Source organism: Agrobacterium sp. 10MFCol1.1, from assembly GCF_000381165.1.
Lineage (GTDB): Bacteria > Pseudomonadota > Alphaproteobacteria > Rhizobiales > Rhizobiaceae > Agrobacterium > Agrobacterium tumefaciens.
Map to the genome: position 1 here is coordinate 401,963 of NZ_KB906073.1, position 57,671 is coordinate 459,633.

Genomic DNA, 57,671 nt, shown 5'->3' on the forward strand with positions numbered 1-57,671 from the left:
CAGGTGAAAAGTCTCGTAGGTATGGCTGGCGAACGTCAGCGGCGCAAGGCAGGCTATCTTGGTCTTGATACCCAGCTCCTCGTCCAGCTCGCGGACAAGGGTCTCCTCCGGTGTTTCGCCTTGTTCCACCTTGCCGCCTGGAAATTCCCACAGGCCGGCAAGCGACTTGCCCTCAGGTCGTTGCGCCAGAAGAATACGGCCGTCCTGATCGAGAAGGGCGCAGGCGGCAACCAGCAGGATTTTTTTGCCCGCTTCGCTCATTCTTCACCAGCCTTGCGCCAGTAGCGATAGGAATAGGCCTCGGTGAAGCCGAATTTTTCATAAAGTGCAATCGCGGGCGCATTTGTGGAGACGACCTGCAACCAGGCGCTTTTGGCGCCGCTGATGCGGGCCCAGCGCAGTGCTGACGCCAGCAGCTGCGTGCCGAGGCCCTTTTTCCGCTGCGACTTCTCGACATCGAGGGAAAGAATGCCGGCAAGATCGTTATCCTGCACGCAGATAACGGTGGCAAGTGCGCTGCCCCCTGCTTCTTCGTTGATGAACAGGCCAAGGGTCGGCTTGATCGAACTGAGGATTTCAGCGATCGCCGGGCGCAGGGTCGGGTCGCCATCGCTGACCTTGATGCTCGCCTCGACAAAACGGCCAATATCGTGGCTCGGCAGGCTGACCAGCGTTTCCGGCAGTTCCATGCCAGCGAGATCGGCCGTCATGACCTTGACCTCCTCAACCATGGACCAGCCGTCCTTTACCAGAAAATCCTTGAGCTGCGGCGGCATCAGCGTCGTTTCGCGCACCACCAGCGGACGGCCGAAATCCTCGAAGCGCTTGCGCGCCTTTTCCAGCCGCACCGCGCAGTTTCCATAATCGGAAGGATCGAGCGGCACCACGCAATTGATGCGTTTGGATGGATGCGACCCCGTCAGGCGGATTTGCCAGCTACCGTCATAAATCACCGACGAGGCCGGCCATGCCCGAAAGCTGACTGCTTCCAGACGGCGAACCAGCGGCAGATTGACGATTTTATTGTCCTGCATTCTCTTCGGCTCCAACGGTCAGCTCCGGTAGTCGCCGTTGATCGCAACATATTCCTTGGTCAGGTCGCACGTCCATACGGTGGCCTTGCCCTCACCGAGACCGATGTCAACCTTCACCGGGATGTCTTCCAGCCGCATCACGGCGGTGGTTTCCGCTTCCGAATAATCCGGATCGCGTTCGCCATTGACGGCAACGCGCACGCCGCCGAACCAGATGGCAAGGCGATCACGGTCGGCCATTTCACCGGATTTGCCCACAGCCATGACGACGCGACCCCAATTTGCATCTTCGCCGGCAACCGCGGTCTTCACCAGCGGTGAGTTGGCAATCGAAAGGGCGATCTTCTTGGCAGCGACATCGTTTTCCGCGCCGGTAACGGTGACTTCGACCATCTTGCGTGCGCCTTCGCCATCGCGAACCACCTGCAGGGCCAGATCTTTCAGGAGATCGTTCAAGGCGGCGCGGAAGGAGGAAAGCCGCTCGTCATCGGCGCGCGTCACCTTGACCTGACCGTCCTCAGCCGCCGCACCTGTCGCAAACAACATCAGCGTATCGGAGGTGGAGGTGTCGCTGTCAACAGTCACGGAATTGAAGGTCGGGCCGACACCGGCGGAAAGCAGTGATTGCAGCGCGGCCGGATCAATATCGGCATCCGTAACCACGAAAGAAAGCATCGTCGCCATATCGGGCGCGATCATGCCGGCACCCTTGGCGATACCGTTGATGGTGACCACGACACCGCCGATTTCGGCCGTGCGGGTCGCGACCTTGGGATAAGTGTCGGTCGTCATGATTGCCTTGGCGGCTTCCTGCCAGAAATCGGCTTCGGCCATGCCCTGCATGTCGCCCAGAACCCCGGCGAACTTGGTGGCATCAAGCGGCTCGCCGATTACGCCGGTCGATGCCAGAAACACTTCATTTTCAGAGCAGCCGACTGCAGCGGCTGCGGATTTCGCCGTCAATTCGGTCGCGGCCTTGCCTTTGACGCCGGTAAAGGCGTTTGCGTTACCGGAATTGACCACCACGGCACGCGCCACGCCGCCGCCGAGATTGGCGCGGCAGAAATCAACGGGGGCCGAGGGGCATTTCGATTTCGTGAAAACGCCAGCCACGCTTGCCGGCTTGTCGAACACCATCAACAGAACGTCGGTCCGGTTCTTGTACTTGATGCCGGCGGCAGCCGTCGCCATGCGAACACCACGCAGCGCGGGCATGTCGGGATAGGATTTCGGAGCGAGCGGGGAAACGGCAACGGACATGGGAAAGCGCCTGAGATTCTGGAAACGGGGAGGGTTTGAAAGTGCCTGAGATGAAGCGGGGCGGCCTGTGGCCGCCCCGTAACATGGTTTTATTACTGCTGCGGCTGTGCCTGCTGTTCCTTCGTGGCTTCGTCGTAGCCCTTCTTCAGCGTCTCATCCATGATTTCGATCTTCTGGTCAGCCTTTGCCTTCTCGATGAGGGCAACGTACTTGTCACGCATGACAAGCTGACGAACCTGCGGCTCGACCTGCTCGAAAGCCGGCGGCGGTGCGATGCGCTTGTCTTCCAGCTTGATGACGTGGAAGCCGAACTGCGTCTTGACAGGCGTCTTGGTGTAGGCGCCCTTTTCGAGACCGAAAGCGGCCTCTTCGAATTCCGGAACCATGCGGCCCTTGCCGAACCAGCCGAGATCGCCGCCATCATCCTTGTTGGAGTCGGTCGACTTTTCCTTGGCAAGTGCTGCGAAATCCTTGCCCGCATCAAGCTGCTTGATGACGTCCTTGGCTTCGTCTTCGCTTGCAACCAGAATATGAGCTGCCTTGATTTCTTCTTCCTTCGGCAAGGCTGCGACTTCCTTGTCGTAGCGCGCCTTCACCTCTTCATTGGTGACAGCGTCAACCACATGCTTGCGGAAATAGGCGTTGTGCAGCTCACGGTCCTGAATGAACTCCATGCGCTTCTTGAAGTCTTCGGTCTTTTCCAGACCTTCGGCGCTGGCATTCTTCACGAGGAGCTTGACGTCGATCGCGCCGGAAAGGGCTGCGACCTTTTTCTGCTCGTCGGGAAGCTGAGCGAGCTGCGGATCGAGATTGCCCATGGCAAGGTCGAGTTCGGACTGGTGGATTTCCAGATCGCCGACCTTGGCGACAACCTTGTCTTCCTGTGCAAAGGCAGGAAACTGGAGGCCGAGCGTGGCCACAATCACCGCAGCCGCAATTTTATTATAGCGCAACATTTTGAACCTTTCGGGGACAATGCCGGCTCCAGACATGGTTTCCGGCTCTGAAAAAACTTCCAAACACCGGATTGTGGCCATTCTGTAACGGGCAGAACCGTTGACATCATTTGCCCCCCCTCTTATCTGTCACGCAACCTCGCGTCCAGATACGTTGAAGGGCGAAGTCCGTCATTTGTTGCCGAAATCGGCGTGATGGAAAAAACCGCCTGCGAAAACGGAATTTCAGAAAGGGCCAGTAAGATGGTCAGCCTCGGCGGAATAGCCCGCAAATTGTTCGGTTCGGCAAATGAACGCCGCGTCCGCTCCTATAAAAGCAAGATCGCAGCCATCAATGCGCTGGAGGAAGCCACCAAGGCTCTTTCCGACGACGCGCTGGCGGCAAAGACGGCGGAGTTCCGCCAGCAGCTTGCGGACGGCAAATCGCTGGACGATCTGCTGATCCCGGCTTTTGCCGTCGCCCGCGAGGCGTCGCGCCGTGTTCTGCACATGCGACCCTTTGATGTGCAGCTGACCGGTGCCATGATCCTGCACCAGGGCGCCATCGCCGAAATGAAGACCGGTGAAGGCAAGACGCTGGTGGCGACCCTTGCGGTCTACCTCAATGCGCTGGCCGGCAAGGGCGTGCATGTCGTTACCGTCAACGACTACCTCGCCCAGCGCGACGCGGCCACGATGAGCAAGCTCTACCGTTTCCTCGGTCTGACGACCGGTGTGATCGTGCACGGGCTAGATGACGACCAGCGCCGCGAGGCCTATGGCTGCGACATCACCTACGCCACGAATAACGAGCTTGGCTTCGATTATCTGCGCGACAACATGAAATATGATCGCGCCCAGATGGTGCAGCGCGGCCACAACTACGCAATCGTCGACGAAGTGGACAGCATTCTGGTCGATGAGGCGCGCACGCCGCTTATCATCTCCGGCCCGCTGGACGACCGCTCCGATCTCTATAACACCATCGACGCCTTCATTCCGCTTCTGTCGCCGGAAGATTACGAAATCGATGAGAAGCAGCGTTCGGCCAACTTCTCCGAAGACGGCACCGAGAAGCTCGAAAACCTGCTGCGGCAGGCGGGCCTGCTCAAGGGCGAATCGCTTTACGACATCGAAAACGTCGCCATCGTTCACCACATCAACAATGCGCTGAAGGCCCACAAGCTCTTCACCCGCGACAAGGACTACATCGTCCGCAACGACGAGATCGTCATCATCGACGAATTCACCGGCCGCATGATGCCGGGACGCCGTTATTCCGAAGGCCAGCACCAGGCGCTGGAAGCCAAGGAAAAGGTGCAGATCCAGCCGGAAAACCAGACGCTGTCTTCCGTCACCTTCCAGAACTACTTCCGCATGTATGCAAAGCTGGCCGGCATGACCGGTACGGCATCGACGGAAGCGGAAGAGTTCGGCAACATCTACGGTCTCGACGTCATCGAGGTGCCGACCAACCTGCCGATCCAGCGTATCGACGAGGACGACGAGGTTTATCGTACCGGCGAAGAGAAGTTCCTTGCCATCATCGCCGAGATCAAGGCGGCGCATGATCGTGGTCAGCCGGTTCTCGTCGGCACGACCTCCATCGAGAAGTCCGAGCTTCTGGCCCACATGCTGCGCCAGTCCGGCTTTACCGATTTCCAGGTTCTGAACGCCCGTTACCACGAGCAGGAAGCCTATATCGTTTCGCAGGCCGGTGTTCCCGGTGCGGTCACCATCGCCACCAACATGGCCGGTCGTGGTACGGACATCCAGCTCGGCGGCAACGTCGAGATGCGTCTGGAGCGCGAACTGGAAGGCATGGAGCCGGGTCCGGAGCGTGATGCGAAGGAAGCGGCCATCCGCGCAGAGATCAAGGTTCTCAAGGAAAAGGCGCTTGCCGCCGGCGGTCTCTACGTCATCGCAACCGAGCGACACGAAAGCCGCCGTATCGACAACCAGCTGCGTGGCCGTTCCGGCCGTCAGGGCGACCCCGGTCGCTCCAAGTTCTATCTGTCGCTTCAGGACGACCTGATGCGCATCTTCGGTTCCGAGCGCATGGACAGCATGCTGCAGAAGCTCGGCCTGAAGGACGGCGAGGCCATCGTCCATCCGTGGATCAACAAGGCGCTGGAACGCGCCCAGAAGAAGGTTGAAGCCCGTAACTTCGAGACCCGCAAGAACCTGCTGAAATATGACGACGTGCTGAACGATCAGCGCAAGGTCATCTTCGAGCAGCGCCTTGAGCTGATGGAATCCGACAATATCGGTGAAACCGCAGCCGACATGCGCCACGAAGTGATCGAAGCGCTCGTCACCAAGCATATTCCTGAAAATGCCTATGCCGAACAGTGGGATATCGCCGGTCTCAAGGCCGGTATCGCCCAGTTCCTGAACCTCGACCTGCCGGTGGAGGAATGGGCGAAGGAAGAAGGCATCGCCGAGGACGACATTCTTCAGCGCGTTACCGAGGCCGCGGACAAATACGCCGCTGAACGTGCGGAACGTTTCGGCCCAGAGATCATGACCTATGTCGAGCGCTCGGTCGTGCTTCAGACAATCGACCATCTGTGGCGCGAACACATCGTCAACCTCGATCACCTTCGTTCCGTCGTCGGTTTCCGCGGTTACGCCCAGCGCGATCCATTGCAGGAATACAAGGCGGAAGCCTTCGAGCTATTCCAGTCGCTGCTTACCAACCTGCGTGAAGCCGTCACCGCGCAGCTGATGCGTGTGGAACTGGTGCAGCAGGAACCGCAGCAGCCTGAGCTGCCGGAAATGACCGCGCATCACCTCGACCCCGTCACCGGGGAAGATGAGATGGCGCAGGGCGTGCCGGTCGCTTTCGTACCGGCCGAGGAGCGCGACCCGAACAACCCCGCCACCTGGGGCCGTATCGGCCGCAACGAAATGTGCCCCTGCGGCTCGGGCAAGAAGTACAAGCACTGCCACGGCGTTTACGAACAGGCGTAAAAGGCCAGGGCTTTATGCCAGAAATCGATCGCCCGTAACCTGCGTTACGGGCGATTTTGTTTGGGCAGGATCATTGCTGCTGGTCGGGGTGTTGACTGGTATCGGCACTTTCCATATGGGAGCCGGATCATCCTGCGGAAACTGCTTTCATGGCCCCTCGCGATCTTGCCGCCTATATTTTTCTCGCGATTACGTGGGGCGTGTCTTTCCTGCTGCTTCTACATGTCGTCGCAGCCTTCGGCTGGATTGGCGCAGTCACGCTTCGCTCGCTCATAACCGCTGTAGCACTCTTTCTCATTGCGCGTGCGGCACGCCGGAAGCTGGCATTCTCCGCAAGCTGGCGCGCTTTCGCAATCGTCGGCGCAACGACGGTCGCCGGGCAACTCATCGGCCTGTCCTATGCGACGCCTCAGATCGGCACTGCGATGGCAGCCATATTGGTGGCGACCATCCCGCTTTTTTCAATGCTGATCTCGCAGATTTGGGGTCTGGAACGCCTGACGCGGCAGGGTATTGCCGGTCTCGTCATCGGCTTTGCCGGTATCGTCTTGCTCGTTGGTTTTCCCGCTGTTCCTGTCACATCCGGCTTTGTCATTGGCTGTACTGCCGCTGTCGCCGCCTGCATCTGTGCCGCCTATGGCAGCAATTTTGCGAGCCTGCACCTCAAGGGGGTTGGATCCTGGGAAATAACCATCGGTTCCTTCCTGACAGGCGGCCTGATGACCCTGCCGCTTCTTTTCGCGGTGCCCTTGCCCGGAACGCCCGATCTCGTCGATTACGGTTATCTTCTGATACAGGCGGTCGTCATGAGCGGCCTGACCTACATCACCTATTTCAAGCTGGTCTCCTCGATCGGCGCAACGAAGGCGATCAGCGTGGAATTTGCCGTCACCGTTGTGGCGGTTCTTGTTGGCGCCCTGGTGCTCGACGAACCCCTGTCGCTTCCCCAGCTGTTCGGTGCCGGCATCATCATTCTGGGCTGCGCACTGGTGCTTGACCTCATGCCCAAGAAAAAGGCCCCGCCCACCCCGTCGGGTGCATGAAGGGTTTATTAGCGTTTTCCACCAATAGTCGTGTTGATCGTTACGGATCAGGCAGGATCGCGTTCGTCACGCGAGGGGAAAATGCAACCGGGCAAATCAGACTATGAGCATTATTGGGACCCGTTGCGGGCACTCCTCATGCTGCTCGGCATACCCTATCACGCCTCCCTGCTCTACAGCTATGCTTTGCCCTGGGACATCAAGGATTTCGAGACCAGCCCAGTCCTGACCGCGCTTGGGGCAGCGCTCGTCACCTTCCGCATGCCTTCGTTTTTTCTGGTGGCCGGCTATTTTTCCACCATGGTCATCGGCAGGAAGGGCAAGATGCCATGGCTCAGACAGCGCTTCCTTCGCCTTGGCGTCCCCTTCATCGTGGCCGTGCTCCTGCTTGGGCCATCGCAGCTTTTCCTGCTGAAACTGGCAGGTATCGCCAAAGGTGATATTCCCGCCGACCGGCTGCTCGCGAACCTGCCGGATTTGCTGCTTCCGGGTGAGCAATGGATCATGCATCTATGGTTCCTACCCGCCCTTATCGCCTATTCAGGTCTGCTTGCCGGCCTGCTGTTTCTGTCGGGGCGCCCGCCCCTCGCCTATGCAAGAGACTGGTTCGGCAGGATGCGGGGTCAATATCCAGCCGCGTTTTTCGCAGCGCTTTGCGCCTTCCCTGTTTTATGGGAGCTGACGGTTTATGGTTCGGGCCTGCTTGCTGGCAAAAATGAGAACAGCCTTCTCGTTCTCTATGAACGGGCCTCCGACCCTTACGCACGTTACGTGCCGTTCTTCCTTATCGGGGCTTTGCTTCATCGCGACCGGGCTCTTTTTCACCGCTTCCGCCAGACGGGCATCCTCACGGGCGTCATCGCGTTTGCCGGGATCGCGGCAGCGGTTATGCTGCGGTTGGAATATCCTTTTTCGAACTCGGCCCTGCTGGTACTCGTCTCCACAATCGCCGCCGTGACGGCAAGCCGTCTGCTGATCGACATCGCCTGCCGCTTTTTCGACCGGCCAAGCCGGCTTGCCAGGAGAATGACCGACGCTTCCTTCACCATCTACCTGTTTCACCACCCGCTAATTTATGCCTTCGGCACCCTCTTCATCCTGATCTCGCTGCCGCCGATCCTGGAATTCGCCATCATCGTCATCGCCACCGCGATAACGGCTTATCTGCTGCATCAGGCGATACGCCGTAGTCCGCTTGCCCTTTTTCTCTTAAACGGGATCCGCAAACCGAGGCAGGTGGCCAATATCGGCACACAGGTGCCTGTCTCCCAAACCCTTCGTTAATGATAAGGTGCTTATAATCCAGTTGCCTACTCAACTGGAAATGATGGCGTGTGGATTATGGCTATCCTCAACACGGCGGAAAAAGCCTTACCCGCAGGCCTGCGCGCTAAACTGGCGCCGCTGGGGGCAAAAATCGCCGTCGTCGTTTCCGGCAGAGACGATGTCTCCCGGGCCCAGCGCATGGCGCTCGTCGCCTTTGCGGTGCGCATCATCAGCGCCGGTATCGCTTTCATCTCCCAGATCATCCTTGCCCGCCTGATGGGCGAATTCGAATATGGCCTGTTCGCCTTTGTCTGGGTTCTGGTCATCCTGTTCGGCAACCTCTCCTGTCTCGGCTTTCACACCACCGTCATCCGCTTCCTGCCCGGCTACCGCCTGGAGGATGCCCATGACAAGATCATGGGTCTGACCTCGACAGCGCGCCTCTTCGCCATGCTTTCGGCCAGCGCGCTTGCATTTTTCGGTTTCGTCTTCCTGTATTTCTTCGGCGAGCGCATCTCCGCCTATTACCTCATTCCGGTTTCGCTGGCACTTTTCACCCTGCCGATGGTGGCGCTTGGCGATGTGCTGAACGGGACAGCTCGTGCCAACGGCTGGGCGGTTTCAGCCCTCAGCCCCACCTATATCATCCGACCGGTGCTGATCCTGCTTTTCATGCTGGTGGCGATCCTTCTCGGCGCGGAAAAAACCGCGACGACAGCGATGCTTGCGGCCCTTTTGGCCACCTATGTCACCACGCTTTTCCACTTCGTGTTCATGAACCGCCGGCTCAACCGGCATTTCCGCAGCGTTGCCCGCAGGGTGCATTTCCGTCCGTGGATACGGTTTGCCTTTCCGATGTTCCTGATCGACGGCATCGGTTTTTTGATGACCAATTCAGATGTAGTAATCGTCGGTCTATATCTGCCGCCGGATCAGGTCGGCATCTATTTTGCCGCGGCAAAAACCATTGTGCTGATGCAATTCGTGTTTTTTTCCGTGCAGGCGGCTGCGGCCCCACGTCTGGCCGCGCTCATTGCTGCCAATGACAGGCAGGGGCTGGCCGGGTTCGCCAGCCAGGCGGCGCGCTGGGCCTTCTGGCCATCGCTTGCCGTTGGCTGTCTCGTGCTTCTGGCAGGGCCGTTTCTGCTGTCCCTGTTCGGTCCCGGCTTCGTACAGGGTTACAAGCTGATGTTCTTCCTCTTTGCCGGCTTCCTCGCAAAAGCACTGATCGGCCCGGGAGAAACGCTGCTGAATATGGCCGGCAAACAAAAATTGTGCGTAGCTCTTTATATTATTATCTTCGGTTGTAACATTATACTCAACATGGTGTTGATTCCGGTCTATGGTCTGACAGGCGCTGCGGCAGCCGTCGCGATAGCAATGTGTATAGAAGCTGTGCTATTGCATATTGCCATTCGCCGCACACTCGGGATCGTCCTTTTTGCCTTCAACGATCCCCGGGCGGGTCAAGACACTGGGAAGGCGGTGTAACGATAAGCATGTCCAGCGACCCAAAGAATCCGGATTTTCAGGACCCGCGCATCGCTGCGCTGATGGCGTCTACGGAGCGTGACCGCCCCGTGGCCGACAGCAGCCGGCGCGTGGGACGCGACGGCCGCGAATTCTGCATCTATCCTGGCCGGCTCGGTTACGACATGCAGGAAGAACTCGACTTCCTGTCCAACCGCGTCATGGAGGCAAATGTCTTCTTCACAGGGCGGCTTCTTGCACCCGCCATGCCGCGTATCGATGACAAGTCCGTGCGCTTCGCCCTTATTCGCGACGAGAACGGCGCTAGAAGCCGCATGCGCTTTCTGATGCCCTTCACCGTGGAAAAGCCGGGTTTTTCCATCGGTCCCTCCATCATCCGTGGCTGGGCCAACCCCTTCGGCCCTCTCGGCACGCCGCTGGTCGATACCGAAGGTGCCGCAGAGACGCTCGACAATCTTTTCGATGCCCTTTCCGACCGGGAAATGCGCCTGCCGAATGTTCTGGTACTGCCGGATGTACGGCTTGAAGGGCCTTTTGCCCGGATGTTCAAGGCCATAGCAATCAGCCGCAACCTGCCGGTGACGACGACTGGTAACTATCAGCGGCCGATGCTGGAGAGCCTTCTGGACGGCGAAGCCTATCTGCGTAATTCACTTGCGCCGCATCATTTGCGGGAAATGCGCAGGCAGTGGCGACAGCTCGAAAAACTCGGGGCCCTTTCCTACACCGTTACCCGGCAACCGAAGGACATACGCTACCGCATGGAGGAATTCCTGGCGCTGGAAGCGAGTGGCTGGAAAGGCCGCAAACGCAGCGCGCTGGTGAATGACCGCTATCGCGCCGCCTTCGCCCGCGAGGCAATCACCAATCTGGCCGAAGCGGATGCAGTGCGCATTCACACCATCGATCTCAATGGCAGTGCCATCGCCTCCATGATCGTCTTCATGACGGCTGGCGAGGCCTATACGTGGAAGACCGCCTTTGACGAATCCTATTCGCGGTTTTCACCCGGCAAACTTTTGGTGCAGAAACTGACCGACTGGCAGTTGGACGACGCCAATATTCTGCGCAGCGACAGCTGCGCAGTGCCCGATCATCCGATCATGAGCCGCTTCTGGCAGGAACGGCAGGAAATGGGCACTCTGGTCGTCGGGCTTGCGCAGAACAGCGACCGTGACGTGCGACAGGTTTCCACGCAGGTGGACATGTATCGCAACACCCGCAACCTCGCCCGCAGCCTGCGCCAGAAAATCCTCTCCTTCGGGCGCAAGAACAGTTAATCCCGAAGGATGCCGCAGCATCCTTCGGTTTGGTATCGGACTATCCACGGGGCTGACGCTGCGTCAGCGCGAGGCCGTCCGGATCATCTTGCACAATTGCGTCAGTGCGGCGTCATATCCGCCGCCGAGAATATCGACGCAACGACGGGCAAGCTTGATCTGCTCGTTTCGCGACATGTCGTTATAGGCCTGTATGGCATTGCGCATGCCACCGGGCGATACCGGCCCCGTGTTGCCGGGGTTTCCAGGATTGCCCGGATTACCGGGGTTCGCCGGATTGCCTGGCGAGCTGGAGCCGCCGATGCCAAGCCCGACACCAAGGCCAAGACCGCTCGATCCGCCCACATTCGCACCAACATTTGCATTGATGCCGCTGGAGCCGCCAACCGAAGCATTGGCGCCCGCACTGACACCGCTCGAGCCGCCGACGGATGCGTTGACATCCGCATTAACCCCGCTGCTGCCACCGACCGACGCGTTGACATCCGCGCCCAGTCCGCCACTGCTTCTGCCGCCGACATCAGCGCTGGCATTGACGCCATTGCTGCCACCAACGGAAGCGTCGACACCGAGCCCACCGCTGCCATTGCCGCCCACACTGGCATTCACCCCGTTCTCACCGCCAATCCCGATATCCAGCGCGTGGGCGTTGACCGGTAAAATCAGACAGGCAGACAGTAACAAATTGCGAGAAAGCGCCCTCATAATTTCCTCCTATGAGTTCTGGCTTCTCCCGCCCCGCGTGGAAACTCCACGCAAACATCATAATTCAATTAGCAATTGTGTATATTCTAATTTATTAGTGGTATCTAATATTGCTTTAACGCCACAACCGTCGGTGTACCGATCCGGGACGGACAAACGCCACTCTCCTTTCATTCCACGCCCGGTAAAAGCTCTGAAATGAAGGCTGCAAACGCACGTCATTAGACAGGAAAAATCAGCTTTGGGGTTGCACGCATGCCATTGGCCGTGATAGACGCCGTGGCATTACCACCGTTGCCCCAATGGCGGAATTGGTAGACGCGCCGCACTCAAAATGCGGTTCCGCAAGGAGTGCTGGTTCGATCCCGGCTTGGGGTACCATTTCCAAAACCGCATTGATTTTCTTCGTTTTATTCCGGTCTTTCAGAAAGACCGGTCGATTGCTTCGCGGCCATCAAGACACTCACGAAACTTTGCTCATTCGCCGCTCGAATATTACCGGGCTTTCATTTGCCAGATGCAAAGGACTGGATTAGACGAATCCGGGAATACACCGTTGAACCGGCGACTTAATTTCGCCATCACGCCCGCCTTTTTGAAAGCCCGTTCGGGATATCTGCTTCTTCGTGAAGTTTGGGGAAAACATTATGGCCACTGCAACAACCGCCGACAACAGCCGCACGCTCGCCGCTCTTGGCGTAACGGCGGGAATGATCTTTACTGTCGGCTCCGCCCTCGGTTTCCAGCATATTGGCGGTTATACGCCCTGCGCATTGTGCCTTTTGCAGCGCGATCCCTATTACTACGCCATTCCGTTGGGTATTCTGGCCATAGCGACCAGCATCTTCAAGCTGCCGGTTCAGATCACGCGGCTGCTTCTCGCCCTCATTGGCGTGGCGATGCTGATCGGCGCCGGGCTTGGTGTTTATCACGCTGGTGTGGAATGGGGTTTCTGGGCAGGGCCTATCACCTGCGCCACGGGTGCGCCATCCATCACCACCAATGCCGGTGACCTGCTTGGCAATCTGAATGCCATCAAGGCACCCTCCTGCAACGACGCTGCACTTCGGGTGCTCGGCCTTTCGTTTGCCGGCTGGAATGTCATTGCAAGCGTTGCGCTTGCGGCCGTTGCCTTTTTTGGCGCGAGCCGGAAAAGCCGTTAAACGGAAAAGCCGCGTTGCAGTCCTCAAAGGATCAGGGCTGCAGCTCGGTATCCCAGTAAAGATAGTCCATCCAGCTTTCGTGCAGGTAGTTGGGCGGGAACAGCCGCCCGTTATTGTGCAAGTCCTGAACCGTCGGCTGGAAAGGCTTCTGCGCCGGGAACATGCCCGCCTGCTTGGGAAGCTTGCTGCCTTTTCTAAGATTGCAGGGAGAGCAGGCCGCCACGACATTGTGCCACGTGGTTTCGCCGCCATGGGCGCGGGGAATCACGTGATCGAAGGTCAGGTCGTCCCGCGTGCCACAATATTGGCATTCGAACTTGTCCCGAAGGAACACGTTGAAGCGTGTGAAGGCGGGGTTGCGGGTGGGCTGGACATAGGTCTTGAGGCTGACGACGCTCGGCAACCGCATGGAAAAGCTGGGTGACGACACCGCGTGATCATATTCTGCAATGATGTTCACACGGTCTAGAAAGACGGCCTTGATCGCGTCCTGCCAGGACCATAACGACAAGGGATAATAACTCAGTGGCCTGTAGTCTGCGTTCAGAACGAGCGCCGGCAGGGCCTGTGGTGAAACTGCAATCGTCAAGGGCTTCTCCTGATCGATTCGGCATCTGCACTTGTATATTAGGTCCGTTGTTACAGGATTGTGAAGCCCATAAATGCAGCGGAGAAGAGCTTAATTTTTCAGCTCTAAAAACGTCTTTTTTGCGTTCCGGACAATCGGGCGGCGAGATAGTCGTCTGGCCACTATCTGGTGATGCCCCCAGCGGTACCGAAGCGATTCGCCTGCCGACGAACGCTATATTCGTTCTCACCCTCAATGCGAGATCAGTGATATAGTCAACGCGACAAACGATTGGGAAAGCAGAATGCGTATCTATCGTTCTGTCGAGGGAAGGAAACGGCCATGATCTTGCGCAGGCACCAAACGGCAGCGTTATGGAAGGGCCTGGCGGCTGGCGCCTTTGGCGTGCTGATGGTCCTGCCCGCTTCCGCTTCTGCCCAGCAATATCAGAATTTCGAAGTCACGCCGGATGGCCGTGGCGGTGCGCAGGGAACGATCGGCGGGCGCAATTTCGAGGTCTACCGCAATTACGACCGGCCGCCGGCAAGTCGGAGCAACTCAACCGATACGCGGCGTGAGTACCGAAACGCTGTCCCACAGCAGACATGTATCGTAGATGCCGAGGGCCGCACCCGCTGCAAGTAAGCGCAAACTCATCGGTTTCCCCGCTGTTCTATCTCGCTTTAATAAAATTGGATTTCGCTAAAAAGCAATCTATCGACTTAAATGGCCCGCAACGAAGGGTCGCTATGTTGCCATGCACAAGAGACAACAACCGGGCAGAGGCAGAGACATGGCGAAGAGACAAATCCGTCTGGCAAAGACTTTGGCAGTTGCCGTCAGTGTGGCGGCAAGCATCGCGACAATGGCATCGGCCGCCCCGCTTGCGGGCCTGGCGCAAAACCCGACCGCATCGCGCCCCGGCCTGTTCATGACGACAAGCCGCCCGACAATTGCACCCATCGCCTTCGCAAAATTTTGCGACGACGCCGCCGACCAATGTGTCCGGATTGGTGATCGCGACACGGTCGAACTGACCAAGCAGAAGCGCACGGAACTCCAGCGCATCAACGCCGAGATCAACACATCGATAATCTATACAAGCGAAGCGGACGGACAGGACGAATGGAATCTGAACCCCGCAAGCGGTGACTGTGACGACTACGCGGTGACCAAGCGGCAACGCCTTCTGCGCGCCGGCTGGCCCTCGGGCGCCCTGCGCATTGCCACCGCCCGCACCCCCACCGGCATAGGCCACGCCGTTCTGGTCGTCAGCACCAGCCAGGGCGATCTGGTGCTGGACAACCGCACCAACGTCGTCAAACCTTGGAAAGCGGTTGACCTGAAATGGATCAAGATCCAGTCACACGAAGACCCGCGTGTCTGGCTGAAACTCTAGGTCTATCGCGCACAGGATAGTCATTTTCGAACAGGAAAGGGGCGATCCGTTCCTCTTCAATTGCCGCGGCGCGCCTTGCGAAAATCGACACCGGCTTTCGCAATTCCCTGCCCCGGATAGCTTTGTCGGCAGGGCTTTGGCGGATGCCGCAGCCGTTGCATGGACCCAGGATTTACGGGCTCTGTGGCGTTGGCTTTCAACACTCTTGACCTCGTGCAAGAGAGACAGTATCGGCATCTATGCCTAAAGTGCTCAACTGGATTCGCGGTCGTAAACAGCCAGCCCCCCGCGACGACCGGAGGCGGCGCAGAATAGACCTCGGCGACAAGTCTCCGTCTTTTCCGATCTATGCCATTGGCGACGTCCATGGCAGCCTCGATCTGCTTTTGCAGGCGGAACAGAAAATCCTTGCCGATCTCGCGAGCAATCCATCCCCCGCTCTGGTTATTCTTCTGGGCGACTATGTCGATCGTGGCCGGGATTCCTGCGGTGTTCTCCAGCATTTGCTGCAACCACCGCCGGCGCCCCTGCGCCGCATCTCGCTTTGCGGCAATCACGAACAGCTCTTCAGCGATTTCCTCGAAAATCCGCAAGACAACATGCACTGGCTGGATTTCGGCGGCCGCCAGACGCTTTTGTCCTACGGGGTCGATATCAGCTACTTCATGAACAACGGCCGTCTGCGGCTCCAGCCGTTCAGGGATGCGCTGATTGGCGCGATCCCGCAGGCCCATCGGCAACTTCTAGTCAGCCTGCCTATCTGCGTCCGCATGGGACCCTATTTTTTCGTTCATGCTGGCCTCAAACCCGGGGTGCCGCTTGAGGCGCAGACCGATGAGGACATGTTGTGGATCAGGGAACCCTTCCTGTCGGAAGGGGCGGGACTGGACCTTCTCATCATCCACGGCCATACGCCGGCGCCGGAACCACAGACAGGTCCGCAACGGATCGGCATTGACACCGGCGCGTTTACGACGGGCAGGCTTACCATTTTAAAGCTCACGGATGCGGGGCCGCGACTTATTGCCTGATGGCTTGCCATCGTTGGATCAGGTTGCACCAGCCAGACGCATCACAATCGCGATTTATTTGCCCTTCAGAATATTGCCGAGCACCGTCATTTGCCGGCGGTTCCATTCGACAGCGTCAAGGAACGCATTGTTTCCCAATTCCTGCCGCTGCTCCCGACTGGAAGAGAGCCTCATAATGGCATTGGCAAAGGCCTGATGATCTCCGTCTTCAACGACAACCACGCCACCACGATATCGTTCTGAAAGCCCCCTCACACCCGTCTGGGTGCTGATCGTTGGGACACCCGCAGCCAGAGCATCAAGCAGTTTTATATTGATGCCCGTGCCAAGCGTGATGGGATTGATGGAAAGTGGCGCGCGTGTGAACGCATCCTTCAAGTTCTCCACCCGGCCAAGCTTGAGAACCCCCTCCATGTCCTCGACCTTGCCACATATGCTACCTGCCAGCACCAGGCGAATGTCCGGACGGGCCGCCCTGACCAAAGGCAAGACATTGTGAAGGAAACTATTGAGAGAAATGACGTTCGCGTCGTTGCCTGAACCGAGAAACAGAAAATCAGCGGAAGTGAAGTCTTCCACTCTCTGGCCGAGATCCAGAATATGGCTCACCGTTTCAACCGCCGGCGGCTCTCCTGCCAGCCGCTGCTTGAACGAACGTTCCTCTTCTTCCTGTATGGCGACAACGACATTGGCGCGGCGGAATGCCTTGCATTCCACGTCCGGCGGAACCGAGAACCAGTACCCAAATCTGTTGGCCGTGTTCACGAACGCCTTGTGACGATCGGCGAAGGAATCGTGCGTGTCGAGAATGCGAAGCACATCATCCGGCAGCCCAAGAAAAGCTCTCGAATGAAAGGCATATTCGACGATAACGGCGTTAATCCCGAGTCGACGCTGAAGATCCAGGACCTGCCTGCCTATTTCCGGATAATAGAACTCGTCGAGGTAATTGTAGAAACCGCTGTCGCGGCCAAGGAGCCGTTGAATTTTCCGACGGGTTCGAAATGCGGTCAACCCAATCTCGAACCTGAAGTCGTCGATGAGCCGTGCTGCAAACCCGCATGTTTCCCTGGACACGACGTGCATATGTCCGGCCCCAAACTCGACCTCATGGGCCGCGGGATCGAAATCAGCTATCATCGGAGTATCGACATAGACGAAATGCACTTCATGTCCGAGGCTACGCACGGCGCGTGTCAGCTGGAGAATCCTGTTCCGCGCACCCTCGTTGGCGGGAACGGCAGGGAATACGGAAACAAAAGCGACTTTCATGAAAATGACTCAAGGCTGCTTGGCGAAGGTCTCGAACACCTGAAAATTCCTTTTGGAAAGGTCCAGAATTTCAGGCAGCTTTTTCCCGACTTTTTCGCGAATCTCATCGGCCTGATCCACGAAATTGATCAAGGCATTCTTGATGCCATCATCCGTATGGAACTTGGCGGGCGAAAGCAGCTCAGCCGCGGAGAGACCGAAATGCTGGTACAGCCCTTCGAACTTGCCTTGATACGCAATGCATATCACAGGAACGCCCTTGCCCAGCGCAGCGATCGCAAGATGCATGCGTCCGCTGACGAGGCCATCAAGTTTACCGGCAACGCCTTTTAAAACCGGGGCTGGCCATCTGCCATCCAGATATCGAACCCTGTCCGTCTGTGAAGATGGAGCAAGCTCGGTAATGGCCTTGAGGCAGGCCTGATCGCCCACGTCTTTCCGGTAGTCATGCGGAATGACCAGCCAGCAGACCGGTCTTGCATCGGCAACGAACTCCAGTGCTTCGGCCCCGCGCCTGATGATCGCCGCGATCTGCGCGTTATCCGCATTCTTGAACAGCATGGGATGCAGATTGAAGCCCATGACCCTGTATCCCTCGGCGCGCTTTCGCGCGATCCACGAGATCGTATCTTCATCGGGTTCCGATGGGACAAGACTAAATGCAGAATCGGAAACCAGTGCCGCCTTGGCCGTGGCAAAGGCGTTCAGACGCTCGAGGGAAACAACGTCACGCACATTGAGCGACACCCCCGGATGAAGGGAGCTGTAGAACTTCGCCAAAGCGGGGTGTGGCGTTTCATTAAAACTGAAACCGAGGATAACGTTTTTGATCCCGGCGGCGGCAGCCAGGTCAGCGCTTGCCAGAAGTTTTGCGCTGACCAGCGGATGATAATAGCCATCCATCACGTCGGCACCGACAACGACGATGCAATCGTACTTCCGCACTGAAAATTGCTGGGCAAGGGCCTGGATGAAGTCAGGCTTTCCAAAGATATCGACGGTAACAAAGCCTCTCTGCAAAGCAGAGTCGCCAAAATTCGTTCCCTCGACGAGGATGTCTATCTCGACATTGGGATTGCTCGCACGGGCATTCTGCACGGTCGCCGTGATCATCGCGTCATCGCCGGCGGAACCGAACAGGGTGATGGGATCACCAGCCACGATCAAAAGCCGGTTCAGCCGATCTCCGACATTGATAGGCTTGATACTGTGCTTCAGCTCTTGCAGATCATTGAAGAGTTGCTGGACCGCATTATCCAGATTGCGCCGCTCGTTATATTGCACCAGCTTCCGACGCAGTGGTGCAGGGAGTATTTTTTTCACGAGCTTGCGCATTTTCTTTCCTTTCGAGAACCGATTTTGCTCATGATGAGGGCGATGGCGGACCGGGCCTCGCTTCTCGCGGTCAGAGCCAAAAGCAACAGATATGCGACGCCAAACATACCACCGAGCAGGATGCCGGATACGAGGTCGCCCGCACCCAGCATTTTAACTTCAGGTCGCATCCACTGAACGAGCAGGAAGCAGAGACCGCTGGAACCGAAGCTTGGCAAAAGCAGGAGGAGAATTCTCCACAGCTTGATGCCGAGTTCCCGGGCGACAAAATAAAATGTGAAAGGCGTCGAAGTGAGCTGCCCGAAGACAAACACGATGACGATTTCCCGGATGTTTTCCGTTGGGACAAGCAATATCAACAGGATGGTAGAGATTGCCTTGACCGTCCCGGCAATCAGCACCTTGTCCGGCCTGCCGCGTGCGGACAGAAACGGGCCGTTTTGAAACTGGACGCATTGCAAAGCACCCAGCAGCAGCAGCGGCCGCGCAACCGCGTCGGCACCCTGCCATTGCGCGCCGAACAGGACGTTGCAGATCTCTGGCGCCAACGCAGCCGAGAGCACGAAGATCGGTGTCGAAAAGATCGAAGATATGGTGATGGATTGCTTGTACAGTTCCGCCATGCGCTCCCGCTCGTGCGATATGCGGGACAGCACCGTCAACGAAACATCATATAGCGCCGCCTGAAGCAGCTGCATGAGAAGCTGATAGAGCCTGCTGCCGACGGTGTAGAGCCCAAAGAGAGCAACCCCGTAACGCCCCAGGATCATGACGTCGATAAGCCGCGTGGCTCCGAAATCCACGATGCGCAGACCGAGAGCCGACGAGCCGAAGCGAAGCAATTCGAAAAAAGTGTCGGGCTTGAGCGTGGTGCCCGGAAGCCAGTGCGGTTTGCGCCAGAGCCAGATCAGCGTCACAATGGTTGCGACATAAGTCTGAACGACAAGGCTCCAGACGCCCAGGCCCATGATGGCGAAAGCAATCGCAACGCCACCGCCGATAATATTCGAAATGAAGGTTCTTATTGCCAGCGGCTTGAACGCGAGCGCACGCCGATAATTGACTTCCTGAAAAAGCGAGGCGGTATTCAGCGGCAGCAATATGCAGATTGCCACGATGATCGGTGCCAGCCCTTCCACCTCGAACCAGCTTTCCAGTCTGGGCGACAGCATACAAACAACGATGACAAACACCGTTGCCAGCGCAACGGACACATAAAATGGCAGATTGACGTCGCTTGGCTCCAGATTTCGTTTCTGCACGATCGCATCTGCGAAACCGAACTCCGACAGCATCTGGATGAGCATCAGAACCAGGCCCGCCGTAGCGACCATGCCGTAGTCGGTGGGGCTGAGGAACCGGGCAAGAACGATGAAAAGAATGGAGGTAAAAAGCTTTCCACCCCAGTTCTGGACGATGGACCAGAAAACGCCTGTTATCGCGGCGCTGCCTATCGAACTTTGCTCCGCCATCAACCTGCCGCCTGCAAAGCCGGTCGTGACAGCCCGACCACCGCAGCGGCCAGAAAACGATCGAAGTCCAGCTTGGGGAAACGGACTTTGCCGATATTGCTTTCTACCATGTGCTCTTTCCTTGGAAGAAACGCTTGCAACGGACCCGGTCCGTTGCCGGTCTAAGATGCGCGTAAGGTTCGGCTTTCCCTGCTTTTCGCCAGCACGTCCTCGTAGAGCTTCACATAGTTCTCACCCACCCGGCGCGAGGTGGATTCCTCGACGATATTTCCGAAATCGGCCTCCGTCGGCAATTGCTCGCGCGAAAGCGTCAACACCCGGCGAATGCGTGCGGCAAGGTCCGTGGCGTTGCCCGGTTCGAACAGCCAGTCGTGGTTGGTCTCGCCGATCAGTTCTGGAATGCCTCCCGAGGCCGCGCCGATGACCGGCACCCCCATCGCATAAGCCTCGTAGATGGTGCGCGGCGAAGGTTCAGCCCAGAAGGAGGGAACGATGAGCACATCGATCTCTTCGAAGAATTCCTTCGGCTTTGCCCAGCCGACGAACTCGATCGGCAGGTCGCCGGCCTGGGCCTTGAAGCGTTCGATGGAATCGTCCATCGCGTGGCCGGCAACCAGACAGCGCCAGTTACCGTGGCCGATTTCCCTGAAGGCATCGACCATGTTGCCGACACCCTTTTCCGTGTTGATGCGGCCGATATAGCCGAAGGTCATCGGCTTGCCGGTTCGGTCGATCTGCCTGCGTGCCACCGGGTCGCCCTCCGGAACCGTGCAGGAATAAAAGATCACACGGCGCATGCTTTCCGGCAGGTGATGGAAAAGCCCGTGATCGACATGGGTTTTAAGGATTTCCGTGCCAACGCTTGCCACCGCGCCGATGTAGCGCTGCGTGAATTTCTTGGTGAAATTCACCACCTGACAGCCAAGATGGATGTGTTCGCAGGGCTTGCCGCCCTTGAACATGGCGGCGTTACCGCACAGAAGATCATATTCGCAGATCGTGTGGACGATCGGAATGTTGCGCTTGTGCGCCGCCCGCCACACCAGCGTCGTCACATCCAGCAGCGAGTGCGTATTGAGAACATCCGGCTTGAAATCGTCAAGAACGGCTTCGAACTGCTTCTCGACGTTGAAATTCCATTGCTGCTTGATCTTCTGCATACGCCTTTGCTGCGGCGTATATTGTGGCCAGTCCTCCAGCCAGAAATCGTTATTGTGGAACATGCGGTAGACGCTGACGCCGTTGCGCACCGTTTTGGGTTCGGCCTGCCGCTCTATGCAGGCGGCACCGACCTCATGTCCCATGGAGACGAGTTCCTCGGCAAGATGTTCGACCGAGCGTTCGCACCCGCCAACGATATGCGGCGGATAAAGGCTGCTGAGATGGAGAATTCGCATACGGATACGCTCTATTTCCTTATCGAAAATTTATGACTTCCGCTTGGCCTCGCCCATGTTGCCGGATACTCCGGGACCAATGAGACATGTGCAAAAAACACAAAAGGCAGAGCAGATTTAACGCTTGAAAATATGAATAACCAAAAATCCACTTTCAAAAAGCACGGGAACTGACGGCATTTCAAGTGCTTTTTTTCGCGGCGCGACAAAAGTCATGCCGTGTTGCGAAAAGAACCTGTCCCGTGTTAGCTTCATTCTCATATGAAAAAACGTACGGGCGGAAGCGGTGAATTCTGTTTCGTCCGCATATAATATCATTAATTTATATATTTATTTCATTTCAGAAACATGGATTTGATGGCGAATGAAGATGCCAAAAACTTCCAGGACAATCTGACATCTTGAGAGGCGCCGCCGATATGATCGCGGCTGCTTTTTATAATCTCGCCGGACCAGGAGACGCAGATGAACGGAAAACAGCCGGTCACCATGGGCCACCTGACACGGCGCGGCCTGCTTTCAGCCGCACCTTTCGCACTGGTTGCCGCCACGGGTGTGCGCCCCGCTTTCGCGCAGACTCAATCCGTTTTTTCGGCCAGCACGGAAGCCTTTTTGGACAGTGTGGGCGTGTGTGGCCATTTCGCCCGCACGAACGGCATTTATCCGGAAAGCTTCGAGCGCATCCTGCCTGAACTGGAAGCGCTTGGTGTGGGCCACTTGCGTGACGAGGGACTGATTACCGCAAAGGACAGCCGCAACAGCCCGGCTTTCCAGCGCCTGCGCAGGATTGTGGCGGCCAACGTTCGCCTCACGATCATCTGTTACGACAATCTCAACCCCTACGTCTCAACGCCACTGAACAGGATTGCCGATTTCTACGACTGGTGCGACGGCGGCATCGAAGTTTTCGAAGGCAGCAATGAACCGACGCTGACGAAAGACCCGGCCAATGCGCCGCGCATTTCGGCAGAGCATCAGGCTGCACTTTTTGCAACGATCCGCTCAACTCCGGCCGTGAGCAACGTACCGCTTGTCGCGCCAAGCTATATCCAGGCGAATACGGCGCTGGCGCTAAACCTGCAGAACGTATGCGACTTCGGCAATATTCACCCCTACGCCGGAATGGAACATCCCGAAACGACTGGGCCGGGGGCGCTCTCCAAATCTGTCGCGGCCTCGGCGCATATAGCAGCCGGCCGGCCGGTGCTCGCCACTGAGATCGGGTACCACACCTCACTGCAACCAAAGACCTTCCATTTTCCCGTCACCGAAGGCATCAAGGCGCGCTACATGCCGCGCACGCTCCTGTGGTCCTTCATCAGCGGCATCCGCCGGGCTTACATCTATGAAATGGTCTCCAGCTTTGCCGAAGACGAGACAAATCCGGAATCGTCCTTTGGCCTGCTGCGCCACGATCTGAGCCGGACCCCTGCTTACGGGGCCGTTCGTGCCCTTCTTGCCCTTTGCAAGGCGAGTCGGCAAACAGAGCCAGCGGAACGCAGCCTCGCTTTCCTCAACGATGATTCCGAAAGGTTTTCCCTGCGCCTGACAAGACCAGACGGCGCGCTGCTCGCCCCGGTGTGGCTTGGCATACGCGGCTGGCAATGGCCGGCGCGGATCGAAAATCCGCCAGCCGAACGTGCAATGGCCTTTTCGGTAACCGGCCCGCATAGCCAAGTCATCGCGCACCGGTTCGGCGATGACGGTTCCGTAAGCCAGCGGGTGATCGCAAAGGAAGGTGGGCAATACCGGCTTTCCGTCAGCGACCAGCTTACGGTGCTGGAGGTTTTCTGAACGGCGTGCGGGCGAAAATTTCCGGCCGACAAATTTTATATATCGTGTCAGCCTATTGCATGATAGCCTTCTGAAATAGACCACTTTTGCTCGCTGCTGCGAGCGCAAAATATTACTGTATAAATTTTTTCTTTTTATAGATGATGACGATGCAAAAAAATGAAAAAGCGCCTGTTTCCGGGGCGCAGCGTCTCGATATTCTTCAAATGATGCGTGCCCTGGCGGCAATCATGATTGTTGCGCTGCACGCGCAGGTGAACTGGGAGTTCTCGCTCGTCAACCTCCATCTCCTGAGGCTGGGTGCGGGCGTCGATCTGTTTTTCGTCATTTCCGGCTTTGTCATCGTTTATGCCTCCCGGCCGTATTTCGCAGCAGAGGGAGGGCGCTCGGCCTTTCTTGTGCGCCGGCTTCTCCGCATCCTTCCTCTTTACTGGTTCGTGTTGACCATGCGGCTCGCCATGGCCGCGGTCGCCGTTCTTCTCAGCGCCAAGGCCTTCCCGTCCTTGCAGGCCGTCCTAACCTCCTACCTCTTCATTCCCTATGACAGCATGGGTTATGGTGACGCCTATCCGTTTCCAATCATCGATCTGGGCTGGACGCTGAATTACGAGATGTTTTTTTATGTCGTATTCGCGGTTTTTATCTTCCTGCCGCTGGAACGCGCCGTGCTTACAACAACGGCTGTGCTGCTCGCCGCAGTGCTCATCGGCTCCAACTTCAGTCTCGCATTGCCGTTTAGTTTCTGGTTTCAGCCCATCATTCTGGAGTTCGTGGCGGGAATGTTGCTCGCCGTGCTTTTCCTGCGCGGCGTGCGCCTACCGCCCTTGCTGGGGATTGCGGTGGCCCTTTGCGGCGTGGCGATTTGGACGCTTATCGATCTGAAAAGGTTCGAATTCCAATGCAATCCGGGCTGTTATTCCTATACCCGGCTACTCGTTTTTGGCGGTGGCGCGATTTTCCTGATGGCCGCGGCAACCCTGACCAGGGGCATCTCCCTGCCCCGTTTTGCGCAGCCGCTGGCGAAACTGGGCGATTCCTCCTACGCGCTTTACCTGCTGCACCCATTCATCTTTCGGGCATTCCTGGTTGCTTCCGGCGGCATCACCTGGCCGCAGGAGTGGAAAAATGTCGTCTATCTCATCGTCGTCGCCAGCACCATCGCCATCGCCCACGCATTTCACGTCCTTGTCGAAACGCCCGCAAATATCTGGCTTCGTGACAGGCTGATAACACCCCGGCGAAAAGTCGCCGTGTCCTGACGCCCAGAGAAAAGTCCCCGGGTCTGCTGTTAAGTATACCCCGAAGTTCCGTTCACAAGTTTATTTTAGCACTTGATCGTTAGCTAGGGCTGTGCGATTTAAAAAGAAAATTTTAGATGTTGGATAACCATATTCAGCATTTCAGCTTACTTAAAATCGTATTTTTTAAAAATTTGGAGAGTTGTGATGTCCCGCCTTCGTATTGGCTCGACGCTCACTGGTGCGGTATTGATCACCAGCCTCGGTCTTTTTTCCGCAGTCGCCAACGCCCAGAACGTGGAACCAGCGCCGCCAGCTGCCGGGCAGCAGACGCCGCCGGTACAGACTGCGACAACTGGCACACCCGTGAAGGCCGCCGACGAAACCAACGCCGCATTTCTGGCTCGCGTTAACAGCTCCAATCCGGACACGGTTTCCCTTGCTGCCGCGGAACTATTCAAGCAGTCTCCGACGCAGGCAACGGTCAAGGATCTGGCCGGCATCGCTTCCAGCACCGATGCGGCAAACGCCGACATCACTGGAAAGGTGACGAACGGCTTTCCGATCATTGCCGTTTCCACCAGCGCGGCGCAGTTCTCCGAACAGCTTTCTGGCCTGATCCTGAGCGACTCCAGCCAGTTGCCCACCATCGTCGCACTGGCCCAGAAGGTCGGCAACAAGGACTTCTCCGAAGTTGTCGGCGAAGGTCTGGCGCTCGCCTATTCTACGGCGATGCAGAGGGGCAATACGATACTTGCCGCCGCAATTCAGTTGCAGACCAAGGGTGTCGGCGTGCCCTCCGATCTTCTGATCGCCTTTAGCGAAAATGTTCAGGGAACGGCGGCCGGTCCGGCAGCGCCTGCGGCAGCTGCAGCTGCTGCCTCACCGATTGGTGGCGCCGGCTCTTCACCTGCAAGCGGCAACAGCATTGGCGGCTCGGGAGCGGCGGGCTCACCAGCAGGTACGGCACAGGCCGGCGGCGGAGCCGCACCGGTTGGCGGTGGCGGCAGCGGTGGCAGCACCGGCAGCGGCGGAACCACCACAACCAACAACTTCTTTGCCGCGCCCCTTTCAACCGGCAGCACCAGCACGCCAGTCAGCACAAGTCCCGTTTGAACCCGGTTTTGCCGCCCTTCCTGCGGGAATGGCGGCCGCCTGTCCTACCATGCAACCGAGACTTGGCGGGTGCCACGCCCGCCAAAAAGAGCGAGGCTGACAGTTGTTGCAAAGGCACGATCCCCTGACTATGGCCGACATCGACAAAAGCGGATTTACAGCCGACTTTATCGATATAGACGCCGTTCTTGCCACGGTCCGCCGACAGTGGCGCGTCGTCCTCGCGGCAGTCGCCATTGCCGGGACAATCGGTCTCGCTTATGCCGCGACGGCCGTTCCGATCTATTCAGCTTCGGCTACCCTTTTGATCGACCGCAACAACAGCCAGGTCGTCGAGCAGCTTTCGACGATCGGCGGTGTCGTGGAGGATGAGGCTTCCATTCTCAGCCAGGTCGAGGTCCTGCAATCGGAAACCATCGGGATTGCCGTCGTCGACAGTTTGAACCTGACGGAAAATCAGGAATTCAGGGCAAACCGTGCCTCGCTTCTGAGTTCGATATTCGGCACCATCCGTTCGCTCGTTAACGTTTCGCAGTGGTTCTCGCCGGCAAAAGAGGCCGTCATCGATGACAGCACCCTGAAGCGGGCGCTGTCGGACCGGCTGCTGGACGGTCTCAGCGTCAAGCGTATCGGCCGTACCTACGCGCTGGAACTGACCTACAACTCGACATCACCGGTTCTAGCCGCCCAGATCGTCAATGCGGTGGCGTCGGCCTATCTGGTGGACAAGCTGAACTCCAAATACGAGGCGACGAAGCGGGCCAGCGACTGGCTGTCCGACCGTATTGCCGAGTTGCGTCAGCGGGCACTCGACACCGACCTTGCCGTACAGAAATTTCGCGCCGAACACGGCTTGATCGAAACCGGCAATAACGGCCTGCTTTCCGATCAGCAACTGGCCGAGTCCAACAGCGCGCTTATTCTGGCGCAGTCGGAAACAGCCAGGTCGCGAGCGCGGGTACAACGCATCGAACATATCCTTGCCACGGACGATGTCGACGCCGTCGTCACCGACATTCTCGAGAGCTCGGTCGCGAACGATCTGCGCAAGAAATATCTCGAATCCTCGAAGATCGAAACGGAAATCACCCGCAGGCTTGGCAGCAACCATGTTCAGGCGGTGCGTCTGCGCAACGAAATGCAAGAATACCGCCGGCTGATGTTCCAGGAAATCAGCCGTATTGCGCAAAGTTACAAGAGCGATCTGGAGGTTTCGGAAGCAAGAGAGAAATCACTTGCGGAGAGCGTTGCCAAGGCTACCAGCGTCAGCAACTCGGCCAGCCAGACCCAGGTTCAGCTTCGCGAATTGCAGCGTGAGGCGGAAACTTACAAGAACATGTATCAGACCTTCCTGCAGCGTTATCAGGAAGCGATGCAGCAGCAATCCTTCCCCGTAACGGAAGCACGCGTGATTTCGAGGGCAGTTCCGCCCAACATTCCAAGCAAACCGAACAAACCGCTACTTTTGGCGCTGTTCATGATCATGGGCGCCGCGGCCGGCGGTGGCATCGCCATGTTTCGCGAGTTCCGCGACCGTTTCTTCCGCACCGGAGAACAGGTTCGCGACGTTCTCGGGCTGGAATTTCTGGGCAACACCCCGCTCGTCCAGAACAAGCCGGGCACGGATGTGTTGCCAAAGGGACAGGAGGGGCCGCCTACCGCCACACGCCCGTCCAGCGTTGCCCGCTACACTGTCGATCACCCGCTATCATCCTTCGCCGAAACGCTGCGCAGCACACGGCTTGCGATAGATCTTGGCATTCCCCCGAAAACCGGCGCGCGGGTGGTGGGCGTTGTATCGGCGTTGCCGAGCGAGGGCAAATCGACGATCTCCATCAATCTGGCTCAGCTTCTGGCCGGACAGGGAGCAAGGGTTCTTCTGCTGGATGCGGATATTCGCAACCCCGGCGCCACGCGCGCTTTGGGGCGTCATGCTGCAGAAGGCCTGCTCGAAGTGCTGCTGGAAAGCCGCAATATGCGCGATGTGCTGCTGCACGACGAAAAGACGCGGCTCGCTTTCCTGCCAACGGTTGTCAAGCAGCGCGTACCGCACTCCTCCGAGCTGCTGACATCGGCGCAAATGTACAAATTGCTGGCCGAAGCGAGCGGTCTCTTCGACTACATCATCGTCGACCTGCCGCCTCTCGGGCCGGTGGTGGATGCCCGCGCGATGGCCGGCCGGATCGACGGTTTCGTCTTCGTCACAGAGTGGGGCAAAACCGCCCGCAGGGCGGTACGCAATACGATTGAAAACGAAGTCCAGATCCGCAAGAAATGTCTCGGTGTCATCCTCAACAAGGTGGACACGGAAAAGCTGAAGCTTTACCGGGCTTACGGTTCAAGCGAATATTATCACGCGCGCTACACGCGATATTACCATGATTAGGCGGGACGGAATGGCGGGCCTGCGTAAATTCTTCGCGGTCGTGCCGGTTCTCATCCTTTCCGTGTTTGTTTTATCCGTCGCCGCACAGGCGTTTTCCGAAACCCGGCGGTTTTCCGATGTCGTCGCCTTGGCAAGAATTGCCGACGACAAAAGCGGCCTGGCGCACGATCTTCTGGCGAAGACGGTCGATGGGCTGCACCCCGTCGTTGCGGAGAAAATCTGCCGTTCGGATATCGTCAAGGCCGGGTTACGGCTCGTTCTCGCAGATCTCGATGCAAATGGCCAAGATGCGACGTCGGAGGCCGGTGCGGCGCGTCTCGGCTTTGCCGAAAGCTATATTCGTCACGCGCTCTCCTGTTTGCCTGCAAATGGCGATGTGTGGCTGCGTCTTGCCATGGTTCGTTCGCTGCGTGACGCTTCGCCAATGGAAATCGCCGTTCTGATGAATTTTTCCCAACTTTACGGGCCTGCAGACGCCAACCTGATACGCGGGCGCTTCGTGATGTGGCAGCAATTTCCAAAAGACACGCTGCCTCAGGCCGATGCGGCCCGCAATGCGGACACGGCAGTCGTCTGCGGCAAAGAGGGGGAAATCCTGCGCTGGACCCTGCGGAAGATCTGTCCGCAGCAGCCGCAGGCCGGCATGAAACGCACCGTGCCGCTTCCGTGACATAGCGGCCCGCCTCGTCCTTCTACCTTAGACATCGTCGCAGCAACAGTTATTGCAAAGCCGAAAGCCAATGTCGTCCATCGAAGCCCAATCAGAACCGCTATCCTCATCGCCACCGCGACCGGTTGCGTTTCCAGACTATTTTCGGACGGCCGCCATAGTCATCTTCTGGGCTATCTTCCTGCTTGCGCTTCTCAATCGCGGCGCAACTGAAATCGAGAGCCGTATCGTCGTCACCGTTGCAATTTATTTGTTGCTCGTGCCCGCCATCCTGTTGTTCGGGCCGCCTCGGGCTGGTGCAAGCGTGGCGCTTGTGGCGACCTGCCTTTTGCTGGGGGCACTCATCATCCAGATGTGGCTGCAATCATCTGTGCCGGGTATTGCTCCACCCAATCCCGCCTGGTCGACCGCCGCCATGTTTGTGCAGTTCGCCCCCGACGCCACGGTTTCGCTCACCCCGGCGGATGATCGGCTCGGCCTGTTAAGCGCCGCCCTGCCCTTCGGCGCCTTCATGGCCGGCCTCGTCATTTTCGATACCGACGAGCGCGCGGCAAAAGCGCTGCGATGGTTCGCAATTGCCGGCGGATGGCTGGCACTGTTGTCAATCGTGCAGTTTCTGCTTTTTCCAGAAACACTCGGCTTCATTCAGAAGCGCTTCTATCTCGGCAGCCTGACCGGCCTTTTCGTCAACCGCAATACCGCCGCCACCTTCTTCGGTCTCATTCTCCTGACCCTCGTCGTGATGCTGCACAAACGGCTGACGGCTCCAGACTGGGGAATGGTCAGGGCGCTGGTGGCAAATCGCCTGACCGTTCCAGTCGGCCAGAAACGCCTCATCCGCAAGGCCGCCTTCATCGGCGTGCTCACTGCCTTTTGCTTCATCGCCCTGATGCTGACCGGATCGCGCGCCGGCATCGCATCAAGCTTTGCGGCACTGAGTTTCCTCATTCTTCTGACCGTCTTCAACTCACCCATCAAAACAGGCCGCAACGCGGCTGCCCTGCGTCGCAAGCGGCGCGGCACGAAGCGCCGCGCGGCGATCGTGCTCGCCATTACGCTTGGCCTGTTCCTGCTCTTCGCCAATCGCGTGGCGCTTCGCATGGAAACGCGATTGGAAGACGACATGCGCTTCTGCTACATGCCGGGCATCGCGCGTGCCATTTCTGACAGCTGGCCTTGGGGAACCGGCCTTGCAAGCTTTACGGAAACCTATGCGCCCTACCACGCGGCGCAATGCGGGGTGGATGCCATCGTCACCCACGCCCACAATGTCTATGCCGAGGGACTGCTGACGCTCGGCCTCGCATTTCCATTTTATGCGGCTTTTTTCGTGCTCGTCCAACTCGCCATTTTTATTCGCGGGGCGCGCAAACGCAAAAACTACCGTTACGCTTCCCATCTCGGCCTTGCCGGGCTGCTGCTCGTCGCATTGCATTCGACACTCGATTTTTCGCTGCAGATTCCCGGCTTCGCAATGGCTTACGCCGTATTCCTTGCGCCCGTCGTCACGCTTTGCCTGAACCCACCAGGGGTTGGACGGGACCGTTCGCGGCGGCGCGAACTATCTCCAACCGATCCCGCAATGCCGGCCTAGATCAGTCCGGATGGCAGCAGCCTTCATTTCGCTGATGCGCAATAGTTGTAACGATTATAAAACCACACAAAGACGCGAGAATTTGGGCATGCGGATATTGCAAATAACGTCGCTGTTTTCTCCGGACCGGGTCGGCGGCGCGGAGATATTCGTGGAAGACCTAGCGCGTGGACTGGCGGAGAAGGGACACACGGTAGCGGTGGCGGCGATCTCCCGCAAACAACAGGCCGTGGAGCTGCGGGATGATTTCGCCGTTTACCGCCTCGGACATACCACGCCGTTTTTTATCGGAGACTGGGAACAGCAACCCGGATGGAAGCGAAAATACTACAAGATCGCCGTGCAGCTGGATCCGGGTCTCGTGCGCCGGCTTGCCCGCGTCATTGATGATTTCCGGCCTGATGTCGTCAACACCCATTCGCTGTCGGAGCTGACACCGCTGATCTGGCCGATGATCCGCAAGCGCGGCATTCCGCTCGTCCATTCCCTGCACGATTTCACCAGCATGTGCACCAACGGCTCTCTGTTTCACGACGGGCACATCTGCGACGGCACCAGCAAAAAATGCCGCGCCTTCTCTTACCTGCACCGGCGTTGCCAATGCGCCGTCGACGCTGTCGCCGGTGTCGGCCACGATATTGTCGAGCGCCATGTGCAGGCCGGCTTTTTCACCCATGTACCGGAAAGCCGCCGCACGGTCATCTGGAATGCCATCGCGCCGCCAGCTTCACAGACACAGCGCATTCCACGCGCGCCTGGGGACCCGCTTGTTTTCGGCTATCTGGGCCGCATCGAGGCGCCCAAGGGTGCAGATCTCCTGATCGAGTCGCTGCCGCTCCTGCCGCCGAAGGGCTGGCGACTGGTCATGGCGGGTCGCGCGCCGGGCGGCATCGAAGCCTACGAGCAAAAAACCGCCAACCTTCCGGTCGAATTTCCTGGCTACGTGGACGCCGATAGTTTCTTCGCCGGTATAGATTGTCTGATCGTTCCACCACTCTGGCCAGAGGCTTTCGGGCGCACTGTCGCTGAAGCTATTCTACGCGGTGTGCCGGTTCTCGGCGCCAATCTCGCCGGTGTCGCCGAACAGATCGGTCGGGACCGGCCGGAAAGCCTTTTCACGCCGGGCAGCGCCGCCGAGCTTGCCGCCCGCATGACTGACGCGATGCGCAACCCCGCCATTCTCGCGGAAACACCGGAAACCAAAGCGCGCATTTCGCAGGGTGTCGCGCCCGAACGGGTAATCGGGGCATACGAAGCTCTGTATTCGGAGCTGCGCAGCGGCATCAGGGCATGAGCCGTAAGATTTCACCCCGGGGACATGACTTCTAGACGTCAGGTCTGTTCATGGAAAATCTGCGCATAGCTTTCCGCCGCCTTCTGCCATGAATACAGCTTGCGGTTTTCATAACCAGCCTGGCGAAGATCGCTTGCCAGATCCGGCTCCCGAAAAAGCCGCTCAAGTGCCGCGACAAGGCTGTCAGAGTCCGCGGGATCGAAGGTGAGTGCGCCCTTTCCGGCGATCTCCGGCGTTGCGGAACGGTTGGAGCAGACGACCGGACACCCCAGTTGCTGCGCCTCCAGCACCGGCAGGCAGAACCCTTCATATGTGGAAGGCACACAAAGGCAGGCGGCGTGGCGGTAAAGGTCTGCCAGTTGATGGTCGTCTATGCCGGAAAGCCGGATCAGTCGCGCCTTCAGCTCCGGATCATCGAGCACGCTGCCAATTTCCTCGGCATCGTCGCGGCCAACATGCACGACGTGCAAATCCGGCCTGACCTTGCCAATCACGGCAAAAGCCTTGCCCAGAAGCGAAAGGTTTTTATTCGACGTCGCGTTTCCGACCGCCAGTATGTATGGCGCGGCAACCGGCGGCGGGCCGTTTAAACTCGCTGGATCGACACTCAAGGTGCTGTCAGAATGGATAGTCAGACTTTTCCCGGCAGCCGATGGATAAAACTGCGCCAGATCCTTACGCGTCGCTTCCGATACGCAGGTGATCCGGTTCGAACCAGCCATCATCAGTCGAAAGATCAAATCCGTCGTCAACGTTGCCCGCCAGCCGATCTGTTCGGGGATGGTCTTGAAATAAAGATCGTGAACCAGTGTGACGCGCCCTTTGCCGCCGCGGGGACTTCCGAAGGGATCGGCGTTGAACAGCACATCGATGCCGAGCTTGCGGCAAAGTGCCGGTAACGTCATGGCCTGACGCAGCACATCAAACACCATGATACGCGGCCGCGGCGTCTCAATCAGCTGAAGGCGGCTTTCGCGCAGGTTTTCGGGCAGCTGTGCCCGCGTCCAGGGAGAGCGCAGGATGTAGTCGTCCCGCGTCTGATCCAGCAGCCGCTCCAGCAGGCTGAAGGTCACGCGGGCGACGCCGGAAGGTTTGCCGCCATACTGGCTCGGCATGTTTACGAGAATACGCATCCTGACCCTTCCGCTTGCCTGCACTTTCTGCCCGAATTGATCGCCAAGAGGCCCCTCACACTGCTTCAGACAGCAAAGCGGAAACGGACCGGCAGGTCTCCTCCAGCGAAAAACGCCGGCTCACATCCTCGCGGCCCTGCTGCGCCAGCCTTTCCGCCAGAGCCGGCTGCGACAGGATGCAGCCTAGTGCTGCCGCAAGCGCCGATGCGTCGCCCGGCGGCACCAGAAGACCCGTTTCGCCGTCCCTAATGATTTCGGTAACCCCACCACCGCGTGTAGCGACAACCGGCCGCCCGCACATCATGGCCTCCACCACCACCCGCCCGAACGGTTCGGCGACAACAGAGGTGTGGGCAACGGCATCCATCGATGCCATCAGCTCTGGTACATCCGACCGGAAACCGAGGAAGCGGACACGACCATCCAGACCGAGACGGGATGCCTGCTCGCGAATGCGCGTCTCATAGGCGTCCTGCCCGAATAGCGCTCCGCCAACGATGACGGCCTGAACGCCATCCATCGCCGCGATCGCGTCCAGAAAGACGTGCTGCCCCTTCCATTCGCTCAGCCGGCCGAACAATCCGACAAGCGGTTCAGGACCAAGGCCCAATTCCGTACGCAACCGCGCAGCTCTGCCGGGATCGTGGGCCACAGCCTTTGCGGGGTCGAAGCCGTTATAAACGATGCGGACCTTTTCTGCCTGCCCGCCGGCTTCAACGAAAGCCCGGCCGGTTTCCTGCGAATTGACGGCCACCAGCCTTGCGAAAAGGCGCGCGAATGCCAGCGAGGCATGGCGATTGGCGGAGCTGAATGCGGGATCGGTGACTATATCGTGCAAAACCCAGACAAGTGGGCGGCGGCTGAGTTTCGCGGCAAGCGCGCAAACGAACAGCGCCTTCTGCGAATTGGCGCAGATCACGTCGTAATGTCTCGCCTGCTGGCTCAATTGCCAAGCGACGGCGACAACATCGGCCGCGCCACGCAGCATTGCGCCAAACGGTGAGTCACGGCGGATCGACAGCATTTTTTCGCCAGCGGATAACATGACCGGAGGCCTCCCGGCCGCTGCCAGATCATCAGCAGCACCACCGCCACTGAGAAAACAAGCTCGCCAGGAATGCGGTCCGGCCTTGACGAGGTCCGTCAGAAAAAGCTCGGCGCCACCCTTCTCTCCTGTGTGACTGACAAATAGAGCGGATGTCATGACATCACCTGTGAAGTACCAGAGCACCCAAGTTGCCATTGCCCTAAATTGCGGGCATGAATGGACAGCCCGTGAAAATGACGAGTGCACTTGCCAGCGCCAGGGATATTTTCACCGGCAATTTCAGTATAAGAACAACAATGCTTGATTGTGGTTAGAAAAAATAACATTCAAACCTTTATGTGGATAAAAATCCGATATACGTAAATTAAAAGAAAAATATTCTATCTATATATTTTAAAAGAAATCGAAGAAAAATTCGTGACGTATAATTTTACTGCTTTTCGCCGTCCCGTTTCCTGCGTTTTGTCCCCCGGCCTTTCGGCGGAGTTATCCTAGGGCCAGACCAGGAGAACGAATGATGACACCGCTCAAACGCAACATATGCATATATATGACCGGAACGGAAGAGGTGCCGGCATGATCGGCGTATCGCTCGGCATCACCCCCCGAAACATCCCCACCATGGTCCCTTCCCTGAACGCGCTCTCACCCTTGCGCGCGCGTTTGACTGCGGGTCAGAATGCCACGATCTTCGTGAATGGTGACAGCACCGCCTATGCCGATGCCGGACCATTCCAGCAGTTCGCCATGATGCTCGGCGATCTGCATGACACAAGGGTTGTGCTGCACCGCTGGGCAGAATGGCAGACAAACGCCCCCACCGGGCCAAAGGCCTATGCGGATTCGGTTACGCTGCGCGCAGGCATTGGACCAACGCTCACGGTCTATCTTGCGGCACTGCCCGGCGGCATGGCCGGTTACATGCTCGCGGACCAGCGCGCGGCGGCGTTGAAGATTCCGCGTCCCGACCTGTGCATCACGCATCATGGGCATAATATGCAGAGTTTCGAGACACCGGGTGGTATCCTAAGCTCCGGACGAGCCGCCCTGCTCGGACCGCTTGGCATGATGGAGTGGCAATGGCCGGGTGCCCCCCAACTCATCACCACCCAGAACCCCTGGCGCGATAGCACCGGTTACGACAAGGTCTATAATGCGATCCTTGACCTTGCCCGAGCGCACCCGGGCCTCACGCTGGTGGATACACACGCGTCATTTGTAGCGAGAGGCAAGGACCATGCGCTTTACCGCGACAACGTCCATCCGAACGATGCCGGATCTCAGCTCATCGCCCGAACCTTGTTCAGTTGTTATCTGGCATCGGCGCCCGATAACGTCTTTCAGACACCTTGTTGGCCGAAACTTCCCGCCGCCAATCTTATCGTCAACGGCGATTTCACCGATTGGACCGGGTCCGCTCCAGCGGGTTGGAATCTCACCGCGCCGGCCTCTGCCGGCAAAACCGCCGCAGTGACCTTTTCTCCGGCCTTCGCTTACAGCCTGGATCTGCGTGCAAACGGCAGCCAGTCAGCCGCGCTGTTTCGTTATTTCCGCAATGCAGAGGCAGCCGCGATGATTGGCAGAACCGTCTCCTTCGCGGTGCTTTACAAAAATAGCGAGGGGCAGCGTGCGCCCTATGTCACACTGATTACGAAAAGCGGCGGCGCGGTCCGGACGATAAGCTGCTCCGCCCTGCAATTCGGTGGTGCGAATGCCCTCGACAATAGCGGCTGGATGTGGGCCATAGCCAACGAGATCACCATCGACCCGGATATCAGCCCCAGCGGATACGGTTTCTATGTGAGGATCATGCCGGCATTCGGCATGAGCGCACCGGTTTCCAACGAACCGCTCTACATCCAGCGGGTGATCGCCGTTGAGGGCGCTCTACCAAAAGGCAATCTGAGCGACTGAAAACCTTAGAAAATTGTCTTGCGCGGCAACGTCATCAAGACCACTATTCATCGTCATCACCCTGTCGCCTCATGGTGATGACGTCCTCTCCCACAGGGCCGCACCAAGGTCCGCCAGTGAAGGATACAGGCCGGGAATGACCAGAAGCACAAATATGGCGGCATCGCATCAATCCCCGTTGCCGGGTTTCGTTTTGGCGATGCCTCTTTATCCTTCAAAAACCATACAGGTGCCCGGTCTCTTTCTGGCGATATTCGTTTTTTCCATTGGCTTTTTCATTCAATGCAATGTGCTGACCAGCAATCTGGGCCTGCGCTTCCTCAACATCACCGACATGCTTGTCCTGATGACGCTACCCGTTATTGCCCTGCTTTACATTCGCTGTCTGACGCCCTCGATCATCCTGCTTTATCTCGTTCCGCTAACCATTTTTTTTGCACTATCGGCTGTTTTTGCCGACGAACGTGGCGAAGGTGAATTTTACACCACCGCGATGGCATATTTTTACGCGGTCTATTTTCTGTTTTTTGCCTATATGCTGTTTAAGGAGAGCCTTCTCGAACTGTTCTGCTGGGGCATCTTCGCCGGCTTCATCGCGGTGACGATCCTGCTTTTTCTGGACATCGTCATTCACGACCAGCTCGCCTCCCTTGGCCTCTCTTTCATGTTCGATGAAACCGCCGTGCTGGCAGCTGCGGCAAAAGGCGAATTGAGCCCGTTGCTTTTGCGTGTCGAAAAAGCGGGTGGAATCTGGCCGGTGGGCAACACAGCCGGACCTGCCTTTGCGTTGGCGGGTGCGGCAGTCGCCTATCTTGCCGAAAGGCAAAAACGTCCCGCGCTGTTTGCCGTATTTTTGCTGGTCTATCTGGCCAGCTTCACACTTACTCTCAACCGGTCCGGAGTATTTGCGGTTCTTGCGATCGGGGTCTATTTCTACATCAGAAATTTTTCCATCAAAATGCTGCTCAGCACCTATTTTGGTTTTGCCTTGTCCGCCCTTGTCATCGCAGCTGTTTTGCCATTGGGCGCTTTCGATTTTGCAGAACAGATCTTTTCAAAACGGTTTCTAGAGGACAGCAACAGCAGCAACAATGCGCAGGAACGCTGGGATACGCTCACTGGCGGCTTTCAGGTGATGCTCCATCACCCTTTAGGCATTGGTTTTACCGCTCGATACGAAGAACTGTCGAGAATATCGAGGATCGGAACGCCGCATAATGGCTTTCTCGCCACGGCCTATGCATCCGGCATAGGATTTGGCCTTCTCAGCGCCTTCGCGCTTGTTTACGCGATCCTCCGGAAACGAAAAGTCGGTTTCTTCGCCTATTCGGCGATCGGAATCGTTATCGTCTATCAATTTGAAGAGCTGAATTTCAATCCCGTTTTCATGGCCTATATGGGGCTCGTACTCGCCTATACTTTCATTGATCTGGATTTCAGGTTCTTTCTGAAAAATACGATGATGAGGATGGCTGGAATGGCAGAAGAGGACGCTTTGGCGACGGCACGGCCGGCGTAAATTACGGTGAGGTTCTCTCGCTCCAAACCGCACATCCTTGCTGCCAAAATTTGTTCCGTTTTCAAGTGGGCGCTTTAGGTCACTTCGATGATTTCAATCTCTTTGCCACCCAGGCTGACAACATCACCGGCAGATTTTCCCATCAACACTCCTGCGACCGGGGAGACATAAGACATCGATCCAGTGGCCGGATCGGCTTCATCCTCGCCTACGATCCGGAACCGTTGCGTCCTCCCGTCATCACGGCTGAATGTTACCACGCTGCCGAAGGCAACGGTGCCATCAGCAGGAGGGCTCGGCATCAGCTGGGCGGTGCGAACGCGCTCCGCGAAATACCGAATGTCCCGCAGAGGATTGGCCGAAAGCCGACGTCTTTCATTGACGTCTTCGACGGCATTGGCCGTTTCGCAGGCTTCGCGCGCCAATTGCAGCTGCTGCTCCAGCGCTTTCAGCCCAGCCTCCGTCACCAGATTTGGATGAGGCGAAATCACCCGGTCCGGCAGAACCGTTTCGGCTGCGGTTTCGGCACTATCTTCCTTGGTAAAGGCTACACTCAATTCTGGCACTCCATTCCCATGAGATGCCGCTTTGAGCATCTCCCTTGCCGTCCAATCCTGCCACCGCCCATTGCAATGCTGCAATAGCGTGCACCACGGAAACCGCCCATGTACCCCTCATTTCTGGCTCTAACAGGAGGCTTTTCGCCCTGTTAGGGTATTGCCCAAGAGGAGTGAGAAAGCCAACGCTAACGGACAGGAGACGGTCAATGGCCCGGACAGTATTGAATGCGCTTGGAGACACACTCTACTACAGCGACAATTCCACCGGATTTTTTTCCGCCACGGGTTCCGGACCGCTGCTGACAGGCACTGCCGGCAATGATTCCATGTGGGGCGACAGTTCCGTCGATGTGACAATGGCGGGCGGCACGGGCGACGATATTTATTACCTCTATTCCAGTATCAACCGTGCCGTCGAAAATGCCGGGGAGGGTATCGACACCATCGACACCTGGATGAGTTATACCCTGCCCGACAATTTCGAAAACCTGCGGGTAACCGGAGATGGTCGTTATGCCTTCGGAAATGAGCTGGACAACATCATAACCGGCGGATCGGGCAGCCAGACCATTGATGGTGGGGGCGGTAACGACGTGCTGATCGGCGGTGGCGGTGCGGATACATTCGTTTTTACGAGCGGCAACGGCACCGATCTCATCATGGATTTCAGCGCCAACGACACGATCCGGCTTAACGGTTACGGCATCACATCCTTCGAGCAGCTCGTCAGCAATGCCACCCAACAGGGCGATAATCTCTGGCTGAACTTCGCCAACGGCGAGGCCGTCGCTCTTGCCGGAACGACCATCGACGATCTTCAGGCCGACCAGTTCGAGCTCAGCCTCGACCGATCATCCCTCACCCAGACCTTTGCCGACGAATTCGATGCACTTTCACTTCGCAGCGGCGATCAGGGGACTTGGGATGCCAAATATTGGTGGGCACCGGAAAAGGGAAGCTCGCTGACGACGAATGGCGAGGCGCAATGGTACATCAACCCCGCTTATGCCGGCACATCAGAGGTCAATCCCTTCAGCATCAACAACGGTGTCCTGACTATCACCGCCGCGGAAACCCCGCAATCGATCGCCAACGAGGTTGAGGGCTATGATTATACCTCGGGTATGCTGAACACCTATTCGTCGTTCAGCCAGACCTATGGTTATTTCGAAATGCGCGCCGACATGCCGACCGACCGGGGCGCTTGGCCGGCCTTCTGGCTTTTGCCTGAGGACGGCTCCTGGCCACCGGAACTCGATGTCGTGGAGATGCGTGGGCAAAACCCCAATACGCTGATCATGTCCACCCACTCCAATGCAACGGGAGAACAGACATCAGTCATAAACAATGTCAGCGTGCCGAGCACGGAAGGTTTCCACACATATGGCGTGTTGTGGGATGCGGAACATATTACCTGGTATTTCGACGACGTCGCCGTGGCGCAGACGGATACGCCTGATGACATGCACGACCCCATGTATATGGTCGTCAATCTTGCTGTCGGCGGCATGGCAGGAACGCCGTCGGCGGCTGATTTCAGCGACGGTTCGCAGATGATGATCGATTACATCAAAGCCTATTCGCTTTCCGACTGGGCCGCGTAACGAAAAACGCCGGCAGTTGCGTTCAGAACTGCCGGCGCCTCAGACCTCAGCCTGTCGGCTGGGCCTTGTTCAGTTCAGTCATTCAGCCGCGATCTGCATCCGCTCAGTGTAGAGCGACATGAGATGACGCGCCGTTTCAAGGCTCGCGGGCTGTTCGGCCCGGTAGCGGCGGCCGATTTCCATCATCAGCACAGTATCCGGCAGGAAGGTCAGCTCCGAGAAGATGCCCTGCCAGTCGATATCTCCCCAGCCGAGCGGCATATGCAGATCGCCGATGCCGAGAGCGGTATTTTCCTGGTCGAAATACGGCTGATAGAAGCCCTGCGGCCGGCCGAAGGAATCGTGCACATGCAGATGGCCGGCGACCGGCGCCATGGCGCGAAGCTGCTCGCGGAAATCGAGCCCGCGATAGGTGGATTCGAGATAGGCGTGGCTAAAGTCGATCAGCGCCACGACGTTATCATGGCCGATGGCCTTAACGGTCTGGGCCACCTCGGCAGGCGTCTGGCGATATTGGCCGGGTTCGGTGGAGAAGATATTCTCAAGCGCGACCCGCACGCCATAGGGCTTGCAGAATTCCGCCAGCTCGAAAAGCGCCTCCCGCTCACGGGCATCGGCATCGGCCCGCTCGGCGATCTGGTCGGCACGCAGGGCACCACCATGCTGAACGAGGATGCCCGCGCCGATGCGATCGCACAGGACGGCCAGCGCCTTGGCTGCATCTATCTGGTAGCGGCACGTTACCGGGTCCATGAAATTGGACGAAACAAGACCGTGCACCGTGTAGCGGAAGTCGAATTCTTTGGCGAGCGCCACGAACCGTTGAGCGCGCTCCTCGATGATGCGACCGCCTGCGATCAGATCAAGGCTCGTTGCGGCGATTTCAACGGTGTCGCAGCCAATTTCGGCAAGCGCACGCAGATCGCTTTCGAGTGTGGCCAGTTCACCGTCGTCCGAGCTGGCGTTGAAGCCGGTTCCAATAAGATTGCTCATGTCATCATCTCCAGGGGTAAGGAAGGTCATGCGAGTTCAGGCTGCCGTACGGCGCGGCGCGCCGTATCGAACAGGTCCGGGCGGTCGATATTGACGTAGTCTACCCCGGCCAATGCGATCTCATTATGAAGGTTGGCATCATCGCCGCCATAATAAACCATGATTTCCAGACCCGCCTTGCGGCATGCCGCGACAAGGCCGGGCTTGCGCATCTGCGCAGGTGTGATCTCGATGATCGAGGCATGGTGAACAGCCGCAGCCAGCGAAGGCGACTTGGCGATATCGAGCGTCATCATCTTGCGGAATTCCGGCGCGGCGGCGGCCAGGCCCCGGCGCATTTCTTCGGAGAACGAGAAAAAGAAGGTATCACGCACCATGCCGAGGCTTCGTACCAGTGCCGCCACCTTGACGGGATCGCAATATTTCAGCTCGACATAGACGCCGCAGCGGCCGCGCAAATGGCTGAGATAGGCATCGAGCCGCGGTACAGCCGCACCCTTGAAGTTTTCGCCGAACCAGCTGCCGGCATCCAACGCATCGATCTCGCTCGACAGCATGTGGCCGATGGGACCCGTGCCATTGGTGGTACGATCCAGCGTTTCGTCGTGAAAGACATAAAGCACGCCGTCCGCGCTCTCGCGCACGTCAAGCTCGATGTAATCCGCTCCCTGCTGCAAGGCGAGGTCGGCGGCGGCGAAGGTGTTTTCGGGCGCAAAATGGTTGGCACCGCGATGGGAGACGATTTTAGGCATGGAAATTCCTGTCAGTTTACGGCTTCCGGTTCACGCGCCGGAATAGTCGAATGGTGGGAAAGATCGGCATGCAGCCCGGCGATGCGGTTACCGGCGGCATCGAACACGAGCGTCAGCGCCGATTTGCAGCTGATCCCGACACGATCTCCCGGCGCGTGGCGTATCGTCTCGCCATATTCCAGCGCGTGGATCATGCCTGCAGGCGTATCGATCGTGTAGAATACCTCGCGGCCCATGGGCTCGACCGTGGTAACCTGCCCCTCAAGCCGCGCCTCGGACGATGTGACGAGGGCGATATCTTCCGGGCGCAGGCCAAAGGTGACTTCGCCGTCACAGCGGGCATTAAGGTCGAGCAGGGCATCGCCAATCTGCAACTGCCCGCCCTGCGCCCATCCTTTCAAGAGATTCATTGGCGGCGTGCCGATGAAACCGGCCACGAACAGATTGTCGGGCCTGCGATAAAGATCATCGGGCGTGCCGATCTGGGCAATGGCGCCGTTGTTCATGCAAATGATCCTGTCCGCCATGGTGATCGCCTCGATCTGGTCATGGGTGACGATCAGCGTGGTGATCTTCAGGCGCTTCTGCAGGCTTTTCAGCTCGGCGCGCATGGTGATGCGCAGGGTCGCATCGAGATTGGAAAGCGGCTCGTCCAGTAGCAGGATGTTCGGTTCCTTGACCAGCGCGCGGGCAAGCGCCACACGCTGCTGCTGGCCGCCGGAAAGCTGCGAGGGCCGTCGGTCGAGCAACGCGCTGATCTGCACGAGGCTTGCCGCCTCCTCCACCCGCCGCGCTGCTTCTTCACGCGGAACATTCTTGAAGCGCAGCGGAAACGCGATGTTCTGCCGCACCGTCAGGTTGGGATAAAGTGCATAAGACTGGAAGACGATACCGACATTGCGGTCGCGCGCATCGATGCGATTGACGTTGTGGCCGTCGAAAGAAATCTGACCCGCGGTCGGCGCGTAGAGCCCGGCGAGCAGGAAAAGCGTGGTCGACTTTCCGCATCCGGACGGGCCGAGAACGGCGACGAATTCGCCGTCTTCGATGGAGAGGGTCATCGGTTGCAGAACGCGGGTGTCGCCCCAGCTTTTGGTGACATTGTCGAGGGTGATCCTGGCCATGGCGATTATCCTTTGATCCCGCCGAAACTCATCTGGGTGATGTATTTCTGCGTGAAGATGTAAATGATCAGCACAGGCAACAGATAGATGATGCCTACGGCAGCGATCATGCCGTAGTTCACGCCGGCGCTGTCCTGTGCCACGAAGAAGAGATAGAGGCTCATCGTCATCTGGCTTTTTTCGATGAGCAGGGTCTGGACGAAGACATATTCTTCCCAGCCACGCAGAAAGGTGAAGGTGGCAACCGCGATCAGCCCGCTTCTTACCTGCGGCAGAACCACCATGCGAAAGGCTTGGAAGCGGGTCGCGCCATCGGTGACGGCGCTCATTTCGATGTCCCAGGGAACGTTATCGAAAAAGCCCTTGAGAACAAAAATTGCAAACGGCAGCTCAAGCGCACTCATGACCAGCACGACGCCGAAGAGATTGTTGAGCAGGCCCATGTAATGCAGTTGCACGAAGATCGCGACGGTGAGCGCGAGCGCCGGAAAGGCATGCAGCAGCAAAAGCCCGCGCAGCACGTTTTCACGCCCGGCGAAGGTGAAGCGCGACAGCGCATAGGCGGCCGGCGTGGCGACCAGCGCGACGATCAGCGTCTGGGAAGCGGCAAACAGCAGTGAACTGCGCATGGCGGTCCAGACGGATGGCATCAGCGCCATGCGCGTGGTGCCGGTTTTCTCGATGTCACGGCTCCAGAGGAAACTGTAGTTGTCGATAGTCAGATGCGGCAGCACCAGCACGAAGACGAGCGCTGCAACCACGGCGCCAAATGCCAGCCACAGCAGCGTGGGATTGCGCAGGCGCGTAGAAAGCAGCGCAACTGCTATCGCCCCGCCATAGGCAAAAGCGGCGATTGCGCCGCTGCGCCACAGCACAAGTCGGCTGAGATTGTCGTCGGAAGTCGTGAGCGATTTCACCAGCAGCCACAGGTAGGGCAGGAGAACCGGAACCGAAATCACCGTCAGGAACACAAGAATGACGGGAACGAAACCGGCGCGATGGGCAAGGCTGCGCCTTTCAAGACGCGTCCAGTCCGGCTTCAAATCAAGGGCACGCCTGCTGTGGGCAGGTGAGTGGGTGTGGGCGAGCGTCATCACAGCACCTCGATTTTGGCGGGAGCAAAAGTCGAGCGCATATTGCTGATGCGCCATTGAATGAGGGTGATGGCAACGCCTATCGCCATCAGGCCAAGCGCAAGTGCAGCACCATAGGCATAGGCACCGTTTTCAAAGGCGCGCCGGTAGATATAAAGCGGATAGGTCGTGGAATCGTAGACAGGCCCACCGCCGGTGATGAGCAGGATATATTCATAGGTCGTCATCAGTGAGAGCGCCTGATAGAGCGTGATGAAACGGATCGGTGCCGAGAGCGCGGGTGCGACGACATGGCGAAGCACACCCCATTCGCTGGCGCCATCGACGCGCGCGGCATTGGCCAGATGCGACGGTATGGAGCGGATGGCCGATGTGAGGATGACCATGGCGAAAGACGCGCCGACGACACCGTTCGCCACCACCACCAGAAACAGCGGAAAGTCGTTGCGCAGGTTGAGAGCGGGTGCGCCGAGCGCGCCAAGAAACTGGTTGAGCAGGCCGGAAGACGTCGGATCGGCGATCCATATCCACAGCACGCCGTAAAGCACGGCGGGGCTCATGCGCGGCAGCAGCCAGAGGCCGCGAAAGAAGTTGCCTAGCCGGTCCGGTATCGCCGTGGTCGTAACGGCCAGAAGCGCGCCAAGCCCGATATTGAAGATGAACAGCGTTGCGCCGACATAGATCAGCGTCGTCAGCAACACCATCGGCAGGCGCACGTCGCGCTGAAACATGCGCTGGAAATTCTCGACCGTGAATTTGCCGACCCTCAGGTTTGCGCCCATGTCGGTAAAGGCGATCACCAGATTGACGACGATCGGGGCAAGAAAGAACAGGCCAAGCAAGGCGAGAGCCGGAGCCAGATAAAAGATCGGCCGGGCCGGGCGGCGCGCCCGAAGCTGAAATTGAGACATTACGATATACCGGTGGGAACGCGGAAAAGCCGCCCGGCAGAACCGGGCGGCATGGTTTCGGGCAAACTCAGTTGCTTGCGGCGTCGCGGATTTCGATCTCCGCGCCAAATTGCAGCTCAAGCTCGTCGGCGATGAAATCGACCGCCTGCGCGGCCGTCATCTTGCCGGTCTCAACCGCTTGCAGACCGCTGAACAGCACCTTGTTGTAGCTGCCGAACTTGGTGTGGTTGGGCACGAACTGCGCGTATTTCATCATCGGCGAAGCAGCGGAGAGTACCCAGTTATCGCGGTATTTCGGCATGGCCGTCTGGGCGTTGCTGATGGCCGTATGATAGGATGTCACGGCGTGTTCGTTGTTGAAATAGGGCAATGTCGCAAGCGCCACGAGATCGGCGGCGATATCGGCATTGGCACTCTTCGGATTGAGGGTGTAGAGCAGCGGGTGCGACAGGTTGGCCGGCTTGCCGCCTTTTTCGGCTGCCGGAGCGGAAATCCAGCCGATCTTGTTGAAGTATCCCTTGCCATCTGTCGGCCAGGTCGCGCCGTTCTTGTCACCCACCTGCCAGGCAACCGCCCAGACACCCTGATGGAAGATGAAGGCCTTTTCCTGCTTGAAGGCCGTCTGGATCGCCTCCCAGCTCATGGCGGTATTGTCGACGGGCGTCACGCCTTCCTTGGCATTGCGCTCATACCAGCCGAGCGCCTTGGCCATTTCGGCCTTGGGGAACATCAGCTTGCCGGTCTTTTCGTCCATGAACTTCACGCCATAGGACTGGAACACCATCAGATAGTCGATACCGACATTCGGGCGGTGCAGCATGCCGTATTGTGCGGCCTTGCCGTCTACCACTTCCTTCGACAGGGCCGTCAGATCGTCGAGCGTGAATTCGCCGGCGTCGACCTTGGCCGGAAGGCCTTCGATGAAGGCTTCGTCCTTGCCGATCTTGCGCAGCATGTCCTTGTTGTAGAAGAACATGCGGATTTCCGCGTCCTGCGGAATGCCGTAAATCTTTCCGTCCGTCGCCTTGGCCGAATTCCACAGAACCGGCAGGATATCGCCATAGACCCAGGGAGCAGCGGTGATCTTGTCTTCCATCGGCATGGCATAGCCGTCCTGCGCGAACTGGCCGATCCATTCATGCGGTAGGATGTAGATATCCGGCCCCTGCCCCACCGAAAACGCCTTCAGCGTATCGAGCGCGAAGGAGTCCCAGCCCTGCACGGCGCTGTTGTTGATGTCGATGACGACGCGTTTGTCGACGCCTGCTGCCTTGAACTGCGCGTTCATGATGCCGGCGGCAGCTTCGATGTTGGTGACGCGGCCCGGCGCATTCTTGTCGGCGAGCGTCCAGAGCTTGATGTTGATGTCTTCGGCAAAGGCGACAGCCGGCAAAAGCGCGCCGAGGGCAACCGCGGCCATCAGGGTGAGAGACTTGAACATGTGATCCATTCCCGTTGAAACTGATTATTTAATTAAGTTGCTTAATTAACAGCTTCATGACATTTCCCTAGGTAAAGCGCGGGAGAGTGAAACTTTGACTGAGAGACGGCAGGGCGGGCTGGCAGGCATTGGCGCAACACAGGGCGCGCTTCTGGGATATATCAGGCGCAAGGGTTCGGCCTCGCGGGTCGAACTTGCCGACTATTGCAGCATAACGCCGGCTGCCGTGAGCATGATGACGCGCAATCTGCTTGAGCGCGGTATCATCGAGGAAGGTGCACGCCGGCAGGAAGGCCGTGGCGCGCCCCATATCGACCTCACGCTCAAAAAAACCGTCGGTTACGCCCTTGGTGCACACGCCAACCGTTATTCGGTGATGTTGACGCTGTTGAATTTCGGCGGAGAGATTGTCGGAGAATTGCAGATGCGCGGCTCCTATGACGCGTTTTCCGATGTCCAACGGGCACTTCAGGACGGATCCGAAGAACTACTGACGAAAAATGCAATCAACAGGAGCCAACTGATCGGCGCGGCCATTGCCATGCCGACCCGCTTTCGCAAGGAAGCCATGTCGCTCGATCTTGCCGAAGAGGTTATTTCCTGGGCCGGGCCTGACCTTTCCGCCATGCTGCGCGAGGCGCTGCGTTGTCCGGTGATCATAGAAAATGATGCCAATGCCGCAGCCATGGGTGAACTGACGCTTGGCAATGCGGACGGACACGAAAATTTCGCTTATCTCTATCTGTCCGAGGGGATCGGCGGCGGCATCATTATCAAAAATGAGCTTTATCGCGGTTATCTCGGCAATGCCGGCGAGATCGGCGCCTTGCGCGGCCGCAGCACTTCGCGGCCCTCCTTCGAAGACCTGGCGGCATGGTGCGTGGAGCATGTAGGAGAAAAACCCTCGGGGCGCGCACCCGAGGTTTGGACGGATTACCTCTTGCGCAATTCCGCCGTGTTTGAGGCGTGGCTGGAACGGGCGGGACCCGAGGTTGCGCGCCTCGCCTTCGCTGTCAGCGCCGTTCTGGCGCCCACGGCAATCTTTGTTGGTGGCACCTTACCAAGGATCGTACGACAGCGGCTGGCGGAATGGCTGGATTACGAACGCTCGGACCCGTTCGACGGCGCAAAGGTGATACAGCCGAAAATCCAGCTGCCGGATGTGGTTGCGACAGACCCCGTGGCCTTCGGTGCGGCGGCGATGATCCTGCACGGCGTCGGAGAAGTGCGTTAAAGGCCGGAGCGCATGTCCCGGGGGAGGCCTCAGCCGAGATTGGTCACCATGAAATAGATCAGCCAGCAATGCGCTATCACCAGCACGGCCCAGGCCCATTTTGCAAGCCTGATATCGACATCGATGACGGTATTGCTGATTTCCGCCACGCGAAAAGCCTCTTCCTCAACCCGGTTCTCCGGCGGGCGAGATCTCACCACCTTCCTGGAAACCGGCTCGCCCACGACATAAAGCCTGTCGTTCGCAACTGATGGACGCGGGTCGTCGTTGGCGCTCCCGTCAAGGGAAAGCACGTCGTCACCCGAGGCGCAACTCACCGCTAATAGCTGTGATGACACCCGCCTGTTACGCATGTTACCTCCATTGGGCATCACAAATCTTCCACACAATAAAAATAAAAAAATTCACCTGCTGCTCCCGACAAAGCCTTGGCTTTACCGGGCATATTTGCGATGCGCGCAATACGCGCCGCGCCAGTTGAACCCCTTCTCGCCCCACGCTCTTGCGCTCCCCCGGAAACGCATCGGCATCAGCCCCGCCATTAACGTGCCGGGCTTCCCGGCAAATCGTGCCTTCCCGCGTAAGGCCTTACCTCCCGCTGGATCAGGAAGACGGATTTCTCCACCGGCAGCGGTTCGGCTGTCCGGTAGCGATGAGACCGCTTGGAATATTCAAACCGGATCAGCCTGTCTTCGAACTTCCCCGCCAGAACGCGATAGCCGTTGACGACCTCGTTAAGTATTTCCAGCTCTTCTCCCCACAGCCAGCCACCGTAAGCAGTGCCTTCGTTGGAGCGCAGCACGATCTCGAAAAAATGCCCGCCGGCCGCAAATGGCATGCGGAAAATAATATCGAGATTGTCCTCATCTTCGTCGTCGCATGCCGACAGTCTGGCATGGGCAACCTTCGCATGGGCCAGCGCCGAGACCGGATAGAACGGGCGCCCTTTGAACCACATGAACTCACACACCGCATAACCGACGTCGTCGGCACGCTGGTAAGGTTCAGTACGCGGCTCGAACGCCATGTAGCTTCCGTTAAACGCTATCAATTTCGAAAATTCCCGATGCCTGCCTGATGCATGATTGCTGTTTTCCGCCCGTCGCCCGCGCCTCTATTCACGACAATAGGCAAGCGGCGTCACACCAGCGTCAAATGGAACGCCAATGATGACTTTCAATTTCCCGGACACATTGTTAGATGGTGATTCATGAGGGAACGAAATTGGCTGGGAACGCTGAACTGATACCGATCCGGCTTTTTGGCACCCCGCGCTGCGATGCGGTGCGGCAAGCGTTTTTCCCGTCCAAGGGCTTTGCCCTCACTGCCGCCCTGATCCTTGCTCCCAATCAGTCCCTTTCCCGCCAGCAGGCCGCATCGCTGTTATGGGAAAACGTCGAGCAAAAAAGGGCACTCGGCAATTTGCGACAGCTGATCCTGCGCCTCCAGAAGCTGTCGAGCGATGACGATGCCATCCTTCTGACAGAAGGGAACGACCTGAAGGCCGGAAAGCTGGCGCAGCGGACCGACCTTGCGATCTTTCTTGCCGGCGCGAGAGCAGAAGACCCGATGCAGAGGCTGCAAGCCCTGCTCGAATTCGGCGGCGATCTGCTGGAGGGGCTGGAGGCTGGGCAGGACCACCTTTATCTCTGGCTGCTGTCTGAGCGACGCCGTCTCAAGGACCTGTTCTTTTCAAGCTATACACCGCTTCTGGAGGAGTTGACGCGGTTCGGCCGCGCCAGTTCGAACAACATCGCATCGCTTGCCGAATGCGCGCTGAAGATCGAGCCGGAGCGCGAGGAAACCTACCGCGCCGCCATGGCGGCCTATGCGCGGGTGGGAAACACCAGCGCCTGCGAGGGAATTTTCCAGCTTCTGATGGAACAGCTCCGCCAGGAGGACCGACCTCCGGAGGCCGAGACAGTGGCGCTTCGACGGCGGATACAAAGTCTGGCCTCGACGATAGTATCCCCCGCCGAACCGGATGAGGGTAGCCGCCGAAAACCGATGGCAAAACCACGCGTCGCCTTCAGCCGTCCGGTGCGGGTGGACGGGCTTGCGGTATCGCCGGTGATGAGCGCCTTTGTCGAGGATGTCGCCAATAGTCTCGTTCGATACCGGACCTTCACCGTTCTTTCGACGCACAGCACCTTTGTAGCGACACACGACCGGACCGACGACAGTTATGCAATGTTGCGGGCGGATTACCGCATCGTCTCCACGGTTTTCGACGATGCCCGCATGTCGGTAGCGCTGATCGAGGAAGCGACCGGAGAAATCGTCTGGTCGCTGGAGGTTGTGCTGACCGCGCGGCATATTCACGCCGCTTTTCGACTGCTGTCCAAACAGGTGGCCGCGGGGCTTGCCCGCGAGATCGAGCGGCTTCAGGTGGAACCAGACCGCAACCACAGCGGCGAGGCCTACCGGCAATTGCTGGAGGGCCAGCAGCTTCTGCGCGGCAAATGCGACCTGCCGCTTCTTCGAAGAGCCCGCTCGATGTTCCGTAAGGCAGTCGATCTGGATAACAGCATGGCGGTTGCCCGCGCCCGCGTGGCGCAGAGCCTGCAGCTGGAATGGCTGATGCTGGGCGGCAACGACCCCCACCTGCTGCACCGCGCCAAGGCGGAGGCAGACGCCTCCGTCGAAATCGATCCCGCTCTTGGCGTCGGCCACTGGATGTGCGCCGTCGTGGCGCTCTACCAGCGGGATTTCGACATATCCGCCGAAAGGTTCTTCGAAGCGGAGGCGCTTGCGCCCAACTCCGCCGACCTTTTGCTCCAGCATGCCGATGCGCTCGCCCATTTCGGCGATGCCGAAACCGCATGGGAAAAGTTTCAGCAGGCCATCGACCTCAATCCGCTCGCACCCGACATCTACTGGTGGGCGGGCGCCAGCATCGCGTTCAAGCGTGAGGATTACGGCGCGGCAGTAGAACTGTGCGCGCGCATGGAAAATGACGAGCCGGCATTGCGCGTCTTGACCGCGAGCCACGCGCTCCACGGTGATTTGGACGCTGCCCGGGAAACCGGCAGCAGGCTTCAGGAAAACTATCCGGGTATGACGGCGAGGGAAATCAGCAGCCTGTCCCCAGACCGAGACCCGGTAGCGAATGAAAAATTCTATAACGCACTTCGATTAGCTGGGATCAAATAGGAGTTATTATGTCCTCGCACTTCTTTATTGTCGGAAAAAAGGGTTTCGGCGTTCTCTTCATTCGCACGGCGCCGCTCAGGGTTGCGTCCGTCTCGCATGAGACGATTGCCGCCTATGAAGCCAGCCATCCCGGTGTGGACGGTTACGCGCGCGTTGCTGCGGCAGCAAAATCCATGCTCGTTCGTCAGGACGGCCAGCCCGAAAACGAGCTGGATCAGGTCCAGATCCAGGGCATCGAAGCCCTCGTCGCCGGCGGCGCTGTCGTTTCCGAGGCCGATTTCGCCTTTGTCGGCGAAGTGATCGACGCCGGCTGGGATTTCAACCGCATGGTGCAGGCGCCGATCGAATCGGCCCTGAAGGCTGTTGGCCCGGCAGGTTCCGTCACCGGCGAACTGTTCGACGCCATCCTTGCCGACGACACCAACGCGGCGCCTTGATTGCGCCCCCGCAGCCTTGACCGCTGACGGCGCACATATTCCAGCGACAGCGGCTTTAGGGCATCCGGACGCTTCGTTCTTCGATCCCGAACTGCTTCGGCGGTTCGGGATTACCCGCGTCGGAGACGTGACCGGTCTCGATATTATCGGCATACCCGTCTGGTTCGCGACGCGGCCCAATTCACGCGGACTGTCGGTCTCCCAGGGCAAGGGGCTTGTCGCGGAGCAGGCACGGCTTTCCGCGATCATGGAAGCGATCGAAGGTGCCGTCGCCGAAGACACCCGCAAACATATCACCACTTTCGGCTCCATTCGTGAGATGCGGGACAAGGGCGCCCCTCTCGTTCCTTTCGAAACGATCGGCCGGGTCGACCCGGACACTCTTGATCTGCGAAACGAACGCGCCTGGGTGAAGGGAACATCCATACGCCAGCAGCTGGAGGTTTTTGCCCCCTATGAACTGGTGGGCATGGATTTTCGCGCGGATTTCCCCTGGGACCGGCAGGCCTTTCTCATGAGTTCGCAAGGTCTTGCGGCGGGTTTCGACCATGACCACGCGGTTCTGCACGCCTTGCTCGAACTCATCGAAAACGACGCCTGCTTTCTCGTCGATACCTTCGAAACCCGCAATATCGCGCCGGAACCGGTCGTGTTGCCGATGGGTGTCGACACATCCTTCGATGCTCTTGTTCAACACCTTTCACATATCGGACTGCCGCCCCGCTTCTTTGATCTCACCAATACGCTCGGCGTGCCTGTAGTCATGGCGAGCCTGCCACGGTCAATCCACGCGCAGGACGGACTTGCCACCCGCAGCGCTGCCGGCGCAGCGTGCCGGTTTGGCACCTATGACGCGGCAATTGCCGCGCTGCTGGAGGCGATCCAGTCGCGACTGACTGACATCAGCGGCGCGAGGGACGATCTCTCTCCTTTGCGCTACCAGCGGGATATGTTTGCGGCGGGACCAGCGGCATCCGAGGTGCGGCCAATGGACCGGATCCCGGCCAGTCTCGATTTTGCGAATAGCGATCCGGCTCTACCGCCGTGGCGTCAGCTTGCAGAGCATCTTTTCGCCGCCGGGATCGACGACATCTATGTCTTTGCGCTGGAAACGGGCGTATCCGGTCTGCATGTCGTCCGGGTTCTGGCAAGCGGCCTCACCCCTGCCGGTGGTGGCCTTCAACGTATATCCCAGCGCACGCTCGACCGGTTCCTGAACCTCGGAGGCCTTTGATGAAGCCGGTGGTTTTTGCAGGCCCGTCCATCCACGGCATCGCACCCGCGCAGATTTCCGGCCTCGATCTTCGTGGCCCGGCTGCCTGCGGCGACATTTTCGACGCGGTAAAGCAGGGTGCCCGGACAATCGGGCTGATCGACGGCCTCTACGGTGACTGCGCCGCCGTGTGGCACAAGGAAATCCTGTTCGCGCTGTCAGGCGGCGTCACTGTTCTCGGTGCCGCCAGCATGGGCGCGCTAAGAGCGGCGGAATGCGCGGCCTTCGGCATGATCGGCATCGGCGAAATCTTTGAAGCCTATCGGGACGGGCTGCGTTTTTCCGACGCCGATGTGGCAGTCAGCCACGCGCCCGGCGAACTCGACTACCGCCCGCTTACAATCGCGCTTGTCGATGCCGAAGCGACGCTCGAAGCGTGTCGCGCCGCTATCGCCCCAGAGGAACACGACGCCTTGCTGAACGCCGCCCGCAAGCTGCATTTTAACCGCAGGACATGGCGTGCAATGGCAACTGAGGCAAACCTCAACCTCGAGACCGCAAATTTTCTGGCCGGAAACGCGGTTTCCGCCAAACGCAACGATGCGGCCCGGCTTTTAGGCCTGCTTGGCAGCGGAGAATTGCCATCCCCGCCGCCGCAATCGTGGAAATTACAGAACACGGTATTTTTCCAGCAATTGGCCACGCGGCAGACGGCGGGAGAAAAAGCGTCTTGACCGCTGCCCCGCACCCGTCTCTGCTGCCCGACTGCGGAGGACTGATCCGGACAATCGCGCTTGCCTTGCCCGCCGCGTTTTTTGCGGGTGACAGGGCTGAAGGGGGCGTCTCTCCGCTCATCCCGATCGGAAACCTGCTTTCGGCTCTGCCTTCCGACGTCACGGCCCTTGTTCTTATCGATGGCCCCTGTCTCGCCTCCGCTGAAAGCTGGCTCAGCAGGCTGGCAGCCACCTGCACCGCAGAACTGTTACCGCTCGATGCAACCAGCAGCGTTTCGCACCCGTGGATACAGGACGTGTTCCACGTTCGGACTGCTGATGGGATCGCAACCGAACTGCTTTGTGCATCGGAAAGCGCCGTCACTGGCGAGCTCGCCAATCGTCTCGGGCTTGCCGCCAACGCTTCGCATGTCACTTTGCCGGGCGGTAACCAGCTGGTCGGGCCGGACTTTCGATTGGTGGGCCATTCCAGCCTGCAGGACGACAGGGGTATGGCAAACAATGCGGCAACCGAACGGCCGCAACAATGGCAGCGGGTTCAGGCACTCGACTACAGAACCCTGGGCAGTTTCGGATATCGGCCGGAAGACCTCGGCAATGCCTCGGCCTCAATCGCTCTTACCTCGGCAAACACGTCGCCTCCGGCGATCACCTTCGGAAAAATCCACCAATGCGGTTTCCACGTCGACCAGTTCGTTTCGGTCACAGGTCTAAGACGCGATGGCCACCCGCTATTGCTGGTTGCCGATCCGGTGGCCCATGAATGCAACGCCCGTAATGCGATGGATTTGAAACGTAAACTGGATGCCTCCGTTCTATTGCTGGCACAGCAGGGCTTCGCAATCCTGCGAAATCCCATTCCGGTTTTACCCGCCATCGACACCAACAAATGCCTGCCTCGGCTTTATAACAACGTGCTTGTTGAAAATATCGTGCGCTCCGACCAAGAGAAGCCATTCGTCTGGGTTCCCCATTTCGGTGATGCGGAAACGCTCGACGGTTTCGACCGAGAGAACAGGAAAATTTGGGAAAGACTGGGCTTTCACGCCATCGGCGTGGCCGGCTGGAGCCATTTTGCCAGCCGAAACGGGGCATTGCGATGTGCAACAAAGGTGATAAACCGTCAACCAGCACAGCATACCGACGGAAAACAGCCTTACTTTATCAGTAACACCTCACAATACCCGTGGAAATTGTGTTGAATGTCTACCTTCAACAATATTAATTGATAAATATCCAATTTAAGAACCTCACAACTGGAGGAGTTCATGATGCAGGCCAAACTACCCAGCCCGATCGATGTGCATGTGGGTACACAAATCCGAATGCGCCGCAAGTCGCTCGGCATGAGTCAAAGCGCGCTGGCGGGCCGGTTGGGCATTACCTTCCAGCAGGTCCAGAAATACGAAAAGGGTGCCAATCGCGTCGGCGCGTCCCGTTTGCAAGCCATTGCATCGGTTCTCGGCGTCGATGTCAGCTCTTTGTTCGCCAATGCGACGCCGGATGTTGGAAACGCCAATCCCGCCCTTGGCACGATCAATGCCATGCAGTCTTTCGTTGCGTCGAATGAAGGATTTTCGCTCAATCAGGCCTTTGCCCGAATCAAGAGCGCAACCGTGCGCAAGAGCATCGTTGCCCTCGTGACGTCGCTTGCGGCTACCGAAGCGGCGGAAAATAACGGCGCGCCGGAAAACAAGAGCGACGATTGACGCAGGTGTGACGCTCGCGTGACGCTCGATGTGGTCGAAAATGAACAACGCGGGATCAACGCGTTTTCATACTGTCGACTGTCGAGAGGGAATCATGGTGGCGTCTACCGCAGCAATACTTGAAGAGGACAATGCAGACGAGATTCTGGCGCTCGGGCGGATGGTTTCCTATCTTTGCCAGCGCTCCAAATCTCTGGAACTGGGGATGTCGACCTATTTCCTGGAAATGGCATTGCTGTCGCTGGCCCAGGACATCAATCAGCATGGCTCGCTACCGGCCGGCGCAGAAATGAACGGCAGCGGTTTCGCACACGCTGAACTCCATTAAAACACCGCTTTTTAACGACCGCGTCTGCAATTGCGCAGAGCCGCAGACATTTTTCGTCTGCGGTTCCGGCTGGGCTGAAACACACCGGACGCATATATTTTTTAGTCAACTCCAAGAACTTTTGTTCCCAGCATTTGTCGAGGCCCGGTTTTTACCGGGCCTCGATTTGTAGTGGAAGTAAAGACGACAGAATTCTGTCGTCAGGCAACGACCGCGCCCGGACCCGCCACAGCACCCGGCGGCACCTTGCCCAGAATAATCATGCCGAGGACCTCGTCCTTCGTCACATCTTCCGTGCGGGCATGGCCGACCACCTTGCCGTTTTTCATGACGAACACCCGGTCGGCGAGATCGAAGACATCATGGATATCGTGGCTGATTAGGAAGATGCCGATGCCCTGCCGTTTCAGTTCCTTGACGAGATCGCCGACCTGTGCCGTTTCCTGCGGCCCGAGTGCTGCCGTCGGTTCGTCCATGATGAGGATGCGGGCATCGAACAGAATGGCGCGGGCGATTGCCACGGACTGCCGCTGGCCACCGGAAAGCGCCTTCACCGGCTCCTTGAACCGCCGGAAATTGGGGTTGAGACGCCCCATGACCTCGCGGGCCGAAGCTTCCATGGCGACATCATCCAATGTTCCCCATTTCGTCTTCAGCTCGCGGCCGAGATAAAGATTGGCCGCCGCATCGACATTATCCGCCACCGCCAGCGTCTGGTAGATGGTTTCGATGCCGTATTTCTTGGCGTCGCGGGGATTGCGGATATCGACATCCTCGCCGTTGATGAGGATTTCGCCCCCATCCCGCCGGTATGCACCGGACAATATCTTGATGAGCGTCGATTTGCCGGCGCCGTTGTGGCCAAGAAGGGCCACAACCTCACCTGGGAAAAGATCGACAGAGGCGTTTTCCACCGCATGGATACCACCGAAGGAAATGGAAATATTGCGCATTTCCACGAGGGGCGTGACTTGTTCCGTCATTGGGGTTCTCCTCGGTTCTTACTTGGCGCGGGCGCGGTAGATGGTGTCGAGCCAGACGGCGACGACCAGAACCACACCGACGACGATGCGCTGAAAGGGCGTATCGATGCCCACAAGCACCATGCCGGATTGCAGCGATTGCATGACGAGCGCGCCGAGCATCGCGCCCGCTATGGTGCCGACGCCGCCGGCAAGCGACGTGCCGCCGATGACCGCCGCGGCGATCGTATAAAGTTCATCCAGTTCACCCTGGGCATTGGTGGCCGCGTTGAGGCGGGCAGTCGAGATTGCCGCAGCGATGGCGCATAGAACGCCCATCAGCGTGAATATCTTGACCGTGACCCAGCGGGTCTTGATGCCGGCGAGTTCCGCCGCCTCCGGGTTGCCGCCGATTGCGAACACATAGCGTCCGAAGCGCAGCCGCGTCGCGATGAAGGTCATGACAGCACCGACGGCAAGCGCCATCAGCACCGGAATGGCAATGCCGTGCGGAATGAACAGACCACCATCCGGCCAGGTAATACCATTGGCATCGGCATAGTTGCGGGCAATGTTGACCGGCCAGGGATAGCTGTTGACGACAGCCACGAAACCGACGACGACGACGCAGCCAAGTGCCACCAGGAAATATTCCGCCCAGACGGGCCGCAGCGGAAAACCGAAACGGCGACGCTGGTGGCGCGAATTCAGGATTGCCGCGACAATGGCGACGCAGGCGACAATGGCTGCGATCCAGCTCCATGTCGCGCCGATCGAGCCGCTGGTGCCGCCACCCATCAGGCGGAAGGTGGAATCCATCGGCGCCACAGTGCGGCCGCTGGTGACGAACCATGTGCCACCGCGCCAGACCAGCAGACCACCAAGTGTGACGATGAAGGACGGCACGTTCAGGAAAGCGATGATCGAGCCCTGCAGCATGCCGATCGCTCCGCCGACGAGAATGCCGACCAGAAGCGTGACGATCCATGTCGCCCAATGTTCAAAGCCGAGGAGCTGCGGCAGGATTTCCGCCTGCATGACACCCATGATCATCCCGGAAAAACCGAGGATCGACCCGACCGACAGATCGATGTTGCGGGTAACGATGACAAGCACCATGCCTGTCGCCATCACCGCGACCGAAGCGGTCTGGACGGAGAGGTTCCAGAGGTTTCTCGGCGTCAGGAACAGCCCGCCCGAAAGAATATGGAAACCGATCCAGATCAGAAGAAGCGCGCCGACCATGCCGAGCAGCCGGGTATCAAGCTCCGTGGCACTTATGAAACGCGAAATCGAGCCCGTTTTTTCCGTCTTGGGGGACGCTGTGGAATTGGATTGTGTCATGTCGGCCATGGACTGCCGGTCCTCCTTACATCTGAAAGGCGCCGCGCCACGTATCAGTGGCGCGGCGCCCAAACATCAACCTAGCGGTCTCAGTTGCAGGCCTTGACGGATCCGGCCTTTACACCCTGGCAGGCCGTTTCCTTCTTGATCCAGCCGGCGTCGATGACGACGTTCAGATTGTCCTTGGTAATGGCGATGGGCTTGAGGAAGACTGACTGCATCGTCACTTTTTTCGGACCGCCATCAAAAGCGGCAACGCCCTTGATTTCCGTCATCTTCTTGCCGCCCGCAAGTTCCAGCGCGATGCCGGCAGCTTCCTTGCCGAGTTCGCGGCTATCCTTCCAGACAGATACCGTCTGCGTGCCGAGCGCTACGCGGTTGAGCGCGGCGAAGTCCGCATCCTGACCGGATACAGGAACAGAACCTGCGAGGCCCTGCGCGGCAAGAGCGGCAATTGCGCCACCGGCCGTTCCGTCGTTCGAGGCGACGACCGCATCGACCTTGTTGTTATTCTTGGTCAGGAACTGCTCCATGTTCTTCTGGGCATTTTCCGGCTTCCAGCCATCGGTATAGGCTTCGCCGACATTCTTGATCTTGCCCGCGTCGACAGCGGCCTTCAGAACTTCCTGCTGTCCGGCAAAAAGAAAGTCCGCATTCGGATCGGAAGAAGAACCCTTGATGAAGACGTAGTTGCCTTCCGGCTTGACCTTGAAGACTTCGGCGGCCTGAAGGCGACCGACTTCCTTGT

Annotated in this window: 51 protein-coding genes and 1 tRNA gene (2 of these 52 running past the window's edge); 28 read left to right on the forward strand and 24 right to left on the reverse strand. The window is 58.4% G+C overall.

All coding sequences use genetic code 11. The annotated features are described in order from the left end of the window. The 4 genes from mutT to F617_RS0106585 all read right to left on the reverse strand — a co-directional run. On the reverse strand, positions 1 to 261 hold the 5' portion of the coding sequence (mutT, locus tag F617_RS0106570; protein WP_003511235.1) for an 8-oxo-dGTP diphosphatase MutT. It extends 153 nt beyond the left edge of the window; only the first 261 of its 414 coding nucleotides appear in the window; it begins with the start codon at positions 259 to 261; its stop codon lies beyond the left edge, outside the window. Continuing rightward, positions 258 to 1,034, reverse strand: a complete 777-nt coding sequence (locus F617_RS0106575; protein WP_013761724.1) for an N-acetyltransferase — start codon at positions 1,032 to 1,034, stop codon at positions 258 to 260. The genes mutT and F617_RS0106575 overlap by 4 nt, the downstream gene beginning before the upstream one ends. Positions 1,035 to 1,052: 18 nt before the next feature. Further along, a complete protein-coding gene (argJ, locus tag F617_RS0106580; RefSeq protein WP_003511237.1) occupies positions 1,053 to 2,294 on the reverse strand; it encodes a bifunctional glutamate N-acetyltransferase/amino-acid acetyltransferase ArgJ in 1,242 nt (413 codons plus the stop codon). 92 nt (positions 2,295 to 2,386) lie between these two features. Beyond that, entirely contained in the window at positions 2,387 to 3,250 is an 864-nt protein-coding gene (locus tag F617_RS0106585) for a peptidylprolyl isomerase (RefSeq protein WP_013761725.1), read from the reverse strand. A gap of 243 nt (positions 3,251 to 3,493) precedes the next feature. Here F617_RS0106585 and secA point away from each other — a divergent pair, with 243 nt between their 5' ends. From secA to F617_RS0106610, 5 genes are all read left to right on the forward strand, one after another. Continuing rightward, positions 3,494 to 6,202, forward strand: coding sequence for a preprotein translocase subunit SecA (gene secA, locus F617_RS0106590; protein WP_013761726.1), 2,709 nt, complete (start codon positions 3,494 to 3,496; stop codon positions 6,200 to 6,202). 149 nt (positions 6,203 to 6,351) lie between these two features. Next, on the forward strand, positions 6,352 to 7,245 hold the full coding sequence (locus tag F617_RS0106595; protein WP_019564815.1) for a DMT family transporter: 894 nt from the start codon (positions 6,352 to 6,354) through the stop codon (positions 7,243 to 7,245). Between the two features lie 81 nt (positions 7,246 to 7,326). Beyond that, positions 7,327 to 8,529 carry an acyltransferase family protein gene (locus tag F617_RS0106600; protein ID WP_081626678.1) on the forward strand — a complete coding sequence of 401 codons (1,203 nt, stop codon included), beginning with the start codon at positions 7,327 to 7,329 and terminating at the stop codon, positions 8,527 to 8,529. Between the two features lie 57 nt (positions 8,530 to 8,586). Next, positions 8,587 to 10,002 (forward strand): Wzx-type polysaccharide biosynthesis protein UppV, encoded by a 1,416-nt coding sequence (gene uppV / locus F617_RS0106605; RefSeq protein ID WP_019564817.1) that lies wholly within the window; start codon positions 8,587 to 8,589, stop codon positions 10,000 to 10,002. A gap of 8 nt (positions 10,003 to 10,010) precedes the next feature. Then, positions 10,011 to 11,282 carry a GNAT family N-acetyltransferase gene (locus F617_RS0106610; protein WP_003511245.1) on the forward strand — a complete coding sequence of 424 codons (1,272 nt, stop codon included), beginning with the start codon at positions 10,011 to 10,013 and terminating at the stop codon, positions 11,280 to 11,282. Positions 11,283 to 11,345: 63 nt separating this feature from the next. On the opposite strand, the gene uppQ is transcribed toward F617_RS0106610, so the two are convergent. After that, complete coding sequence (gene uppQ / locus F617_RS0106615; protein ID WP_019564818.1) at positions 11,346 to 11,987, reverse strand: polysaccharide biosynthesis GNAT family N-acetyltransferase UppQ; 642 nt, start codon at positions 11,985 to 11,987, stop codon at positions 11,346 to 11,348. Positions 11,988 to 12,283: 296 nt separating this feature from the next. On the opposite strand from uppQ, the gene F617_RS0106620 reads away from it, so the two are divergent. Both F617_RS0106620 and F617_RS0106625 read left to right on the forward strand, forming a co-directional pair. Then, positions 12,284 to 12,368, forward strand: a tRNA-Leu gene (locus F617_RS0106620). 266 nt (positions 12,369 to 12,634) lie between these two features. Continuing rightward, positions 12,635 to 13,150 (forward strand): disulfide bond formation protein B, encoded by a 516-nt coding sequence (locus F617_RS0106625; protein ID WP_013761732.1) that lies wholly within the window; start codon positions 12,635 to 12,637, stop codon positions 13,148 to 13,150. A gap of 31 nt (positions 13,151 to 13,181) precedes the next feature. On the opposite strand, the gene F617_RS0106630 is transcribed toward F617_RS0106625, so the two are convergent. Continuing rightward, positions 13,182 to 13,739, reverse strand: coding sequence for an HNH endonuclease (locus F617_RS0106630; RefSeq protein WP_003511248.1), 558 nt, complete (start codon positions 13,737 to 13,739; stop codon positions 13,182 to 13,184). Between the two features lie 321 nt (positions 13,740 to 14,060). Between F617_RS0106630 and F617_RS0106635 the strand changes: the two genes are divergently transcribed. From F617_RS0106635 to F617_RS0106645, 3 genes are all read left to right on the forward strand, one after another. Then, positions 14,061 to 14,363 carry a hypothetical protein gene (locus F617_RS0106635; RefSeq protein WP_019564819.1) on the forward strand — a complete coding sequence of 101 codons (303 nt, stop codon included), beginning with the start codon at positions 14,061 to 14,063 and terminating at the stop codon, positions 14,361 to 14,363. A gap of 148 nt (positions 14,364 to 14,511) precedes the next feature. Then, the gene (locus tag F617_RS0106640) at positions 14,512 to 15,117 is read left to right on the forward strand and encodes a transglutaminase-like cysteine peptidase (protein WP_019564820.1); all 606 of its coding nucleotides are present in this window, start codon (positions 14,512 to 14,514) and stop codon (positions 15,115 to 15,117) included. 239 nt (positions 15,118 to 15,356) lie between these two features. Further along, positions 15,357 to 16,148, forward strand: coding sequence for a metallophosphoesterase family protein (locus F617_RS0106645; protein WP_003511251.1), 792 nt, complete (start codon positions 15,357 to 15,359; stop codon positions 16,146 to 16,148). Between the two features lie 54 nt (positions 16,149 to 16,202). Here the strand turns inward: F617_RS0106645 and F617_RS0106650 are convergent, their stop codons facing one another. The 4 genes from F617_RS0106650 to F617_RS0106670 all read right to left on the reverse strand — a co-directional run bounded on the left by F617_RS0106650 (position 16,203) and on the right by F617_RS0106670 (position 21,624). After that, a complete protein-coding gene (locus F617_RS0106650; RefSeq protein ID WP_019564821.1) occupies positions 16,203 to 17,420 on the reverse strand; it encodes a glycosyltransferase family 4 protein in 1,218 nt (405 codons plus the stop codon). Between the two features lie 9 nt (positions 17,421 to 17,429). Then, the gene (locus tag F617_RS0106655; RefSeq protein ID WP_019564822.1) at positions 17,430 to 18,755 is read right to left on the reverse strand and encodes a polysaccharide pyruvyl transferase family protein; all 1,326 of its coding nucleotides are present in this window, start codon (positions 18,753 to 18,755) and stop codon (positions 17,430 to 17,432) included. Continuing rightward, positions 18,740 to 20,227 (reverse strand): lipopolysaccharide biosynthesis protein, encoded by a 1,488-nt coding sequence (locus tag F617_RS0106660; protein WP_019564823.1) that lies wholly within the window; start codon positions 20,225 to 20,227, stop codon positions 18,740 to 18,742. Before F617_RS0106660 ends, F617_RS0106655 begins: the two co-directional genes overlap by 16 nt. 161 nt (positions 20,228 to 20,388) lie before the next feature. After that, positions 20,389 to 21,624, reverse strand: a complete 1,236-nt coding sequence (locus F617_RS0106670; protein ID WP_019564824.1) for a glycosyltransferase family 4 protein — start codon at positions 21,622 to 21,624, stop codon at positions 20,389 to 20,391. 465 nt (positions 21,625 to 22,089) lie between these two features. Between F617_RS0106670 and F617_RS0106680 the strand changes: the two genes are divergently transcribed. From F617_RS0106680 to F617_RS0106710, 7 genes are all read left to right on the forward strand, one after another. Beyond that, positions 22,090 to 23,418 carry a hypothetical protein gene (locus F617_RS0106680; protein ID WP_026330707.1) on the forward strand — a complete coding sequence of 443 codons (1,329 nt, stop codon included), beginning with the start codon at positions 22,090 to 22,092 and terminating at the stop codon, positions 23,416 to 23,418. 149 nt (positions 23,419 to 23,567) lie between these two features. Next, positions 23,568 to 24,677 (forward strand): acyltransferase, encoded by a 1,110-nt coding sequence (locus F617_RS0106685; RefSeq protein ID WP_025595457.1) that lies wholly within the window; start codon positions 23,568 to 23,570, stop codon positions 24,675 to 24,677. Between the two features lie 186 nt (positions 24,678 to 24,863). After that, complete coding sequence (locus F617_RS0106690; RefSeq protein WP_003511262.1) at positions 24,864 to 25,772, forward strand: hypothetical protein; 909 nt, start codon at positions 24,864 to 24,866, stop codon at positions 25,770 to 25,772. Between the two features lie 130 nt (positions 25,773 to 25,902). Further along, on the forward strand, positions 25,903 to 28,158 hold the full coding sequence (locus tag F617_RS0106695) for a polysaccharide biosynthesis tyrosine autokinase (RefSeq protein WP_019564828.1): 2,256 nt from the start codon (positions 25,903 to 25,905) through the stop codon (positions 28,156 to 28,158). A gap of 10 nt (positions 28,159 to 28,168) precedes the next feature. After that, positions 28,169 to 28,828, forward strand: a complete 660-nt coding sequence (locus F617_RS0106700; RefSeq protein WP_019564829.1) for a hypothetical protein — start codon at positions 28,169 to 28,171, stop codon at positions 28,826 to 28,828. A 70-nt stretch (positions 28,829 to 28,898) separates the two neighbouring features. Further along, on the forward strand, positions 28,899 to 30,422 hold the full coding sequence (locus F617_RS0106705) for an O-antigen ligase (protein ID WP_019564830.1): 1,524 nt from the start codon (positions 28,899 to 28,901) through the stop codon (positions 30,420 to 30,422). 88 nt (positions 30,423 to 30,510) lie between these two features. Beyond that, a complete protein-coding gene (locus F617_RS0106710; protein WP_019564831.1) occupies positions 30,511 to 31,716 on the forward strand; it encodes a glycosyltransferase family 4 protein in 1,206 nt (401 codons plus the stop codon). 38 nt (positions 31,717 to 31,754) lie between these two features. Here the strand turns inward: F617_RS0106710 and F617_RS0106715 are convergent, their stop codons facing one another. Further along, entirely contained in the window at positions 31,755 to 32,849 is a 1,095-nt protein-coding gene (locus tag F617_RS0106715; protein ID WP_019564832.1) for a glycosyltransferase family 1 protein, read from the reverse strand. Between the two features lie 55 nt (positions 32,850 to 32,904). Beyond that, positions 32,905 to 34,053: a glycosyltransferase family 4 protein gene (locus F617_RS0106720; RefSeq protein ID WP_026330708.1), complete on the reverse strand. Its 1,149-nt coding sequence runs from the start codon at positions 34,051 to 34,053 to the stop codon at positions 32,905 to 32,907. Between the two features lie 420 nt (positions 34,054 to 34,473). On the opposite strand from F617_RS0106720, the gene F617_RS0106725 reads away from it, so the two are divergent. Continuing rightward, positions 34,474 to 35,811, forward strand: a complete 1,338-nt coding sequence (locus F617_RS0106725; RefSeq protein WP_026330709.1) for an SGNH/GDSL hydrolase family protein — start codon at positions 34,474 to 34,476, stop codon at positions 35,809 to 35,811. Positions 35,812 to 35,947: 136 nt separating this feature from the next. Then, complete coding sequence (locus F617_RS28650) at positions 35,948 to 37,330, forward strand: O-antigen ligase (protein ID WP_019564835.1); 1,383 nt, start codon at positions 35,948 to 35,950, stop codon at positions 37,328 to 37,330. A 74-nt stretch (positions 37,331 to 37,404) separates the two neighbouring features. Here F617_RS28650 and greA read toward each other — a convergent pair whose 3' ends face one another. Next, positions 37,405 to 37,887, reverse strand: coding sequence for a transcription elongation factor GreA (gene greA / locus F617_RS0106735; protein ID WP_019564836.1), 483 nt, complete (start codon positions 37,885 to 37,887; stop codon positions 37,405 to 37,407). 209 nt (positions 37,888 to 38,096) lie between these two features. Between greA and F617_RS0106740 the strand changes: the two genes are divergently transcribed. Then, entirely contained in the window at positions 38,097 to 39,494 is a 1,398-nt protein-coding gene (locus F617_RS0106740) for a family 16 glycosylhydrolase (protein ID WP_019564837.1), read from the forward strand. Positions 39,495 to 39,572: 78 nt separating this feature from the next. On the opposite strand, the gene F617_RS0106745 is transcribed toward F617_RS0106740, so the two are convergent. The 6 genes from F617_RS0106745 to F617_RS0106770 form a co-directional block, all read right to left on the reverse strand. Next, a complete protein-coding gene (locus F617_RS0106745; protein ID WP_003511278.1) occupies positions 39,573 to 40,487 on the reverse strand; it encodes a TIM barrel protein in 915 nt (304 codons plus the stop codon). Between the two features lie 26 nt (positions 40,488 to 40,513). Next, on the reverse strand, positions 40,514 to 41,239 hold the full coding sequence (gene ugpQ, locus F617_RS0106750) for a glycerophosphodiester phosphodiesterase (RefSeq protein WP_019564838.1): 726 nt from the start codon (positions 41,237 to 41,239) through the stop codon (positions 40,514 to 40,516). Between the two features lie 11 nt (positions 41,240 to 41,250). Beyond that, the gene (locus F617_RS0106755; RefSeq protein ID WP_019564839.1) at positions 41,251 to 42,363 is read right to left on the reverse strand and encodes an ABC transporter ATP-binding protein; all 1,113 of its coding nucleotides are present in this window, start codon (positions 42,361 to 42,363) and stop codon (positions 41,251 to 41,253) included. A 5-nt stretch (positions 42,364 to 42,368) separates the two neighbouring features. Then, positions 42,369 to 43,457, reverse strand: a complete 1,089-nt coding sequence (locus F617_RS0106760; RefSeq protein WP_019564840.1) for a carbohydrate ABC transporter permease — start codon at positions 43,455 to 43,457, stop codon at positions 42,369 to 42,371. Then, the gene (locus tag F617_RS0106765) at positions 43,457 to 44,368 is read right to left on the reverse strand and encodes a carbohydrate ABC transporter permease (RefSeq protein ID WP_019564841.1); all 912 of its coding nucleotides are present in this window, start codon (positions 44,366 to 44,368) and stop codon (positions 43,457 to 43,459) included. The genes F617_RS0106760 and F617_RS0106765 overlap by 1 nt, the downstream gene beginning before the upstream one ends. Before the next feature lie 67 nt (positions 44,369 to 44,435). Next, positions 44,436 to 45,809 (reverse strand): ABC transporter substrate-binding protein, encoded by a 1,374-nt coding sequence (locus F617_RS0106770; RefSeq protein WP_019564842.1) that lies wholly within the window; start codon positions 45,807 to 45,809, stop codon positions 44,436 to 44,438. 94 nt (positions 45,810 to 45,903) lie between these two features. Here F617_RS0106770 and F617_RS0106775 point away from each other — a divergent pair, with 94 nt between their 5' ends. Continuing rightward, positions 45,904 to 47,043 (forward strand): ROK family transcriptional regulator, encoded by a 1,140-nt coding sequence (locus F617_RS0106775; protein WP_019564843.1) that lies wholly within the window; start codon positions 45,904 to 45,906, stop codon positions 47,041 to 47,043. A 29-nt stretch (positions 47,044 to 47,072) separates the two neighbouring features. Here F617_RS0106775 and F617_RS0106780 read toward each other — a convergent pair whose 3' ends face one another. After that, positions 47,073 to 47,396 (reverse strand): hypothetical protein, encoded by a 324-nt coding sequence (locus F617_RS0106780; protein WP_245260763.1) that lies wholly within the window; start codon positions 47,394 to 47,396, stop codon positions 47,073 to 47,075. A 188-nt stretch (positions 47,397 to 47,584) separates the two neighbouring features. Then, the gene (locus tag F617_RS0106785) at positions 47,585 to 48,070 is read right to left on the reverse strand and encodes a hypothetical protein (protein WP_003511288.1); all 486 of its coding nucleotides are present in this window, start codon (positions 48,068 to 48,070) and stop codon (positions 47,585 to 47,587) included. A 173-nt stretch (positions 48,071 to 48,243) separates the two neighbouring features. On the opposite strand from F617_RS0106785, the gene F617_RS0106790 reads away from it, so the two are divergent. The 7 genes from F617_RS0106790 (at position 48,244) to F617_RS0106820 (ending at position 54,617) form a co-directional block, all read left to right on the forward strand. Then, positions 48,244 to 50,196 carry a BTAD domain-containing putative transcriptional regulator gene (locus F617_RS0106790; protein ID WP_019564845.1) on the forward strand — a complete coding sequence of 651 codons (1,953 nt, stop codon included), beginning with the start codon at positions 48,244 to 48,246 and terminating at the stop codon, positions 50,194 to 50,196. 8 nt (positions 50,197 to 50,204) lie between these two features. Then, a complete protein-coding gene (locus F617_RS0106795) occupies positions 50,205 to 50,633 on the forward strand; it encodes a hypothetical protein (RefSeq protein WP_003511290.1) in 429 nt (142 codons plus the stop codon). A gap of 37 nt (positions 50,634 to 50,670) precedes the next feature. Further along, positions 50,671 to 51,867 carry a YcaO-like family protein gene (locus F617_RS0106800; protein ID WP_034501978.1) on the forward strand — a complete coding sequence of 399 codons (1,197 nt, stop codon included), beginning with the start codon at positions 50,671 to 50,673 and terminating at the stop codon, positions 51,865 to 51,867. Beyond that, positions 51,867 to 52,580 (forward strand): TfuA-like protein, encoded by a 714-nt coding sequence (locus tag F617_RS0106805; RefSeq protein WP_019564847.1) that lies wholly within the window; start codon positions 51,867 to 51,869, stop codon positions 52,578 to 52,580. Before F617_RS0106800 ends, F617_RS0106805 begins: the two co-directional genes overlap by 1 nt. Next, entirely contained in the window at positions 52,577 to 53,782 is a 1,206-nt protein-coding gene (locus F617_RS0106810; RefSeq protein ID WP_019564848.1) for a hypothetical protein, read from the forward strand. Before F617_RS0106805 ends, F617_RS0106810 begins: the two co-directional genes overlap by 4 nt. Positions 53,783 to 53,851: 69 nt before the next feature. Further along, complete coding sequence (locus tag F617_RS0106815) at positions 53,852 to 54,289, forward strand: helix-turn-helix domain-containing protein (protein ID WP_025595440.1); 438 nt, start codon at positions 53,852 to 53,854, stop codon at positions 54,287 to 54,289. Positions 54,290 to 54,383: 94 nt separating this feature from the next. Continuing rightward, entirely contained in the window at positions 54,384 to 54,617 is a 234-nt protein-coding gene (locus F617_RS0106820; protein WP_019564849.1) for a hypothetical protein, read from the forward strand. A gap of 200 nt (positions 54,618 to 54,817) precedes the next feature. On the opposite strand, the gene F617_RS0106825 is transcribed toward F617_RS0106820, so the two are convergent. The 3 genes from F617_RS0106825 to xylF all read right to left on the reverse strand — a co-directional run. Next, the gene (locus F617_RS0106825) at positions 54,818 to 55,600 is read right to left on the reverse strand and encodes an ATP-binding cassette domain-containing protein (RefSeq protein WP_019564850.1); all 783 of its coding nucleotides are present in this window, start codon (positions 55,598 to 55,600) and stop codon (positions 54,818 to 54,820) included. 18 nt (positions 55,601 to 55,618) lie between these two features. Further along, positions 55,619 to 56,932 carry a sugar ABC transporter permease gene (locus F617_RS0106830; protein WP_003511299.1) on the reverse strand — a complete coding sequence of 438 codons (1,314 nt, stop codon included), beginning with the start codon at positions 56,930 to 56,932 and terminating at the stop codon, positions 55,619 to 55,621. An 80-nt stretch (positions 56,933 to 57,012) separates the two neighbouring features. Beyond that, positions 57,013 to 57,671 carry the 3' portion of a D-xylose ABC transporter substrate-binding protein gene (xylF, locus tag F617_RS0106835; RefSeq protein WP_003511300.1) on the reverse strand. 382 nt of this gene lie beyond the right edge of the window, so 659 of the gene's 1,041 nt are visible here — the last part of the coding sequence; the start codon falls outside the window, past its right edge; the stop codon is at positions 57,013 to 57,015.

Bases quoted from the DNA above. Each gene is read 5' to 3' on its own strand.
- F617_RS0106575 (WP_013761724.1), bottom strand. From the start codon at position 1,034: ATGCAGGACAATAAAATCGTCAATCTGCCGCTGGTTCGCCGTCTGGAA.
- argJ (WP_003511237.1), bottom strand. From the start codon at position 2,294: ATGTCCGTTGCCGTTTCCCCGCTCGCTCCGAAATCCTATCCCGACATG.
- F617_RS0106585 (WP_013761725.1), bottom strand. From the start codon at position 3,250: ATGTTGCGCTATAATAAAATTGCGGCTGCGGTGATTGTGGCCACGCTC.
- secA (WP_013761726.1), top strand. From the start codon at position 3,494: ATGGTCAGCCTCGGCGGAATAGCCCGCAAATTGTTCGGTTCGGCAAAT.
- F617_RS0106595 (WP_019564815.1), top strand. From the start codon at position 6,352: ATGGCCCCTCGCGATCTTGCCGCCTATATTTTTCTCGCGATTACGTGG.
- F617_RS0106600 (WP_081626678.1), top strand. From the start codon at position 7,327: ATGCAACCGGGCAAATCAGACTATGAGCATTATTGGGACCCGTTGCGG.
- uppV (WP_019564817.1), top strand. From the start codon at position 8,587: ATGGCTATCCTCAACACGGCGGAAAAAGCCTTACCCGCAGGCCTGCGC.
- F617_RS0106610 (WP_003511245.1), top strand. From the start codon at position 10,011: ATGTCCAGCGACCCAAAGAATCCGGATTTTCAGGACCCGCGCATCGCT.
- uppQ (WP_019564818.1), bottom strand. From the start codon at position 11,987: ATGAGGGCGCTTTCTCGCAATTTGTTACTGTCTGCCTGTCTGATTTTA.
- F617_RS0106625 (WP_013761732.1), top strand. From the start codon at position 12,635: ATGGCCACTGCAACAACCGCCGACAACAGCCGCACGCTCGCCGCTCTT.
- F617_RS0106635 (WP_019564819.1), top strand. From the start codon at position 14,061: ATGATCTTGCGCAGGCACCAAACGGCAGCGTTATGGAAGGGCCTGGCG.
- F617_RS0106640 (WP_019564820.1), top strand. From the start codon at position 14,512: ATGGCGAAGAGACAAATCCGTCTGGCAAAGACTTTGGCAGTTGCCGTC.
- F617_RS0106645 (WP_003511251.1), top strand. From the start codon at position 15,357: ATGCCTAAAGTGCTCAACTGGATTCGCGGTCGTAAACAGCCAGCCCCC.
- F617_RS0106650 (WP_019564821.1), bottom strand. From the start codon at position 17,420: ATGAAAGTCGCTTTTGTTTCCGTATTCCCTGCCGTTCCCGCCAACGAG.
- F617_RS0106655 (WP_019564822.1), bottom strand. From the start codon at position 18,755: ATGCGCAAGCTCGTGAAAAAAATACTCCCTGCACCACTGCGTCGGAAG.
- F617_RS0106660 (WP_019564823.1), bottom strand. From the start codon at position 20,227: ATGGCGGAGCAAAGTTCGATAGGCAGCGCCGCGATAACAGGCGTTTTC.
- F617_RS0106670 (WP_019564824.1), bottom strand. From the start codon at position 21,624: ATGCGAATTCTCCATCTCAGCAGCCTTTATCCGCCGCATATCGTTGGC.
- F617_RS0106680 (WP_026330707.1), top strand. From the start codon at position 22,090: ATGAACGGAAAACAGCCGGTCACCATGGGCCACCTGACACGGCGCGGC.
- F617_RS0106685 (WP_025595457.1), top strand. From the start codon at position 23,568: ATGCAAAAAAATGAAAAAGCGCCTGTTTCCGGGGCGCAGCGTCTCGAT.
- F617_RS0106690 (WP_003511262.1), top strand. From the start codon at position 24,864: ATGTCCCGCCTTCGTATTGGCTCGACGCTCACTGGTGCGGTATTGATC.
- F617_RS0106695 (WP_019564828.1), top strand. From the start codon at position 25,903: ATGGCCGACATCGACAAAAGCGGATTTACAGCCGACTTTATCGATATA.
- F617_RS0106700 (WP_019564829.1), top strand. From the start codon at position 28,169: ATGGCGGGCCTGCGTAAATTCTTCGCGGTCGTGCCGGTTCTCATCCTT.
- F617_RS0106705 (WP_019564830.1), top strand. From the start codon at position 28,899: ATGTCGTCCATCGAAGCCCAATCAGAACCGCTATCCTCATCGCCACCG.
- F617_RS0106710 (WP_019564831.1), top strand. From the start codon at position 30,511: ATGCGGATATTGCAAATAACGTCGCTGTTTTCTCCGGACCGGGTCGGC.
- F617_RS0106715 (WP_019564832.1), bottom strand. From the start codon at position 32,849: ATGCGTATTCTCGTAAACATGCCGAGCCAGTATGGCGGCAAACCTTCC.
- F617_RS0106720 (WP_026330708.1), bottom strand. From the start codon at position 34,053: ATGACATCCGCTCTATTTGTCAGTCACACAGGAGAGAAGGGTGGCGCC.
- F617_RS0106725 (WP_026330709.1), top strand. From the start codon at position 34,474: ATGATCGGCGTATCGCTCGGCATCACCCCCCGAAACATCCCCACCATG.
- F617_RS28650 (WP_019564835.1), top strand. From the start codon at position 35,948: ATGACCAGAAGCACAAATATGGCGGCATCGCATCAATCCCCGTTGCCG.
- F617_RS0106740 (WP_019564837.1), top strand. From the start codon at position 38,097: ATGGCCCGGACAGTATTGAATGCGCTTGGAGACACACTCTACTACAGC.
- F617_RS0106745 (WP_003511278.1), bottom strand. From the start codon at position 40,487: ATGAGCAATCTTATTGGAACCGGCTTCAACGCCAGCTCGGACGACGGT.
- ugpQ (WP_019564838.1), bottom strand. From the start codon at position 41,239: ATGCCTAAAATCGTCTCCCATCGCGGTGCCAACCATTTTGCGCCCGAA.
- F617_RS0106755 (WP_019564839.1), bottom strand. From the start codon at position 42,363: ATGGCCAGGATCACCCTCGACAATGTCACCAAAAGCTGGGGCGACACC.
- F617_RS0106760 (WP_019564840.1), bottom strand. From the start codon at position 43,457: ATGACGCTCGCCCACACCCACTCACCTGCCCACAGCAGGCGTGCCCTT.
- F617_RS0106765 (WP_019564841.1), bottom strand. From the start codon at position 44,368: ATGTCTCAATTTCAGCTTCGGGCGCGCCGCCCGGCCCGGCCGATCTTT.
- F617_RS0106770 (WP_019564842.1), bottom strand. From the start codon at position 45,809: ATGTTCAAGTCTCTCACCCTGATGGCCGCGGTTGCCCTCGGCGCGCTT.
- F617_RS0106780 (WP_245260763.1), bottom strand. From the start codon at position 47,396: ATGCGTAACAGGCGGGTGTCATCACAGCTATTAGCGGTGAGTTGCGCC.
- F617_RS0106785 (WP_003511288.1), bottom strand. From the start codon at position 48,070: ATGGCGTTCGAGCCGCGTACTGAACCTTACCAGCGTGCCGACGACGTC.
- F617_RS0106790 (WP_019564845.1), top strand. From the start codon at position 48,244: ATGGTGATTCATGAGGGAACGAAATTGGCTGGGAACGCTGAACTGATA.
- F617_RS0106795 (WP_003511290.1), top strand. From the start codon at position 50,205: ATGTCCTCGCACTTCTTTATTGTCGGAAAAAAGGGTTTCGGCGTTCTC.
- F617_RS0106805 (WP_019564847.1), top strand. From the start codon at position 51,867: ATGAAGCCGGTGGTTTTTGCAGGCCCGTCCATCCACGGCATCGCACCC.
- F617_RS0106815 (WP_025595440.1), top strand. From the start codon at position 53,852: ATGCAGGCCAAACTACCCAGCCCGATCGATGTGCATGTGGGTACACAA.
- F617_RS0106820 (WP_019564849.1), top strand. From the start codon at position 54,384: ATGGTGGCGTCTACCGCAGCAATACTTGAAGAGGACAATGCAGACGAG.
- F617_RS0106825 (WP_019564850.1), bottom strand. From the start codon at position 55,600: ATGACGGAACAAGTCACGCCCCTCGTGGAAATGCGCAATATTTCCATT.
- F617_RS0106830 (WP_003511299.1), bottom strand. From the start codon at position 56,932: ATGGCCGACATGACACAATCCAATTCCACAGCGTCCCCCAAGACGGAA.